The organism is Sporosarcina sp. 179-K 3D1 HS (assembly GCF_047228905.1).
Taxonomy (GTDB): Bacteria; Bacillota; Bacilli; order Bacillales_A; family Planococcaceae; genus Sporosarcina.
Genome location: NZ_JBFEGI010000005.1, coordinates 57,672 through 115,342, shown reverse-complemented (window position 1 = coordinate 115,342; position 57,671 = coordinate 57,672). Strand labels below are relative to the sequence as shown.

Below are 57,671 nucleotides of genomic sequence, written 5' to 3'. Positions count from 1 at the left end.
GCATGACCGCCCCCGCCACGGCAAGTGCGGCCCCTACAAAGAAGGCCCCGATTTCACGGGGCAGGCGGATTTCACGGATGATCGAGATGGGACCGCCCGCAGCCGTCGTTGAGGTAAGGGCCAGCCAAACATCCTTTGCCGATATGTCGGCGGCCCCCAAGAGAAGGGATGTCATGAACATCCCGGCGCAAAGGAGCATTCCCATAATCAGTTTATATACGAATGGAATGGAGCGTTGCGTTTCAATCGTCATCAGTCTCTCATCTTTTCTATCATGAAATATTGGAAGAGGAATTCTTCATAAGAATTCCTCTGTGAACATCAGTTATTTAGAAATGAATCCTTGAAAAATTCAAGGTGGCGTTCCAAAGTGATCGGATCGCTGAAGGAGGCGCCATTTCCCGTCATTTCAAACACCCGATTGTGTTGAACGGCCGGAATATTTTTATACGTATCGGTCTCTTGGAAAGAGTAATCCGCGTCCGCATACTTGCTCATGATGACATAATCGCCCATATACTCCGGAAGCACTTCAGTCGAAATCGCATAATACCCATCCTTCAAAGCCATTTCCTTCACTTTCTCAGGCATTTTCAATTTCATCGCCTGATAAAGGATTTCCGTTCCGCGTGCAAAGTTGTCACCGAAAACATATAGCTGCTTATCAAAAACTTCAATGACTGAAACGGTCGCGTCTTCACCGATCTTCGCCCGAATTTCCTCGCCGGCTGCTTCCGCACGGCTTGTAAAGTCATCCACCCATGCTTGCGCTTCTTTCTCTTTATTCAACAGCTTGCCAATCTCTACATGCTGCGTCAGATAGTCCACTTTTCCCCATGTATAGGTGACAGTAGGGGCAATTTCACTTAATTTATCAATATTTTTAGTAGTGGATAATCCAATGATCAAATCAGGATCCAGCTCAATGATTTTTTCTAAGTTTTCATCTGATACTTCTTCCACGTCTTGTAACTCTTCCTCAAACGTTGGATTCATCTTGGACCAGACATCGACTCCCACCACATTTACGCCCAGATCAATTACGTTGCCGGTGAATCCGGACAGCAAGATGACCCGCTGCGGATCGGCCGGTACTTCAATGGGACCATTTTCAGATTCATATATGACCGTGTCTGCCTTTTTCTCGTCAGGTGTTGCGTTGTCCTGTTTTTCTGTCGAACCATTGCTACACGCACTGCTAACCAACGCGAACAGCAGGACGAATGGAATGAATAGTAGTTTTTTCACTAGGTTGTTCTCCTTTTAATAAGTTATAAGTAAGACACATCGGTTTGTTGGTACGCGGGTCGCGCCCAATTTCTGCATCGATATGGAAAACTTGTTTGAGCACATCTCGATGGATCACTTCTTCGCAAGTTCCCGCTTTGACGATTTCACCGTCTTTCATCGCAATGATGTAGTCGGCAAAACGGGCGGCTTGATTCAGATCATGGAGGACCATGACAATCGTTCGGTCTTGTTCGACATTAAGCGTTTGTAACAGCTCCAATACTTCCAATTGATGGGCCATATCTAAATAAGTCGTCGGCTCATCGAGAAAGATGATATCCGTTTCTTGTGCAAGCGCCATGGCGATCCAAACACGTTGTCTCTGTCCCCCCGATAGTGAATCGACGGGACGGAATTTGAAATCTTTCGTGCCGGTGACTTCCAAGGACCAATCGATGACCTCGTAATCTTTCTTCGTCAGGCGGCCGAAGCCGGTTTGATAAGGAAAACGGCCATAGGAGACTAGTTCCCCGACAGTCAAGCCGCTAGCACTTTCCGGGGTTTGCGGAAGGATCGCCATTTTTTTAGCGAGGACTTTTGTATGTTCTTTGGAAATATCAGCGCCATCCAACACAATTGTGCCAGCTTGTTGAGGAATGATTCGCGTCATCGTTTTTAGCAGCGTGGATTTTCCACATCCATTTGGACCGATAATGGTCGTGATCTTATGATCGGGTATATGGATGCTGAGATTTTTCACAATTAACCGTTCGTCATAGCCAATATGTAACCCCTCTGTATATAAACGAGACATCGTTCCACCTCCACATCTCATAATGAGAATGATTATCAATATCGACTATATTATAGCCCTCTACACCAGTTGTCAATGAAAATTTTAAAAAGGTGCCAGTCACCTACACAACTCGCACGCAATTCAGAATAGCGTCGAAGTTGTGTTAGTGCCTGGCACCCTTATTGAATACCCAACGATTGTTTTAGATAGCAAGCTAGTTGAAGTCGGAGGACGTCCTCCGGATTTTTGAAGGAGAGCTGTAAGGAATCTTCTATCTTTTTGAGCCGCTGATACAGTGTGTTGATATGGATATGCAGTGACTGGGCGGCTTCGACAGCGGATCGGTTGCAATCGAAATAGGTCAATAGTGTTTTTTCCAATGTCTGGTTCGTCTTGTCGGCTAACTCCAACGGCTCGAAAATTTCGATGAGGAACCGGTTAATCTCTTCTGTGTTTTGATTGGTAAAGAGGCGATTGATGCCGATATCCGAATACTTTACGATCCGGTTTCTGACTTGCCGGGAAGCCGGATTGGATAACGCGGTTAGTGCTTCTTGGTACGATTTTCCAATCAAATGAATGCCTTTATAAATGGACCCCATCCCCCCACTCAGTTTGAATTTTTTGGTGGCTGCCGACTCCTCCAGTAATTCGTTCACGCGTTTTTCAAATGTTGTTCGGTCCGAAGGCGTAGGCAGGGAGGCTAGAACAATGACTTTGTTCTGATACCCGAAAATGGTTTGTATGTAAGGCGCCGCATTCTTTTTGATTTGCGCAATCAGGCGATGTACATACGCTTCGAGCAATTGAGAATCCGTATAATCGGTATATTGGAACACTGCCGTGGCAAACTCGCTTTCTTCCTGTATCCCGAGTTCTGAAGCAATTTGGAGACGGACAGTCGGATCGTTCATTTGGATTAGGCTGTTAAAGAGCTCCCGTTGATGTTTATAATAAAATTCACTAATGTTCTGCTTCTGTACCAGTTCCAGCGCAAGGACGGAGGTTCCTTGTTCCAGTGCCATTTGACCCAATCGGTTCAGAGGCTTTTGGGCGTCGACGATGAGACAGCCCAAGATGACGGTTCCTGAACGGATGGGATATAAATGATGCGTCACTTCGCCTTCATGTGTCAATTCATACTGATTCGATTCCCTGGGCTCCGACGCAATTTTCAACAAATCTTTAAATGATACGTCATGGGGGATTTTTTTACTTGCGGGAAACCATTCCTGTTCCATCAGGTCAACAAACAGCAATTTTTGCCCGACCATGCGGCCGAGTTCCTGCACGATTTTTTCCGCTCCCATATTCCGGATGGACAAATTCGTTAAAGTGGAGTGGATGTGATCCCTTTTAATCAAGCGATTGTTCAGTTCCTTGATGTCAGCGAATTGCCTGGCATTTCGTATCGCGATCCCCACTTGTGTGGTAAACACCTTCAATAACCATAAATCTTGTTCGTTCAATAAATGATCTGTCTTTAATTGCCCCAAATACATGACACGTTCCACTTTTCCATCCACAAAAATAGGATACGCTAAAACGGATTTGATTGTAGTGAAATAATCGGAAGTCCGGTCCCAAAGCCGTTCGTTTTCCTCAGAAATTCGTTTAATCCCTTTTTTGCTAATTTCAGAAGGATCTTGTATGAGCAGAGGTACCCCCCATTCAAAGGAATGCCCAATCGGTCCTTCCCCAACTTCAAACTGCATATGCCATATTTCATCCAACAGAAAGCCTTCCGATGCTTCGCATACAAGTCGGTCCAATTCGGGATCATAGAACCATAGCGTCCCATAATCCGCGTTTGTAATAACTTCCAACGTGTTTACCAATATATTTGAAAACACCTCTTCCAAATCAAGAGATGACGTCGTATCGCTAATAGTTTCGATAATGGTATTCAGCTTGGCTTTGCCACTGTTGACGACATAATTGGTATGGAGCGGATACAGCAAATGATAGAGTACTTGCAAATCTTGCAAACTGAATTGATATTCACATTGAAAACAAAGCATTAGGTGATAATCCACCGAGTAGATGAAGTAAACCATCGTTTGTCCATCGTGTGTAATCTGTTGTAGAGAAGGATGGAGTGACTGAGGCTTGGGCGATTGGGGGATGATCATCTGTTCATTTTCTCTGATGGGACGACCATCTGGATTTTCGAATGTCGATTCCCAGATTTGAAATGCCGAATGGATTCCTTTGTCGTGTAAATAGGATTCGAAGAACTGAAGATCAAACAATGAATACCCCTCCTTGAAATGGCTGCTAAAGCAATATTACTTCAAAATTTCCTCAATTCCTTTTAATTAATGTAAATACCTACATCGAAAATAAGTTATTTGTGTATAGTCGCACATTGTTTTAATTATATAGCTGGCATAAGATTTTATCTATGGTGAATATTTAGAAATCGTAATGAGCATTGGAGGTGCTAGATGTGGACTTGGATGAAAGTGTAGTTGGGTTGAAAGGCAAACCCTATAGAGTTGATGTGGAAAAGCGACATATCCGGCAATTTGCGGAAGCCATCGGAGATGATAATCCCTTATACGTAGATGAAGAATTCGCAGCAAGCACGCCATACCAGGGCATCGTTGCTCCGCCGACCTTTCTTATTGCATTGAACGAAGGAAGTGATTTTCCTCTCGATTTGGATTATCGGCGAATGCTTCATGGAGAGCAAGAGTTCATCTACCATCGGCCGATTCGGTTAGGGGATCGCTTGCAATGTCAAATGGTTGTATCCGATTTGTATGAGCGCGAGGGAAAAAGCGGGCCGATGCAGTTTTTAGTGCTGGATACGGAAATAAAAGACGAAACCGGTGAATTGGTAGCGATTTCACGGAACAATATCATTTATCGACCATTACCTGCAAAGTGAGGGAAGGTGCATTATGACTACAGATTTATCAATCAAGCCGGATTTGTTGAAAGAAGGCCAGGAGCTGGAACCGATGACAAAGCCCCCTATAACCAAAGTGCAGTTGGTGAAATATGCAGGGGCTTCGGGAGACTTCAATCCACTGCATACAGATGATGAATTTGCCCGAAGCATCGGAATGGATGGAGTGATTGCTCACGGAATGCTCGTCATGGGGTTCTTGGGACAGTACGTCATGGAACTGGCGGGTGAGCAGGCTGAAATCGCACAGTTTAACATGCGATTCGGAGCCGTGACGAGACCGGGCGACCAAATTACTTGCAAGGGCAAGGTGGACAAATTGTACGAAGGGGACGGGATACAATTTGTCCGCTTGGAACTATATGCGGAGAAGGCACCGGGAGAAGTGGTTGGCAGCGGGAATGCCATTCTGCGCTTTCGGTAAGTGAACCTCCTAGGTGAGGATCCTGCCGACAAATTAAATTTGAAACGCAATTGATAAACAGGAGGGTTACCTATGGATAAGATATCCAATAAATACGCCATTGTCGGGGTCGGGGAATATGAACGTTCCAGAAAGTCGGGAACGACGCCACTCCATATGGCTTTGGTGGCTGCCCGTAACGCCTTGCAAGACGCGGGGCTGGAGGCGGCAGATATAGATGGCATCATGAATTATTCAACAGGAGGAGACTCCTGTACATCTCACGAGGTCGCTACTTATTTAGGTATTCGGCCCAAGTATGTAAAAGATATAAGCGGGGGCGGCAGTAGTACGGAAATGCTGATCGGGGATGCGATTGGCATGATTGAGGCGGGTATGCTGAATACTGTTTTGATTTATCGATCGATGAATGGGGCTTCGGGTCAACTCGTCGGTCGAGGCTATGATCCGAATATGCTGCAGAACGCTTTGCCGGGTGGCAGTTTCATCATTCCATATGGATCGGCCAGCCCATCCCAATGGTTCGGCATATTCGCGACACGCCATATGCACCAAACCGGCCTGAAAAAAGAGCATCTCGGGCAAGTGTGCATCGATTTTTACGAACATGCGCAACGCAATCCGAAGGCTCATCTGAACGGTAAACCCCTCACGATGGAAGAGTATTTGAATACACCGGATATCAGCTCTCCATTCAATATTCACGATTGCTGCTTGGAACTGGACGAAGCGAATGCCATTATCGTCACATCGGCCGAACGTGCGAAAGATTGTAAATCAAGACCGGTCTATATTATGGGGATCACGCCGCGGGAAACGCATCCCCATGCCCATTACTGGTCCGATCTCGACCAAGTCGCGGCAGATCACGTAGCCCCGGCGCTCTACAAATCGGCAGGCGTCAAACCGGAGGATATCCAAGTGGCCGCCATCTATGATTGTTTCAGCTGGGTCGTGCTGCGTCAGCTGGAAGCGTATGGATTGGCACCTCGCGGGGAAGTCGGGGATTTTGTTGCCGATGGGAACTTGAAGATCGGGGGCAGGCTACCGACCAACACGGCGGGCGGCATGCTGGCGGAAGGCTATACACATGGCATGAATAATGTACTGGAAATCGTCAGGCAGTTGCGGCATGAATACAAAGGGTCCGATCGCCAAGTGGAAAATTGTGAAGTCGGAATTTGTACCGGATGGAGCGGTCCGGATCTGGCAGGCGCCATGATTCTTGGAAACTAGGAGGTTTGACAATGACCATAAATACAAAATATGAAAAACCGATACCGTTAAAAACGGAGGATAACCGACCTTACTGGGATGCGGCCGACCGTCATGAGTTAGCAGTTCAGAAATGTACGGATTGCCAAACGTATTTGCACCCGCCCGGTCCTGCATGCTCGAAATGTGGGAGCCAGGCCGTCGAATGGGAAAATCTCGGATCAGATATCAAGGCGACTCTTTATTCCTACATCATTTCCTATAGACCATTTCTTCCCGGCTTCCAACATGACTTGCCGACCATCATCGCGCAAGCGGCACTCGATGGCAGGCCGGAAGTCCGGATCATGTGCAATCTGCTCGAGTGCAAGCCGGAAGATGTCCAAATCGGCATGCCCGTCCAGATGATCTGGCAGGACATTACAGAAGAGCGGGCATTACCACAATGGAAACCGACTGATTGAGAAAGGATGTGAGTTCATGGATTTCACTTTTACGGAACAAGAAGTGGATTTCCGGCAGGAATTACGGACCTGGTTGGAGGAACATTTGCCGGATGGTTGGTTAGCCGGCAACCGGGAATTGCCGCAAGACAAAGAAGAGTACTCCCAATTTCTACGACAATGGCAACGGACTTTATACGAAGGAGGCTGGGCCGCCATATCTTGGCCGAAAGCGTATGGTGGCCGGGATGCCACGTTGATGGAAGAAATTATTTATCATCAGGAAATGGTGCGGGTTCAATCTCCTCCTCTTGTGAACTATGTCGGGATTCATATGGTGGCGCCGACCTTGATGCAAATGGGGACGGAGGAACAAAAGCAGCAGTACATCGAAAAGATCCTGACGGGTGAACATGTATGGAGCCAAGGGTATTCGGAGCCGAATGCCGGGTCGGATTTAACAGCCATCGAAACGACAGCTGTGAAAGACGGCGATAAATGGGTCATCAACGGCCAAAAGGTATGGACGAGCTTTGCCCATTTATCGGATCGCTGTTTCCTGCTCGCTAAAACGGGCCAATCCGAAAAGAAGCATGAAGGGATTACCGTCTTCCTGCTCGATATGGATCAACCGGGGGTGGAAACGCGCCCTATCATTCAAATGGATGGCAAGCAGGAATTCAATGAAGTCTATTTAACGGATGCTATCGCTTATGACTCGGATATCGTGGGAGAAGTCGGCAAAGGCTGGGCGGTGCTCATCGCCCTCATGCTGCATGAGCGGTCCGGTATCGCCGCACAAGTCTTCACCTTGGAAAGACAATATAACGATCTTGTCGATATGGCAAAAGAAGTGAAGATTGACGGAATGCCGCTAGTGGAGGACCCGTTCATCCAGGATAAAATGGCGAGTTTGTATGCACGCATCCGTGGTGCCCTCTTGACCTATTACCGGAACATCACCCATACCTTGAAAAATGGGCGGCCGGGACCCGAAAGCTCCTTGGATAAACTGCTCGTTAGTGAACTGACAAAAGAACTGTTCGACTTCGCTGTTACCATCCAGGACCATCATGGAGTGCTGGTGGAAGAGGATGCGTTGGCTGGCAAAGCGTGGCAAGAAGGTTTCTTGAGCTCATTTGGCGTCACGATCGGCGGAGGAACAAGTGAAGTTCAACGGAATACGATCGGTGAAAGAATACTCGGGCTGCCAAAAGACTTGGGCCGTTAAGGGAAGGAGAGGTGAATCTGTATGGATTTTTCATTAAGTGAAGACCAGGAGCTGTTCCGTGGAACCTTGAAGAAGTACTTGAATCATGTAGGCAGAACAGACGTGGCACGGGAGTTCATCAAAGGAAATACAACAGTCGCCGAGGAAGTGTCAGCCGGGTTAGCCGAGCTCGGCAGTACAGCAATTCCAGTGTCCGAGCCATATGATGGACTGGGGTTGGGCCCATTGGATTTAATTCCCTTCTTCGAAGAGACAGGAAGGGCCCTTGTGCCAGGCGTCCACGTGGAAACATTGGCCTTGGCCGTTCCTTTATTAGAAAAGTACGGAACTGAGGCACAAAAGGAAAAATATTTGCCTGAAATTGCAAGCGGTTCCATAACCGCAACGCTTGCTTGGTTGGAAGCGGGGAAAAGCTATGATCCCGATGGAATTACATGTCGGGCCCAGCAGGACGGGGACGATTTCATTATCGATGGCGTCAAGACGCTTGTTCCTTGCGGGGATGTTTTTCTCGCCTTGGTGCGGACTGCTGAAGGGAGCAAAGGAGAAGGGCTTTCCTTGATTCTAATCGAACAGGTCGAGGGCGTTTCGATGCGAAAGCTGAACGTGCTAGATGAAACCCAACATGTCGTGGAATTGACGCTGAATCAAGTGAAAGTACCGCAGTCGCAAGTGGTAGGGGCAGTGGGCGATGGATGGAACATCTTACAAGATGGCCTGCTTTCGTTCAATGCGGCGTTGAGTTCCTCAATGGTCGGGGCAATGGACGAAATTGTTTCGATGGCGGCAGAGTATGCGAAAATCCGGATTCAATTCAACCAACCGATAGGCCGTTTTCAGGCGATCAAGCATCGGATTGTTAATATGAAATTGGATTTGGAAACGGCCCGTTCACTCAGCTATTATGCAAATTGGGCGGTCGAAAATCAAACGGATGACCGGAAGGCTGCTGTTCACAGTGCCCGATCGTTCAATACAGAAGCGTTCATCCGTCTGGCATCGGATAATATCCAGATTCATGGAGGGATTGGATTCACTGAAGAAATCGATTGCCATTTGTTCTTAAAACGGGCTCGTTACTACCAAAATTACTTGGGATCCGTCCGGAAATCTCGGGGCCATATTGCGGAAGGATTGGATTGGTCAGCTAAGAAAAGCGAACGGGACGTTGTGTCGATAGGGTAACCGCCATATAAAAAAGGAGGAATTTCATTGACAATCGCAACGGAAATAAAGGAGTATTACAATTTAATAGATGGCAAAGTAATCCCCGCTACTACAGGTGAAACAGTGGAAAGTACCAATCCCGCAACGGGCAAAGCGTGGGCCAAGATTCCAAAGAGTAAGCAGGAGGATGCGGAGGCGGCGATTCAGGCAGCAAGAAAGGCATTTCCGGGATGGAAGGCCTTGCCTGCCAGTGAACGTGCCGACTATTTGCGCCGTGTCGGCGATCTGATTGGTGAACATGGAGAAGAGTTGGCTGCATTAGAAACGCAAGATAACGGCTGGGTGATCCGGGAAACGACATATGGTTTGATTCCTGTCTTGCAACAATTATGGGTGGACGCAGCCGGGGCAACCTCTGTTGCCAGTCGGGGCGAAACGATTCAAGTCGGTCCGACGAGTTTCGGATACACGCTTCGCGAGCCATTAGGCGTTGTCGTCGGGATTGCCCCATGGAATGCTCCCCTTTTCACTTTTACGATCAAAGCGGCATACGCACTTGCTGCGGGTAATACGGTCGTGATCAAACCGTCTGAACAGGCAGCCGTCTCCTCCTTGCGCTATGCGGAGCTGCTCAATGAAATCCTCCCACCGGGCGTGGTCAATGTCGTTTGTGGATCGGGGAGGGAGCTGGGTGATGTGTTAGTCAGCCACCAAGAGGTCAATAAAGTGAGTTTGACGGGTTCGGGAGGGACTGCCCAAGCGATTGCCAAAGCCACCTCGAGTCGACCGAAGCCTCTCATTTTGGAGCTCGGAGGAAAGTCTGCGAATATCGTGTTCGAAGATGCCGACTTGGATAAGGTGATTGACGGCATTACAATTGGAAGTATATTCACGGGCAATGCCGGCCAAATTTGTGTGGGCGGTTCCCGGATTTTGATTCAACGGTCAATTTTTGATGAAGTCGTCAAGCGGATGAAAGAGCGGATGACAGATACGACACTTAATAAATTAGGTGATACGATGAATCTGGAAACGACGATGGGACCAATTGCGACAGCCTCCCAATACGAACAGGTCCGGTCTTATATTGAAATCGGCGTGAAAGAAGGGGCTGAAATCATCTTTGGCGGCCGTCATGGCGGGGATGTTTTAATTCCCGATCAGGCGGATATGGCGGAAGGGTATTGGATCGAACCGACGCTATTGAAAGTGGAGAACAATACGAAACGAGTTTGTCAGGAAGAAATATTCGGTCCCGTGGCAGTCGTCATGCCTTTTGACACGGAAGAAGAAGCGATTGAACTCGCCAATGACACGGCATTCGGGTTGGCAGCAGGCATCTGGACAACTAATCTGAGTCGGGCCCACCGGATGGTCCAAGCGATGGAAGCCGGAAACGTCTGGGTGAACACGTATGCCCGCGTGGGAGCGGACTTACCGTTTGGTGGCGTGAAAGCCAGTGGGCAAGGGACGGACTCGGCATTGGAGTATACGTATGAGAAAGCTTGTGTCATTGAAATGTAAGAGAGGAAGCAGCCACTTAAAATAGATGGGGGCGGTGAAATTTGAAAGTTGATATGACGAAGGACAGAAATTATGATGAAGCCATGCCGGAGGAAATCGAGATTCCGAATGTGCCCGTCAGCGCCATATTAAAAGGGAGCGTCAAACAGTTCGGGTCGCAAGTCGCTTATATTTATCGCGACCATCGGATTACGTATGAAGAGATTTATAAAGAATCCTTCCGTTTTGCGAATGCACTGCGGGAGATGGGCATTGGAAAAGGGGCGGTCGTTTCCACGCATTTGCCGACCTGTCCCCAGTACATCGCTGCCTATTATGGAATTGTGCTGGCCGGCGCCACCTATTCCCCGATCAATCCTTATCTTCCGCAGGCTGATTTGCTGTTCCAGCTCCTTGATTCCGATACGCAAGTCGTGATCACACATGAAGCGGTGGCGGATGCGGTCCGACAGGTGATGGACCAGACCGAGTTGAAAAGAGTTATTCTTACCGGAGACCAGGAAATGTTCTCAAATGACAATCCGGTCGACCCATCGTCCTACGGGGAGGCTTGGAGTAGCTTCGCGGCCTTGAAAGCCGCCAACAGCGAAGAGGAATTCGACCCGGGGATTGATCCGGAAAATGACTTGGTGCACATCGCCTATACAGGTGGAACGACGGGGAGCCCGAAAGGTGTCATGATTACGCATCAAAATTTGGTGAGTAACATCGCCCAAATTGCCGCATGGACTGCGGGTTGCCTGCCACGGGTGGAAGAAGACGGTGCCCTGCTGTTTGTTCCGGTTGAAAAGGAAGAAGCCAAATACATTGATAAATATTTAATCTCATTCGGTAAGGAAATCCGACTAAGCCCTTCCCCGCTATTCCATATTACGGGGGGCATCGGTTTGATTGTGTCGCCTATGGCTCAAGGAGCGACGACTATCTTGCCGGACCGTTTCGAACCTGCTCAATTCCTGGAATTCATCGAGAAATATAAAGTGTCCTCTATCAATGGAGCACCTGCGATGTGGAATGTCTTGATGAATAGGCTGGATATTGAGACATATGATTTTTCTTCCGTACGGAATGTCAGCTCAGGGGCGGCCCCGTTGTCTAGAGAAGAAATGAAAAGACTGTTAACTACGTTTCCCAATGCACGAGTCGGTGAAGGATATGGGCTAACAGAAGCAACTGCCTCTGTCGCAGGGAGCGTTTGTATAAAAGGGGGCATTTCTAAACTCGGCACTGTCGGATTGCCAACGTACAATACGGAGATTAAGGTCGTATCTGCGGATGGCATTAGTGAGGAGCCCTTACCTGCCGATCAAGGCGGAGAAATTTGCATCCGGGGTCCACAGGTGATGAAAGGCTATTATAAAAGGCCGGAAGAGACGGCAGCGACGATTAAAAACGGGTGGCTGCACACGGGAGACATTGGCATTATCGATGAAGACGGCTATTTATCCATTATCGACCGGAAGAAGGATATGCTCATCTATAACGGCTACAATATTTATCCGAGCCGGATTGAAGAGATTCTTGTGACGCACCCGGATGTCATGAATGCTATTGTCATCGGTAAACCGGCAGCAACGGTCGGGGAAATCCCAAAAGCGTTCGTCATTTTGAAAGCGGGGGCGACTGTTACTGAACAGGAGATGCTGGAGTTTATCAATACGCGGGTCGTCCACTATTCCAAAGTCCGTGAACTGGAATTTGTCGACGAATTTCCGATGACTGCGGCAGGGAAAATATCAAAAGTCGCATTGAAGAAAATCGAACTTGAGAAAATGCAGATGTGAAAATGAAAGAGTGAACAAAGTGGTTTATTATAAAAAGATATAGAGATCCCTAGAATCGCAAATCGGATTTTAGGGTTTTTTTCGTCCAATCGAAAAACAGGACTGCCCTTTTTGGACAGTCCTGCTTTAAATTAAGGTCTTATAGGTTGTCCCATTTGGAACGAGTTTCATCGAACACGCCATCCACTTCGACATCTCCGTCACGTTCCAAACGGGCTTCCTCGCGTTTCACTGTGTCTTCCACCGTCTCCATACGTTCCACATCCCGCTTACTCACGACGATTTCCTCGGTCACGACCGGTTTCTTCGTCACTTCCAGACGTTCTTCGGTAATCGGGATATGAATGGACTCATCATCCTCCATGATGTTGGCCCGACCTCGGTAGACATCCCCATCCATGACAGGGCGGCGCTCCACCCGGACCTCTTCATGCGATACCGGTACATCCATGGATTGACGCTCTTCCACGACATCCTTCTCCAAGGAGACATGCCCCGTTTCCACGTCACGTTTATTCACCTGAAGGCGCTCCTCCCGAAGAAGCATCCGCTCTTCATCGGTCATTCCATAGCTAGGAGGCGTCTCATAGTCGGTACGATCCAGTAAGGCCTCCGCGCCCACTCGTCCAAGTTGGCTTGTATCGATACTATCGGTATCCATATCGTCTGCCATGTAAGTGCCGCTTCGTTCTATATTCGGATTCATGCCATGATTGTGGGCACTGAAATACTCGCGGTCCCCTTCATACAGTCGATAGGCTTCCCCTTCATCGACATACAACAACAAGGCACCGTTGTTAATATCATTCGTATATTGTCTAGCCTCGACCTCATCGATTCCCAAACGGTCGAACATGCTCCAGACATGGTCTTCCCCGCTGATGAAATTCATGAAACGGTCCAGCCACGTTTCATGGGCTGTCTCCACTTCCGCGGATGTCCGGCTGCGTAACATCGATAGATTCGTCTCATCCTTGGCAATGACATACATATTATCTTCAGAATAGCCTTCTGTTCGAAGTTGATCCATTTTATCCATTAGCGCTGATTCACTATGAAACAATCCGACAAAACGTTTCTCATTTTTCATCCTAACATCCTCCTTCATTATTTTGCTTACACCTTCTATTTACCCCGGGATATTGCAATAAATCTTACATTATGAAAAGAGTTGTAATGTTTATGTTAATTCTTTGTAATAAAGAGGAGGATTCTGCGGTCAAAAAAGAAATACGATCTCAGACGAAAATATTTCCAAAAATTGTTGACAAGTGGACGTTTATTTATTATTATCAAAATTGATAAAGGTTAAAGACCTTATTTTATTTAGCTGAACCATTATCATTTTCGATAAAGGTGATGGTGAAAGGAGTCAACATGAAGAATTCTAAATCGGATGTCATTCTGCATCCGGTACGAATGCGAATTATACAGACATTGATTAATGGTAGAAAACTAACAGTTCAGCAGATTGGGGAAAGGCTTCAGGATGTCCCGCAAGCGACTCTTTATCGTCATTTAAAAAAATTATTGGATGCGAATGTGATTGAGGTGGTTGGAGAATATCCTGTAAGAGGCGCCGTAGAAAAAGTGTATTCCTTGCCTGAAGCGTCGGCTTCTATTTCTGTCGAAGAATTTTCTGCATGGTCGGCGGAGGAGCATATGGATGCCTTTATGAGATTCATGGTAACGGTGCTGGCAGACTTTGAACGATATGTTCACCAGGAGGAGTTCGATTTGCTACGAGACGGCGCGGGCTACCGGCAAATGACCTTTTACGCATCCGATGAGGAATTAAGGGAATTTACGGAAACGATGAGAGCGGAATTTATGAAGTTGCTGGGGAATGAAGCTACAGAACAGAGGCGCAGGCGGACGATGACAACCATCGTGACGACAGAAAATAAGTAAAAGGAGCGGATTGTATGGAGTGGGAGAATCAACAAGTGATGTTTGGAAACGTGGCCATGTTAAGGGGTACCCTGACAATTCCAATAACGGAGAACGGTTCTTTGCCGGCCATTCTACTATTGGGAGGTTCGGGAAAATTAAATCGGGACGGGAACGCCATTCGGGGGAAATTCCAATTTAATATTTATCGGGAATTGGCGGAGCATCTTTCTGAAAGGGGCTTTGTCACACTGCGCTATGATAAGCGAGGAGTCGGACAAAGCGAAGGGATTTTCGAAACATCTGGACTTTGGGACGCGGTCAACGATGCAGAACAAGCACTGGAATTTTTAGCAGGCCATCCGAAAGTGGATCCAAACCGTTTGATCGTGTTAGGGCATAGCGAGGGGTGCATTGTAGGGACTGCATTGAATGAAAAGCGCCCCGTCAACGGCTTGATCTTTTTATCGGGAGGCGGAGCCGGTCTAGAGGAGAGCTTAGCTTATCAACGTCAACTGTTGTATGAAGAAATGAAGAAGGAAACAGGTTTGAAAGGCTTCCTCATTGATAAATTGAAGACTGTCGAGAAGAGCGAAAAGAAAACACAAGATCTGTATGCAAAGTTGTTTTCAACTGACAAGGATCTCATCCGGTTATACGGGTTCATTAAAATGCCGGCCAAATATTTCAGGGAGCATTTTGCGTACGATATGATCCAGGGGCTGCAAAAGATTGCTTGTCCGGTTTTGGCCATAGACGGGACAAAAGACTTCCATACAAGTTTCGAATATTTGAAGAGGTTTCCGGAACATGCGTCAGGGAGTGTCACTTGTGTCGTCATCGATAACATGGACCACGGCCTGAAGGAGCAGTTGAAGCCGATGTCCATATCAAACTTTAAAAAGGATTATATCCAAAACATTAGCAAGCCGATTCATCCACAACTGCTTCATCATCTGGACACCTGGTTGGGCGAGCATAGTCACCTGGTAAAGGAGACGATTTAATTATGGTCAGCCATACAACCATCATTTTCATGTTTGTGCCCATCGTTTTTTCGTTTTTATTATTCGGAGGGCTGATCCTTTTTTATAGGAAAAGAACGGGCATCTCCGTAAAACCTTTGATTCTAGGAAGTGTCGGGTTCATTGTCTTCACTCAAATTTTGGAGAAGGTATTGCATGTCATCGTTCTGATGAATTTCCCAAACTATGCGGATTATCCCATCCTATTCGGAATATATGGGGGCATGGCCGCCGGCATTTTTGAGGAGCTTGGCAGATTTGTTTTGTTCACATGGCTATTGAAGAAATACCATGATTACAAAGGAGGAATCTCTTTTGGTATCGGGTGGGGCGGCATCGAGGCGGTGCTGCTCATGCTGATGGTCATGGTGCCGAATATTCTATTCGCTTTTCTGATTAATGCGGGTTCGCTGGAATCTACGCTGGGAGGCCAAGTGCCAAGCGACCAGTTGGCTGGCATAAAGGAAACCGTTCTGACGCAAGGTCCTACTTTCTATCTGCTTGGTACTGTCGAACGTTTCTTTGCAGTGTTCATGCAGATTGCTTTTAGTTTGATTGTCCTGCTAGGTGTAATCAAGCGTAAATTCAGCTATGTGATGTACGCTGTTCTCCTTCATGCTGTAATCGATTTCCCGGTAGCTTTATATCAAGTCGGGATCATTAGTATATGGGTAGTAGAAGGTTATTTAGCCATCCTCGGTCTCTTGGCCATGTTGTTTATTAAGAGGGTTCGTTCAGCATTCTAAAAAGGTTTATCGCGTCTTAGGCCAATACCCACGGCCTGGGCGTTTTTTATTTTGGCTAATGTGCAATGCACACTGATGCCTTTCTCATAGGGCTAAAATAAGGAACAAATTCTCAGAAACTCCTTTGCTTTCAATACGTAAATAAGAATATGAAGGAGGGGATGACGATGTTTCAAATAAAGAGCATACATACATTATTGCCTTTGGTTTTCATCAGTCTGTTTGTCACAGGGTGCCAGGAAAAGACGGATCCAAATGGAGAACCCGTGGCATCGGCCGAGATAGAAGAAAACGAGAAGGATACGCAAGGTGACATTCCTGTTGCCGCAACGGACATAGAGGGAATGCTCGCACAACAGCCTGGAAAATTGGTGCAAGCCCATATGGACCCTGAGATCGAGGCGGCACGGACGGTTAACTTTACACAGTACATGAACTACTACGACAAGACATTCACGGAAGTCATGGAAAAGGAATTGCCTTCATACTTCCAAGAACAGAAAGATCTAGACAGTGATCAAATCTATGATTATCTGGTCTACCAGTTAGGTTCGGGACAGTATCAAGCTTATTATGACCAGCTGCTTGCCATCGAGCATGGCTTTGAAATGCCGGAATTGCCCGAGGGACAGGATGAGATCGAAATGGTGAAAAGATCGAAAACGAACGTCGTCATTTTAATGGATGCGAGCGGCAGTATGAAGGCTGAACTAGCAGGTGTGTCCAGAATGAAACTGGCTAAGGAAGCTATCGAGAAATTCACAGAAGAACTGGACGATGAAGTTCACGTTTCCCTTCTAGCTTACGGCCATAAAGGGACCGGCAACCAGTCCGATCAGCAGTTGTCCTGTACAACCATTGATGCGGTCTACCCATTGAGCCCATACAACCAAACCGATTTCCAAGGGGCTTTAAATTCATTCCAGGCAAGCGGATGGACGCCGTTGGCAGGAGCAATCGAAGAAGCGAACAAGATACTAGAGCCGTATGGAAATGGAGAGTATCGGAATATTGTGTACATCGTCAGTGACGGGATTGAAACTTGCGGCGGCGATCCGGTAGCGGCAGCGAAACAGCTGAATGAAAGTAATATCGAAGCCAAGGTCAACATCATCGGGTTCGATGTAGACGATGAAGGGCAAAACCAGTTGAAACAAGTGGCCGAAGCCGGTGGCGGCAAGTATGCGACCGTTCGGGACCCATCCGAGTTTGAAGAAGTCCTGTTGAAAAAGTGGAAGCCGAGCATCTTCCAAGTGATCGGACAGCAAGGCGTGAAACTTCATGAATCAGTCCACTTTAAGGAAGATCTTATCAATACCTATAGTCTGCTGACCAATCTCTCCGATCGGGAGTCGATCCGAATCAGCGATGCAGCCTACCTATTAAAGCGAAGCGAATTGATTAGTGAAGAGAATGCCCAAAGAGTGATAGATCGTTCGAAGGAAATGAAAGAGCTCCGCAATACACATTTTAAAGAAATCGTGGAGCAAAAAGAAGAAGAAGCTGACGCCGCTGAAAAGGAAATCGATCAAAAAGTCAATGAATGGAAGGAAAAATGGCGCAACGAGCTGGAAAAAGATTGAGTTTGGTGACAGGCACCAAAACAAACAAAAAAACTCAAACAATCATGTTTGGTTCAATACATGATTGTTTGAGTGTCTGGCACCTTATTTCGTATAGTTATCAAAATACCCTTGAATGAACACAATCGGTGTCCCTTTGTCGCCGCTGCCCGAAGTCAGGTCGGAGAGCGAGCCGATGAGGTCCGTCAATTTTCGAGGAGTGGTCCCTTGGGATTCCATTGATCCTACAAGGTCATCCTCTTTATTTTCAATAAAGTCAGCGATTGCTCTTTTTAAATCCTCCCCGCGGAGGTCGGCAAAGTTATTATCCGCCAAGTATTTCAATTTGATTTCGTTTGGCGTACCATTCAAGCCTGCCGTGAAGGCTGGAGAGACAACCGGGTCTGCTAGCTCCCAAATTTTACCTACTGGATCTTTGAAAGCTCCATCGCCATAGACCATGACTTCGATTGTCTTTCCGGTTTTCTCCAACAGCATTTGCTGAATATTGTCAACGATCGGCTGGCAGTCACGAGGGAAGAGTTTAATGTTGTCTTCTGTCGCTTTGTTGGAACCGAGCAAGCCATATTCCTCGTTATAGCCGTTGCCATTCACTGGCTCTGCCAAAATGTTATCCAAGCTATAAATTTTCTCTGCGCCGTTTTCTTTCAAGATCCGTTTTGTTCTAAAACGAGTATGGATATCGCAAGTTAGTACACTTTTTGTATATTGTAGGATGGTTTTTGCATTATTGGAGAAGATGACTTCACATTCGATGCCCTCTTCTTCCACAATTGATTTATAATATTCGATGTAATCGACACCCGTAAAAGTATGTTTATTGTATCCGAAATGTTCACGGAATTCCTTTTCCGTTAACACATCAGTCCATGGATTGACTCCCTTTTCGTCGAGATGATCAATCTCCACCAAATGGTTGCCAACTTCATCCGATGGATAGCTAAGCATAAGAACGATTTTTTTAGCTCCTTTGGCGATCCCTCGGAGACAGATGGAAAAACGATTTCGACTTAGAATCGGGAAGATGACACCGATTGTATCGTCTCCAAATTTTGATTGAACGTCTTGGGCGATGTCGTCCACCGTTGCATAATTGCCTTGAGCCCGGGCGACAATGGATTCAGTGATGGATACGATATCCCGATCATTGAATGAAAAACCTTCGACTTCAGAAGCTTTCAGCACACTATCCACGACAATCTCTTCGATGTTGTCGCCTTTATTAATAATCGGACAGCGCAGACCCCTCGAAACAGTTCCCACGACTCTTTCTTTTTCCAATATGATCGCTCCTTATAGCTGTTAACATTAATTTGAACACTATCTATATGTACTATACAATGGATCCATGGTATAAGTAAAATTAATATATCTTATAATGGCCATAAGGAGAGTTTATATGGTAAGTAAACTGGATTTATACCGTGTATTTTGTGTCGTAGGAAAAAGCGAGAGTTTCTCCAAAGCGGCCGTCGACTTGTCAATGACGCAACCGGCCGTCAGCCAGGCCATCATGCAGCTCGAGCGGGAATTGGACACCCGCCTTTTCAATCGGACGCCTAAAGGAGTCACGTTGACGAGCGATGGTAGTCTGTTATTTGAATACGCAAATTCAGCCCTCAACTTGCTCGATACGGGCGAAAAGAAGATTTTGGAGATAAAGAATCTCATGGCGGGGGAACTGAAAATCGGGGTAGGAGATACGATTTCCAAGTTTTTTCTTCTGCCTTATCTCGAAGCGTTTCATACCCAATATCCCAATATTAAATTTAAGATCGCCAATGGGACAACTGCTGAAATTATCGCATTCCTGAAATCAGGAGACGTGGAGATCGGCATCTGCAATTTTCCGATCGATGACCCTACTTTAGAATTCGGTCCCTGTATCGAAATACAGGATACCTTTGTCTATGGGGAAAAGTACAGAAAGATTTTATCCAAACCTGTGGATTTTGAAAAATTGGTCAAACTGCCATTAATCTTTTTAGAATCCAACTCGAACTCCCGCAACTATGTGGAAGACTTCCTCCTATCTCAAGGAATTAAAATCGCACCCGAATTCGAACTGGGATCCCATGAACTATTATTGGAATTCGCGAAAATCAATCTGGGAATCGCCTGCGTAACAAAGGAATTTTCCATGGACTATTTGAACCGGGGTATCCTTCATGAAGTGCAACTTATCAAAGAAATACCGAAGCGCCATATAGGAGTCTGTTATGTTAAGACGGTCCCACTCTCTTCGGCTTCCACGAAATTTGTTCAGATGATTGAAAATAAAAAATAGGTCACAGGACAGCATTAAAGCCTTTATTGTGGTTTCATCCTACTAGAATCAGCATAAAGGAGAAAATATAGACAACTATGTGAAAAAAGTAGAAAATAATGAAAAAAACTAATAAAACCTGCTATTTTTATTTTGATTTTTAACGTAAATAGAATATGATTAAATAGAAGGTTCTTACAACCGAAACTCAACGAACAATGGAGGATTTGAATTGAAAAAACTCATTGCTGCTTTACTCGCCATTACTCTGATTCTTTCCCCTGCCGGAAACTTCTTATTTCAAGACAATATGATTACCGCAGAGGCAAAATCCTATAAATCCGGTAAGAAAGGCTTTAATGCCCCTAGTAAACCGGCGCCTTCCAAGATTGAAAAGAAAAAAGACGATTCCACCGTTCCGAATAAGACGACTAATACACCGAACGGTAAAGGCGGGTTCTTCTCCGGCGGCTTGATGAAAGGTTTATTCGTAGGTGGACTTGCGGGTCTGCTGTTCGGTAGCTTGTTTGCCAATATGGGTATGTTAGGTTCCATTCTAGGATTTGCCATCAATATGCTCGCCATCCTTTTCTTAATTTTCCTGATCCGTAAAGTGTTTACTTTACTGGTAGAGAAAAAGAAGAAGGAAGATGTCAATCCATGGAGAAGCTGATCATTCCCGAACAGGATATTATTAATGCCGTCTGCGTGCTGATGTCACGCAAAGAGTTTATGGAGCCCGAGGACATAGAGGTGGAACTTCTGTACGACGATGTAAATGGCTATTACGCCGAGGCCTTTGCGAACGGAGTGAAACATAATTTGCAGACGTATCATCTAATTGAAGCGCTGCGTTCTTGGCTAAAGGATTTCTTGAATATCGATCCGTTTGCTGCAGGGATTCAGCTGCAAATCGACGAAGAACAAGGTATGATTGCTGTTATTCATTAATAAACAAGAGAGGACTGTCCACCATGGGCAGTCCTTTTTTCTTTGCTTAGGAAACTATAAAATCTTAGCCTGTGGATAATCTACTAAGCCAGAGTGGTTCCGTCTAGGCTCCGGGCGCCAGAGGCTCGGGGTCATAAGTCAAAGCTGCTCTGTGGCAAAAGACGCCACGCCGCATCTTCGTCTTATGCCTGTCGCCTCTAGGCAGGCGCCCTACGCTTTTGTTCCTACATCCGACCCGAGCGGAATATCGAGATAATCAAATATAAAAACATCAATGTAGCGATGATCGAACCAGCTTCGATGACAGGCAGTTGCCAGAGGAGCTCTTTTTGGCCTGCGATTGCAGAACCGATGATCAGGCCAACCATCAATATGCTGAATGCCAACAGAATGATACTGAAGGAAAGACGGTTGCTGATTTGATCGAATCTCCGCAAAATCACTTTCACTTGCTGGACATTGATATCCAACTGCAATTTTCCGCGTTGGATCGTCTGCGTCACCTCTTTCACATCCCTTGGCAAATGAAATAGAATATCTACATTTTCCACGAGTTGATGCCATGATTTCTTGGCTAATCGGACGGGACTATATCGCTCGAGAAGCAATTTTTCTCCGAACGGTTCAACTGCTCTCATCATATTGAAATTGGGAACTAATGAAGAAATATTATTTTCCAAGGAAAGAATCGCTTTGCCAAGCAAGGTGATGTCGGAAGGGATTCGGATATGATGACGGTAGGCGACTGCAAACAATTCGACCAAAACTTCTCCCAGATTCAATTGCTCAAAAGAGGTGTCATAATAATTCCATTGCAGATCGTCCAGGTCCCGCTCCAACTCACCGATATCAGTTTCCACGGATAAAATCCCCATGTCGGCAAATGTCTTAATCATCCCTTTTGAATTCCCTTTCCGCAAATGAATGATCAGCGAGGCAAGATGGTATTTCATCTCTTCGCCAAGCCGACCGACCATCCCGAAATCGATATAAGAAATGACATTATTAGGAAGGATGTACACGTTGCCCGCGTGAGGGTCGCCGTGGAAGAACCCATGATCCAACACTTGATGGAACATGGAATCGACGAGCCGTTCGGCAATTAATTCCCGATCATAGCCTTCCTTGGCCAACCGTTCCACTTGCGTTACTTTAATCCCTTCGATTCGTTCCATGGCGAGGACTTTTTTCGTCGTCATTTCCCTATACGTCTTCGGGATATAAATGTGGGGCTGGTCAATGAACTGTTTGGCAATTCGTTCCCCATTCCGGCCCTCAATCGTGTAATCAAGTTCCTCCCGTAGCGAACGAGCCACTTCACGGACCATTTGGCGAACCCGGTATGGTTTGGCCCAAGCCGTATTTTCCTCCAAGAAACGAGCCAATTCATCTAAAATTGCCAAATCTGTTTCGATAGTTGATTGGATATCGGGCCGTTGCACTTTGACGGCAAGCGGCTCACCCGTCGGCAAGGAGGCGAGATGCACTTGGCCGATCGACCCCGCTGCCAATGGCTCATCATCGAAATCGGCAAAGAGATTTTCGAGTGTATCATTTAATTCAGACTCAATGATTATTCGGACTTGATTGAAGGGGAACGGCTCGACGTGATCTTGCAGTTTCTCAAGTTCACGTGTGATTTCAGGAGGAATCAGATCACGCCGAGTGCTCGCAATTTGCCCGAATTTAATGAAAGTCGGCCCCAATTCCTGTAGAACTTGTCGAAGTCGAACTCCGATATTCTGTCTGTTTATATCCCATTCCTCATCGGTTGGCCGCACTCGGATGTCCCGCTCCGTCAAACCGAGCCGGAACAGAAAATGACTGAAGCCATTTCGTAAAAACGCATTGATAATTTCTTGATAGCGTTTCGTATGTTTGATCTTGTCGCGTAACAATGGAATCCCTCCAATCGGAAATACCAGTTTTGCAGTGTCCAAGGACATTGAGGAAAAGACGTTTAGCCCTGTCGGTAAACATATTTCAACTGGTCGCTTTCTGTACAATACCCGAACGGAAGAAATAGAATCCAAAAATTTCTATCCATATGGCTGAGTTTCCCTAATAGAAAAAAGCCGCAAATGTTTGCGACTTTCATAATTTATTGATTTACCTGCAACCGTCCCCCAACCCAATAGATCAATTCCATTAGCAAGGCGGCCAGGATGCCCATCAATAATCCGCTCGATAGTAGGGGTTGGACCAGTTCGGGCATGGTGGCGAAAACACTGGCGGGCAAGGTCATGATTGATAATCCCAATAACGCCGGCAAAGCCACGCGGTAAATGGTTTTCGGTTCGAAAGACAGTCCCTCGATATTGCGGAGAGCGGAGCGAAACAATTGCAAATAGGCGACAAATAACACTGTATTTCCGACGCTATGCGGAATGGTAGAGAAAAATGCGCTTAAAGGCGGGACTAGCCCAAGAAGGATGAATAACACGGAGCCGACGACGAAGGGAGCACGTTCCTTGATTCCAGTAGACTGCAAGAACCCTAATGATGACGCGTACGGTGCATACGGCACGAGACCGAGTATCCCCGAAATGGTCGTCAACAAGCCGGTAATGAAAAAGGAGCTTTTGTATTGTTTCGGTGTCGTCTCCTTTTCAAAAATATCCTCCGCCCCTTTCAGCGTGGCGATCGTATTTGTCGTATTCAGTAGGCCAGTAATGACAACCGTCAGTACAATCCCCCATTCTAATGACGGCGGCCCCCACGGAAACCAATTGAGGAAAGGGGTCGTCCGGATTGTTTCTGAAGCTTCCCCAGGGAATAAAAGAACGGCTCCGATCCAACCGGCCACCATTCCAATGAGCAGGTTCAAGCTGCTGACAATCCCCTTCCCTTTCACTTGAATCAAAATGGTTAGTGCAGCCAGTAGGAATGAAAAACCGGCGACTTTCAGATCAATCGTATCGCCTGTATTCAGGCCGATCATACCTTTTAGAAAAATGGTGATGAGCTGATTAGCCAATAACAGCAAAAACACGAACATGACAATCGGAGTGAACCATTTTTTCAGGATTTCCCCCATGCCGAGCATGCCCAACACCATGACAAGGCCCCCGGATATCATGACACCGACAGCAATACTTCCGCCGACGGTCAGTAAATCGAGGTTTAGAGTACTCGCGGTTGCGGCCACACTGAGGATAACCCCCCACCACAGCCCAGATTGACCTTCCATCAATGCCAAGCGATGGCCCACAAACGCTTGAAGGAGGCAGGCGATCCCCGTGAAAATAAAGGAACGTTGGATGGCGGATACAATTTCAACTTGCTCCAATCCGAAAGCGCCTCCGACCGAAATCGGGATGACGACCGTATTGGCGAACATGAAAAATAACCATTGAAATCCGGCTAACCCGGTAACTGACCATTTTAATTGAGCTGATTCCATCCAATCGATCCTTTCTTGCGACAGTCAGAAAACTATCAGATTATTATAACATAAGAAAAGAAAGGGTTGTAATGAAGTTTGATAGAATAGAATTACATTGAGAATTTTGCTGGGATGGCAGGTGGAACGCGATGAATGATAAAGAGTTTGATCGATTGTTAGGGGTCAAAACGGCTGGGATGCGGGAGTGGCTGACACAGTCGTCGCATTATAACCGGTACGAGGCGACACCTTACCGTGCATTGGAGGCATTGTTTCAAGAATATCCATTGGAAAGGGAAGATGAGGTCGTTGATTTTGGAAGCGGGAAAGGGCGTCTTGCCTTTTATATTGCTGACCGTTTTCAAGCAAAGGTCATAGGCATTGAGATGAATGGACAGCTCTACCATGAGGCGCTTGATAACAAGGCTAAATTCGAGGCCAAAAGAAGCCGCCATGCTGGATTCATACAATTCGAACGTTGTCAGGCGGAAGAATATGCGATTGAGCCCTCGCAAAATAAGTTTTACTTTTTCAATCCATTTTCCATACAGATCTTCATGACGGTAGTGCGCCGAATTTTGCAAGCGACGCGAAATCGGGAAGTCGATCTCATTCTCTATTATCCGACAGACGATTATGTTGAGTTCCTTGAAACGAGGACGCCATTTTGGCGGGTAAACGAAGTACCGGTGCCTGGCCTATACGAAGAGGACAGCAACGAGCGGTTCCTGATCTTTCGCCATACACCTTTTGAATGAGAAGCTTTTATCCGGGGATATGAGCGGTTACCGTGAGGTATGATCTCTTGTCCGAAGTTATGAGCGTTTCGCGGGAGATATGAGCGGTTGCCGTGAGGTATGATCGCTCGTCCGAAGTTATGAGCGCTCGGCGGGGGATATAAGCGGTTGTCGAAAGATATGGGCGCTCGTCCGATATTATGAGCGTTCAGCGAGGGATATGATCGGTTGTTGAAAGATATGATCGCTTGTCCGAAGTTATAAGCGTTTCGCGGGAAATATAAGCAGGGGTGCCCGACGGAAAGGGCCGTTCTCCTAGAACGGCCCCATAAAAAATTAACTTGGTACTTCCGAATTAATCTGCGCTTCAATCAGGAGTTCTTCCACTTCCATAACGGGAAGAGGTTTTGAAAAGAGGTAGCCCTGTACTTCATCACATTGTAAATTGTTTAAAAAGAGGGCTTGTTCCTCGGTTTCCACTCCTTCTGCAATGACGTTGAGGTTCAGGTTTTTTGCAAGATCAATGATGGATTTAACGATTACCCGGTTTTTAGGCGTCATTTCCTGTACAAAGGATTGATCAATTTTCAAGTGGCTGATCGGAAAGGAGCCCAAATAACTGAGAGATGAATAGCCCGTACCGAAATCATCGATACTGACGCTCACCCCAATCTCGTTTAACTGGGACAGGACGGATTGGCAAAGATCCACGTCCATGGTCATGCTTTCGGTAATTTCGATGTTCAACTTTTTGGGGTGAAGTCCCGTTTCATCGAGAATATTTTGGACTTGCGACACAAAAGCGGACTGCATAAATTGCCGCATGGAGACGTTGACACTAATACGAACGGCTGGAAGTCCTTTCTTCTCCCATTTCTTCGCTTGCTGACAGGCTGTGCTGATAATCCAATGGCCGATCGGCAAAATCAGCCCCGTCTCTTCTGCAATCGGAATGAAGCGGCCAGGTGAAATGACTCCGAGTGACGGATGTTTCCAGCGGGCGAGCGCTTCCAATCCTTTTAATTGTCCCGTTTTTGTATTGAACTGCGGTTGGTAGTGCAGATACAATTGTCCTTTTTTCAAAGCTTGGCGAAGTTCCATTTCCAGCAGGGTCTTCTCCAGCATGGAATCCCGCAACTCTTTGGTGAAAAATTGATAGGTACTCTTGCCATATTCTTTTGATAAGTACATGGCGGAGTCCGCATTGCTCAACAAGGTATCATAATCATCCCCGTCTTGAGGGAACATGCTGATGCCAACGCTTGCGGAAACGTATACCTCTACCGAATTGAAGAGGAATGGCTCTGAAATCTCATCAATGATCTTGGCGGCAACGGATTCCACTTCGGCAGCATTGGAGGAAGGAAACATCACGACAAATTCGTCCCCATTTAGGCGGGCGACGACGTCTTTTTCGCGTACGCATAGTTGGAGGCGTTCGCCCACGGCCTTCAGCAATTGATCTCCAACAAGATGGCCCATGGAATCATTGACGTTCTTAAACCGATCCAGATCAATGAACATGATGGCCAGCTCTTCTTCTTTCAGCTTGGCTTTTTGGATCGCTTCTCTTACGCATTCCTCCAAAAGCCTTCGATTCGGTAATCCTGACAGTGAATCGTAATAGGCCATACGCTCGATTGTTCTCTCTGCTCGTTTTCGTTCCGTGATATCGCTTGCCGTACCGACAACTTCCACCACTTGTCCATTTTCAAAGATAGGAGACAGGTAAAATAAAAAAGTGTGGCCGTGATAACTCAGTTCAAAATCTGTCTCTTTTCCTAGCAGTCCGAGCATCAATTGGCTGTGAACACTGTCTGTCCTTGTTTTTAGATTCTTGATGCCTTTCAAATTTCGATTGATTTTTTCTACCGTGAAGTTGAACTTCTCAGCAATTTTTCCTTCTATTAGCGTGAAGACGATTTCACCGTCATCATCCAGTGTATATTTGAAGATCGCATTTTGTAGATTTTTAACAGTTTGTCGGAAGTCATTTTTCAACGCTTCTTCCAGAGACTTTTCTGCCTCTATACGTGCAGTGATATCTGTACGGATGGCAATATATTGATAGGGCTTTCCATTTTTATTGAGAAAGGGCACGATGGTAGTATTGACCCAGTAGGCACTCCCATCCTTTGCCTGGTTTTTAATATCGCCTCTCCAAATTTGACCATTTCCGAGCGTGTCCCACATTTCCTTGAAAAATTCTTTTGAGTGATAACCCGAGTTGACTACTCGGTGAGTTTTACCGATCAATTCTTCAGATGAATACTTGGAGAGTTTCAGGAACTTTTCGTTTACATATGTAATTTTGCCTGCCGGGTCGGTAACGACAACAACGGAGGACTGGTTTAGTGCATTTTCAATGTTTCGGAGATTTTCGACCGCTTCCCTATATTTAAAGTTAGCCAGTTCTTTGCTTGTAATATCCGTATCGACCGAAAGGAAATGGGTATTTACGCCATGGTCATCCAAAATGGGAATGACAGTGGCGTTGACCCAAAAAGGAGATCCGTCTTTAGCGAAATTCTTCAAATTTCTCTGCCAAACTTTCTTTTCGGCAATTTCTTTTTCCACTTGTGGAATGGAACGCTCTGCCGTAAAGGTCGGATTGAGCATGCTAAAACTTTGCCCAATGAGCTCGCTGTCCTCATACTGGGATAAAAGGCAAAAGTTTTTATTTACATACGTGAAGATTCCTTGGCGGTCCGTAATCCACACACAAAACTTCTCATCCAGAAGATAAGAGATAGATGGAATGTTTTTAAATGCATCTAATACCATGGCAGATTTCCTTTCTCTCACAAATCGATAAGGAATTGTTTAGTAAGTTATAGACTAAAATATACAGAGGTCAGTATAGGTAGTATGTATTATAACACTTTTAATTATAAGTATCTATTGAAATTTATTTAATTCTGATTACTCAAAATGAAATAGGTGTAAATTATTTAATTGGAAATAATGAATGTGCTCCTTTTTCACAAAGTGTTAGAAAGCCAGTTGTTTCAAGCGTTTAATTTTAAATTGAAGAGGGGAATAATTACAAAAATCATTTGGGACATGTTATAATTTTTTCAATATATGATAATCATATTTGTTTAATAGCGGGATTCTATATTATTAATTTTTTGAAGTGCCTTAATATTCACGTGCAAAAGATAGGATATTGCTTATAATGTATAGTAGAAAGAGTGGGAAATGGGAATGAAAAAATTTTTAATGGATGATTCAAGGAAAAACGAGTTGCCGAAAATGGTATATAAATTGATTCATCACTTCGGCCCCATCACCAAAATCGATTTAGGGCAGCATATTCAACTGAAGCCGACGACGATGACGCGACTGATTGACGAACTGCTGCAAATGGGATGTATACGGGAGGCAGGAACCGGTCCATCGAGCGGGGGACGACCGCCCATCTTGTATGAAGTAAATGAAGCAGCGGCATGGATAATCGGTATTGACCTTTCTAGAAATGCAAGCCGGCTTGTTTTGACCGATATGAAATTCAACGTGGTGGATCAATATGCACTACTGATGACAAATTGCCATACGCCGGATGTCGTGTTCGAGGAAATCAAAGGCGTCATCAGAAATTGGCTTAAAATGTATTCGATTTCCACTGATGAACTTCTTGGAATTGGTGTGGGCACGGTTGGACCAATATTGAGAACCGAAGGGAAAGTTATGAACTCAGAAAATTTTCTGGCACCCGGATGGGATCTGGTCAATATTTCAGCCGAGCTTTCCGAATTTTCTACCGAATTGTCGGTTGATAACGGAGCGAACTCCGCAGCGATTGCCGAATATTATTTCTATGACGAATTGTACACAAATATCATATACTGTATTAATGGGTATGGAATACGGGGTGGCGTCCTCCATAATGGGAAAGTTACCTCCTCTCGCCAAGGGGATACGAGCGCTATGGGACATCTCATCGTACAGGCAAATGGAAAGGTTTGTATTTGCGGGAAAAGCGGATGCCTTTCTGCCTACGCGACGCTACCTGCCATGATTAAGGATTTTAAAGCGGTAAGCGGCAAATCTTGTGATTCAGAGCAATTTCTGGAGGAAATCAATGCTGGCAATGAACAAGCGATTTTCATTGCAAAACAAGGCGCTTTTCATATGGGAATCGGATTAGCTAATATGATAAATACGCTCCGGACGGAACTGGTTGTCCTCCACGGACCGCTTGTCTACGGAACTTCCTTTTTCTTTGAAGAGGTAGTACAGAGTGCGAAGTCCCATATATACACGAAAGAAACCCCCTCGCCATTGTTCAAGAAAGGTTCCTTGCGAGAGCGAGCGATTGCGTTAGGAGGAGCGATTCAACTTTTCCACTCTTTTTTTGAATTGAATCAGTAGAGTTCCCTACTTTTCTAAGTGATATACGTAAAAATTTTCGAATGAATTTCATACGGCCGCTATTTAGTGAACTTACGCAGCTATCTTTTTCATCAATCGTGAGGTTTGCAGGGTTATGCAGTTGTTGCGACAACTGCAAACCATTTTAGTGCGACCGTCTTCCTTTTTGAAAAAAGCGAAATATAAAATCTGGACGTGATGGATAGGTTCAATTTTTGCTCTCTTTTATTCAAAAAGGTTAAAAGGGTAGAGAGGATAATTATATGAAGTATAAAAATTTTCGTCTATTACTTCAGTTGTTTTGACCCTTTTTCAAAGTCAGCCCGATTACATTTAGCGTCGGGTTTACCATAATGCAAAAGAAGTGGTCGACCAGCGGGATTGGCTTGGGGAATCGATGTGTTCGCGCTGGCACAATCGCCACCGGGGTCAGTCGGCGTAAACTCCTCCGCTTTTTCGGCTACCGAATTGCGGGATTCAAAGGGGTGATAGCCCCGACAATCGGGATCATCCGGCGTCGAAGCAGCGTTTAAAGGGATTCGTCCCGTTTCGTGACACTTATTGCGTTTGCTGCTATTATGACATTCCGCTCAACCATCAAAGGCAAAGTGACGCTTATCGCTTTGCTGGCTAAACTTTTGCTGTTTCTCGTTTTCCATATTCACCCGGTCGTTTTTGTCTTCGCCGGGTTGGTAGGCGGTTTGGTCGTTCATTACATGAAAAAAATTTGGAGAAAAAAACGGTAGATGAAATCCTGACTCTTTGGAGTTTATTCTTTCTATTTTTTGTTATCGGCTTTGTCTCGTTCGGTGGCGGCTATGCCATCATACCGGTCATTGAACAGGAAGCCCTTCGCCGCGGCTGGATGACTACCCAACAATTGACAGATATCATCGCGATTGCGGGAATGTCGCCAGGGCCAATTGCGACCAATTTTCACGGCTGTTTTCATCGGCTTTGAGACGGCGGGTCTATGGGGCGTCATCATTTCTGCCATCGCTATCACATTACCCTCCATCTTGATCGTTTTTCTGATTGCTACATTCTTTTACAAAATAAATGATATGCCGATGGTGCAATCTGCGTTTTATGGATTGCGTCCGGTCATTACAGCCTTGATCCTGTTCGCGGCCTTTTCATTTTCTAAAACCAATGGACTCCTCACTATTTCACGGGATGCAGTGGTCGGCGGGGGTGTTTGTTTACCAAAAAAATTGTCACTTTGACATTAGTTACAGTGAAAGGAAAAAACAAAAAACAGGTGGAGAAAAACGTTTTGTTTTTCTCCACCTGTTTCTATTTGACGGCCTCCGCAAATGATCTTCAGCCTTCTCCTTCTAGCCATTCCTGTGACCACGTCTCTATTTCCTTCATTAGGGGTTCCAATGCCGAACCTTTGTTGGTCAATGAGTATTCGATGCGAACGGGGGTTTCCGGGAAAACTTCCCGTTTTACGATGCCTTCGTTCTCCAAGTCTTTCAACCGCGCTGACAGTACCCTGCCGCTGACGCCAATGGAGGATTCAATGGTACAAAAACGCTGTGGACCGGAAAGCAGTTGATAAATAATCATGCCGGTCCATCTTTTATTTAATAGGGACATGGCTTTTTCGAATCTGGGACAAATTGATTTATCCAATGAAATCAACTCCTTATTTCTATTATACCTATTATGATAAATAATTGAATTGTATTTTGCGAATTACTTACTTGACGTCCATAATTAATAATTGTATAGTTACTTACATAAAGTAAGTGGTAAAATTCTTAACAAAAGATGCTACTTGATTGAGGAGGAATTCTAATGAATTTTCATCAAGCCCCTTTCACTTTCATTGGGCAAGTGAATTTGAAAGTGGAAAATCTAGAAAGGGCATTAGCGTTTTATCAAGATATCATTGGCTTTCAGATCGTAAATCAAACTGAAAGAACTGCGAACTTATCTGCTGATGGAAAGACGGTATTGTTATCGCTTGAACAACCAGAAAAAGTTGTCCCTAAACAAGGAAAAACGACGGGGCTTTATCACTTTGCTTTGCTTTTGCCAAATCGTTCTGATCTGGCGAATATTGTCTTTCACTTTATAGATAAGGGAGTTCCCATTGGATCATCGGATCATTTAGTAAGTGAGGCGCTCTATTTGTCCGATCCGGATGGAAACGGAATTGAAATTTACACGGATCGGAACCCGGCTGTATGGCAGTGGAAAAATGAGGAAGTTGCTATGACTGTTGATCCGCTAGATTTCCAAGACTTGCTTTCGACCGGGAAACAAGGGGAGTGGAATGGATTGCCGGCCGGCACGGTGATGGGCCATATCCATTTGCATGTTTCCGAATTGCAAAGGTCTGAAGAGTTTTACAGTAAGGGACTTGGCTTTGATGTCGTGAACCGCTACGGTGGACAGGCGCTTTTCATGGCAACGGGAAAATACCATCACCATATCGGACTGAATACCTGGAATGGTGTCGGAGCACCTGCGCCAGCAGCGAATAGTACCGGGTTAGAATCATTTACACTCATGTTGCCGAATGAGGAAAAGCGAAATCAGGTCATTGAGCAGTTGACACGTATTGGTGCACAAGTGATAAAAGAAAACGACTCTTTTTATACAGTGGATCCTTCCGGGAATCGGATTGCCTTGCAAGTATAGGGTAGGCTGTTTCAAGCGAAGGACCTCAAGTCAGAGTTAGACAAACTAATGGATAGGTGGTAAGAACATTGGGTTTTTTTGATAAATTATTCGGAAAACAAAAAGAGGAGAATGAAAACATGACTGAAAAACTAAACATTGGAATTATCTTAGGAAGCACACGTCAAGGCCGGGTCAGTCCACAAGTTGGAGAATGGGTAAAAGGAATTGCTGACCAACGCGACAATGCCAATTATGAAATTGTGGACATTGCCGATTTTAAACTACCGTTTTTAGGAGAAACCGATGGAACAGAGCCAGGAATTGCAGCTTGGAATGAAAAGCTTGCGAATTTGGATGGGTTTGTTTTTATCGTACAAGAATACAACCACAGCATCACTGGCGCATTGAAAAACGCTCTCGATTTTGCTCGAGAAGCGTGGAATGATAAAGCAGCCGGCATTGTAAGTTACGGCTCGACTGGCGGAGCGCGTGCGGCAGAACATTTACGCGGTATCTGTGGCGAATTGAAAATTGCCGACGTCCGCACCCATCCGACACTATCTCTCTTTACAGACTTTGAAAACGGATCAGAGTTTAAACCCCAATCGCTACATCTGGATAATGTAAATGCCATGCTCGATGAAGTGGAAGCATGGAGCACTGCATTGAAAACATTGAGATAAAGAATGCCAAGTTGAACAGAATGAAAATCAGCTTTCAATGAAGTTGGGAAAGACAAAGAGTAACACTACCAAACAGCAGCGGACCTTTCTCTGAGTTAATCGGGAGGTCCGTTGCTGTTTTTCTCGTACATACAAACATTGATAGTGAATGAATAAAGTAGTGGGAGCTTACATTGTTCCGCGCTTCTCTCCCCATTAAAAGCCATAAGGAGTTTGATGTTGTTATCTAGTGACTCTAAAACCTTAATCCGCTTTTCGTAGAAAAAGTTGATCAACATTTCCAACACTTTGCGGGTATCCAATTCTAGTTAGAGTTGGTATGCTTTTGAAAAGTTATTTCTCTTTTCTGAATTAACTTTTATCCAAAAGGGAGAAAACTGGTGAGTGACATTTGAAAACGCTTCCAAAATTACGGAAGATTGGTTACAAACATTAACAATGACTGGGAGGGATTTAGAATGAAAGTTAAAAAGTATGTGATGGGAGCGTTCTTATCGATTGGAATGCTGGCACTGGTTGCCTGTAATAATGCGAGTGGTGCAAACTCTAGCGGTGAGGCGGCGACTGCCGATAATTTTCCAAACAAACCGATCAAAATAATTACCGGATTTGATCCGGGAGGAATCGCTGATACTGGGGCCCGACTCCTGGCAAAAGAGCTTGGTAAAAACTTTGATAATAAAGTGGATATAACGGTTGAGGCTAAACCGGGAGGAGCTGGGGTAGTGGCGATGACAGAGGTCATTAATTCGAAACCGGATGGATACACAATTGGTTTTGGTCCGCTTGGGCCTGTCACGTTGCAGCCTCATTTTGGCCAAACGACCTATCAGTATGACGATCCCGTTATGATCAGTCAAGTAGCTTCCAATGATTTTATGTTAGCGGTCCATAAAGATGCACCATGGGATGATTTTGATTCGTTTCTAAACGATGTGAAAGCTAATCCGGGCAAGTTTTCTTACAGCAATCCCGGTGCCGGCACGTTAGGTGAAATTGCCATGCTGACATTAGCACGTGAGACAGGAATTGAGATAAAAGGAGTGCCTTTCCAAGGAAGTACACCTGCCCGGACGGCTTTATTGGCTAAAGATGTAGACGCGGCAGCGATTGTAGAGACAGATCTCATTTCTTATGCCCAAAGCGGCGATATCAAAATTTTAATTAACTTTGGCAACAAGAAAATGGAGGAGTTTCCAGACGTACCAACGGCGGAAGAAAAAGGATATAACATGAACCATTCCGCTTCCTTTTCTTTATACGGCCCTAAAAATCTTCCAATAGAAATTCGGGATGCCATTGACACTGCCGTGGCCAAAACGATGAATGAAGAAGAAATGAAGGACGCCTTTGTAAAAATTGGATTGCCGCCGAACTATTTAAACGCTGATGAAGCTACGGAATCTGTTGATAAAGAATATCACGTCAATAAAGAAGCTATCGAGTACTCCGGTAAGTGATAGGAAATTGTCGCTTTCCCATACGGGAACCGAGACGATGCAAAATGGAGAAATAGCGGGACAGAAAGGTCGGATAGTATGACACAGCATAGTGAAGAGAGATTTCAGGGAGTGATTGGCCGAACGGTTGATGAGTCGACGCCTTGGTGGCCTGAGGAGCATGCTTCGGATTCGGACCAACCGAATGTCGTCTATATCGTATTGGATGATCTGGGCTTTTCTCAGCTCGGTTGTTACGGCTCCGACATATCCACGCCGAATATGGATCGACTGGCGGCAGAGGGATTGCGGTATACCAATTTCCATACGACCGCTATGTGTTCCCCGACGAGGGCTTCCCTTTTGACTGGCCGAAATCCGCATTCAACAGGCGTTTCATTCGTGTCGGAACTAGATACCGGCTTTCCGAATTGCCGCGGAAAAGTGCGGAAAGACACGGCGATGCTGAGTGAAGTACTGCTGGAAGAAGGGTATAACGCGTTCGCCGTTGGAAAATGGCATTTGGCTCCCGGTAAAGAACAGTCCCATATCGGACCGTTCGATGGTTGGCCGCTTGGTCGAGGGTTTGAACATTTTTATGGTTTCATGAGGGGAGCGACAGATCAATTCCATCCTGATTTGGTGGAAGGAAATCAACGCGTCTCTCAGCCCAAAAGTGTCGAAGAAGGCTATCATCTGACGGAAGATTTAACTGACCAGGCTATTCATTATATTAGAACGCAAAAGTCGGAAGCTCCGAAGAAACCATTTTTCTGTTATTTATCCTATGCGGCTCCGCATGCGCCCCACCAAGCGCCAAAGGAATTCATCGAGAAGTACAAAGGGAAGTATGATAAAGGCTGGGATCTGACGAGGGAGGAATGGTTTGAAAGGCAGAAAGAAATGGGGTTGATTCCCCAGGACACAGTTTTACCGCCAAGCAATCCGGGGGTGAAGGCATGGGAAGAGTTAAGCAAGGATGAACAGCGCTTATACGCCCGGATGCAGGAAGTGTTTGCAGGGTTTCTGGAACATACCGATTACCATATCGGCCGATTCATCGATAATTTGCGGGATTTGGGCCAGTTGGATAATACGTTGATTGTGCTCTTATCCGACAACGGAGCTTGCGGAATGGGCGGCGAGGGGGGAATGGTAAATTCGTGGACGCCTTCCTATAATGCGGTGCCGGAGATTTTAGAGGAAAAGCTAGCCCGCATCGATGAACTTGGCGGGCCGACAGCAAATAGTCATTATCCCGCAGGCTGGGCACAGGCCGGAAATACGCCGCTGAAATGGTATAAGACGTTCACGCATGCCGGTGGAATCCGTTGCCCGCTCATTATCCGCTATCCGGAAAAAATTAAAGATCCGGGTGCGGTTCGATCACAGTACCATTTCGTAACGGATATCATGCCAACCGTATTGGAATTGATCAGTGTGGAGATGCCGACTGAATATAAGGGAGTCCCACAAAAGCCGATTCAGGGGACCAGTCTCCTCTATACACTAGCGGACGGCATGAAAGCGACCCGGAAAAAGGTCCAGCATTTCGAGATTGCTGGAAATCGTGCGATCTGGAATAACGGTTGGAAAGCAGTGGCCCGTCACCTTCCCGACACTTCGTTCGACGATGACGTTTGGGAGCTATATGACACGGTCCATGACTTCACAGAGTCGAATGATTTGGCAGCCGTTTATCCGGAGAAAGTGAAAGAGTTGGTTGCCCTTTGGTGGGAGGAAGCGGAAAAGTACGATGTCTTCCCGCTGGATAGCCGTTCGTTGGAACAGCGATTGAAATTGATCACCCAACGCCGGGAAATGCCGGAAGGTCCGGTTCAACGAGTGTATTACGCATCGCCGGCCATTCATATAGGCAATCAAATACCGGACTTGCGAAATAAAATATTCCAAATTGAAGCGGAGTTGCATCGAGCTGGAACTGGCGATGACGGGGTTATCGTTGCCCATGGTGATCATTCCGGCGGATATACGTTGTTTATCCAAGAAAATCGTCTGGTCTTCCATTACAATTTCTCTAATTTGGAAAGCTATACAATCCGATCAACTGCAGAACTTCCGCTTGGCTCTTATTCAATTACCGTGACGTTTGCCAAAACAGGGGACGATGAAGGGATCATCCGATTGTTTGCAAATGGAAAGCAGATTGGAGAAGGGGAAATTGGTCATACATTTGCCCTAGGCTTTTCACGGAGCAATTTCTATATCGGACAAAATGGGCGTAGCCCTGTCGGCAGTTTCTACCGCTCCCCGTTCCCGTTCAAGGGGAAGCTGGAAAAAGTGAGCTTCACTATAGAGCCTTATAAAGAGGACCTGGAAGCACTCGTATTGGAAGAGTTGTTGACCGAGTAACTAGTAATGTGAGGAAGGAGGGGCCGTCATGCAACCATGTTGCGCAGCCCAAAGGGGACAAATTGCCGTCCAAGAAGAAGTTCCTTCAGTTGTTCTGAAACAGAGCGAGACTTTACTATATCCGGAACGAATGATGGATTTGGCAGGAGGCGATTTCCTAATGGGGACAGACGGGGACGAAGGATTCCGGGCAGATGGAGAAGGCCCTGTCCGAAAGGTGAAAGTCAATCCGTTTTCGATTGATCCATATACGGTGACCAACCGGGATTTCCAACAGTTTGTCAAAGAAACCGGGTATGTGACGGATGCAGAAAGATATGGTTGGTCATTTGTTTTTCATCTGCTCCTTTCCGAGGAAGAGAAGCGGAAGGTGACGACAGTCGTCCAGCAAACACCATGGTGGTTTGTCGTCGAAGGAGCGGATTGGGCGCATCCGGAAGGGCGGGATTCATCCATAACGGGGAGGATGGATCACCCGGTCGTCCACGTTTCCTGGAATGATGCGGATGCGTACTGCCGATGGGCAGGAGTGCGGCTGCCAACCGAGGCAGAGTGGGAATTCGCGGCACGTGGCGGGTTGGTCCAGAAACTATACCCTTGGGGAGATGAGTTGACGGCGCAAGGTACATACCAATGCAATATTTGGCAGGGGACGTTTCCAGATAAAAACACATGCGAAGATGGATATCTGGGTACTGCCCCAGTGGACGCCTACGAACCGAATGGCTATGGACTATACAATGTTGCCGGAAACGTATGGGAATGGTGTGCAGATTGGTTTTCCCCCCATCATGAACGGAGCGAAGTCCTTGTCAATCCAACGGGACCGCCAACCGGAGAGATGAAAGTGATGAAGGGCGGATCGTATCTTTGTCATGACTCCTACTGCAATCGTTACCGCGTTGCAGCACGGACGGGAAATACACTGGATAGTTCATCCGGAAATATCGGTTTCCGCTGTGTAAAAGATGACACTTCCAAGAAAGGGGGCATCTGCCCATTATGAGTGAACGATTTCCAGCTATTTTGCCACCGCTGTTCATGATTGCTTTCGGGATTCTCTTGCTCTTTATTATCCCGCAGCAAATTGCTGAAGTATCCGGCCAAGGTGTAGGACCACGGTTTTTTCCATACGTTCTGGCGTTTATGATCATTTCCATGAGTGTTGTCTCCTTGATTACCAATACGTTGCGAGATAAGGCAGTACAATCTATGGAAAGTACGGAAGCGGGAAAAGAAGACAAGAAAACCGGACGGGTTATCCTATCATTCACATTGCTCGTGTTTTGGGCTTTTTTGAATCCGATCATCGGCTTCGTTGTCACCACTTTCCTATTGACCGTCGCCTTGATGTGGACTATCGGAAGCCGTCATCTATTGAAAATGGGCCTGTATTCGGCAATTTTTACGTTCGTCATTTATTTAATTGCCAAATATCTACTATTACTATCCATTCCAACCGGAATTCTGTTGTAAGGAGGGACCAAAGATGAATGAACTACTAGGGAGCCTAATTCATGTATTCGCTTGGCAAAATCTATTATTCATGGTGATCGGGATCTTTGTAGGTCTCGTCGCAGGGGGATTGCCTGGCATCAGTGTGACGCTGGCCGTTGCGTTAATGATCCCCTTCACATTCGGGTTGCCTCCGGAAGCGGCGATTCTCATGTTGATCGGCGTCTATTGTGCGGGTACCTATGCGGGGTCGGTCGGTGCCGTTTTAATGAAAACGCCTGGAACAGCGGCTTCAGCTGCCACGGCGGAGGATGGCTTTGCGCTAGCACAGCAAGGGAAAGCTTCAAGCGCTCTGAATATGTCACTCTACGCTTCGGTGGCCGGCGGGTTGATCAGCGGACTGATCCTCTTATTTGCGGCTCCGCAAGTCGCCAAGTTTGCTTTGAATTTCGGACCGCCCGAGTATTTTGCCCTTGCTTTGTTCGGATTGACCATCATTGCCAGTATTAGCGGTAAATCGCTAGCCAAGGGGATTGTGATGGCTTGCCTCGGGATGCTTGTAGCTGTGGTAGGAATCGATTCAATTACAGGAAGTGCACGATTGACCTTCAATGTTACAACTCTTCTCTCGGGCATCAATATCGTTCCTGCGCTGATCGGATTGTTCGCTATCGCGGAGATTTTGCGTCAAGTGGAAAAAGGAGCGAAGTCCATATCCACGACGACCGAAGTGGAGAAGGAGAAATTCGGTTGGAATAATTTGATGCCCTATAAGAAAACCATTTTCAAGTCCAGTATCATAGGTGCCATCATAGGTGCCATCCCGGGAACAGGCGGGGCGATTGCCTCGTTCATCAGTGTGAATGAAGCAAAGCGGTCTTCGAAAACTCCGGAAGAATTCGGGAAAGGGAGCATGGATGCCGTAGCCGCGTCCGAATCCGGGAATAATGGAACGACGGGAGCTACCCTTATTCCTATGTTGACATTAGGAGTTCCGGGAGATGTCGTTACAGCAGTGTTGCTCAGTTCGTTGCTCATCCAGGGAATCCAACCGGGCCCGCAATTGTTTGAGACACACGGTCCGCTTGTCTACACCATTATGTTCGGTTTTATCTTGGTCAACATTTTGATGTTTTTCATCGTCAAATCAACGATCCGTTGGTTTTCAACTATTACGCTCATTCCGTCTTACGTGTTATTCCCTCTCATTTTCGTTCTTTGTCTAGTAGGATCCTATGCTTTCAACAATTCCATGTCGTCTGTGTGGATTGCTTTGGTATTCGGGGTGATTGGTTACATTTTACCGAAATTCGGATATCCCGTTATTCCAATGGTCATTGCCATCATTTTAGGGCCGATGGCAGAACAAGCATTTCGCCAGTCGCTTGTCATGTCGGGAGACAGTTTGCTCATTTTCATACAGCGACCAATAGCAGCAGTCTTTCTCGTCCTAGCATTCTTGTCGGCATTCCTGCCGATCTACAATCGATTCCGTCAAAGTAGCTTGGAAAAAAAGCAGAAGAAAAATCAGAAACATAAAGAACAGGCTGCCGCCATATAACCAAAAAGCTGTCATGAGAAATCGGATTTTCCATTTCTTCTGACAGCTTTTCTGCCATTTTAATTGACATTTCTAAATATTCATCATTTATGAGGATAAACAAAATTGATTTTCCTACATAGTGAGGATGATTGTGAAAATTCATTAAATTATACTGATGGTACTTAGCTGATAGGAATTTCAGCATACCTGCTTCTGCTTTGAAAGCGCTTCCAGAAGTGGGTGGTGAAAATTGCGGACTTTCCAGTGTATTGCGGGGTTCGGAAAACAAGAGGAGGTTTGAAAGCGGGAGAGATGCCGAGTGCCGTGTTTTAGAAAATGTTTTTTACACGATATAAATAAAAAATAGGGGGCTGGGTTCAAATGAAAAAGTATCTTAAAGCAAAGAGTTTAGCAGTTTTAGCCATGGTACTCACGTTGATATTGGTGGGCTGTGGTTTGGATGAGGAAGAGGGCAGTGCGGAATCAGGCAAAAAAGAAGAAGACGTCATCAAAGTCGGGGTCATCATTGCTGAAACAGGGCCTGCTTCCACACTTGGGAGCACGCAGGTCAATACGGTGAAGTTGCTGCAGAAGCAGTTAGATGAAGCGGGACCGATCGACGGCAAAAAAATTCAGCTCGTCAAACATGACTATGAAACGGATGATACAAAAGCGGTCGTTGCGATGGACAAACTTCTGTCCGAAGGGGTCGTGGCAGTTGTTGGTGCGACTCAGTCCAGCACATCGATGGCTATCATGCCAAAAGCCATCGAACACAAAGTTCCATTAATGACGGTTGCTCCAATTGAACAGAACAATGAGTATGTCTATAGCATGGCGCATAGCACTTCGGTAATTGTTACTCCGATCATCGAGTATTTGAACAAGCATAATATCAAGAAAGTCGGCTGGTTAAATGCAGCGGACGGCTTTGGGGTGGTCGGTCTTCCGGCGTTCAAAGAGTTGGCTGAACAAAATGGAATTGAAGTGGTAGCTCATGAGGAATTTGATGCAACGGCAACAGACATGACAATCCAGCTGACAAAAGTGAAGAGCAAGAATCCGGAAGCTGTCATTGTTTGGTCGAGAACACCAGGTGCTGGAATCGTGGCACGTAACTTTAAATCACTCGGCTTTGATATTCCTATGATTCAAAGCACTGCTGCAGCGAATCAAGGCTTTTTGGATCAAGTGAAAGATGACAATGAAAATGTCATGGTCGTCGGAAGTAAATTGAGCGTCTTGGACCAATTGCCGGATTCCGCACAAAAAGAGATGTTGCTTGCTTTCAGGGATGCGTATGCGGCTGACTTTGGCGGCGAGCCGGATCTGTTCGGAGCGCATGCTTTAGATGGAATTAATGTCGTAGTCGAAGCGATTAAAGCAGGAAACTATACTTCCGAAGACATCCAAAATTATTTACAAAATGACTTTGGCGAATACATGGGAGCGACAGGCACATTCAATTTCCAAGAGTCCCAGGCAAGCTCGCTTGCGGATGGGATCTCCGTTTTGGCGATTGAAAACAATGAGTGGAAGTATATCGAAGAATAAGAACGTCAGTCACACAATGGACCTATGGTAAACCTACCATAGGTCTCTTTCGAAAGGGGTTTCCATATGGACTTATTTATGCAGTATTTAATTACCGGGTTGACGGTAGGAAGCATTTACGCTTTACTGGCCGTCGGTTTCGTGACCATTTATAACGTCACGGGCATCTTGAATTTGGCACAAGGCGAATTTGCTATGATTGGCGCCTTGTCCTGTGTAACGTTTGTCAATCTCGGCATTCCGATTCTCGGTGCCATTCCATTAGCGATTTTATTGACAGCGCTCATCGGTTTCGGTGTGGAACGGTTGGCCATTTTTCCGGCCAGGAATGCAACGACGATTATCCTGATCGTCATTACATTAGGAGTTTCGATCTTTTTGAAAGGGATGGGCCTGATCATTTGGGGAACATCACCCAAACCGTTGCCATCCGTTATTGAAATGAAACCGATCCAGTTCATGGGGGCGGTCATTAATCCGCAAAGTATCTTTATTTTTGCGGTTCTCATCATTTTATTGGTCGTGCTCTATTGGTTTTTTGAGAAAACGTTCATTGGCTCTGCTTTAAGAGCGAGTGAGAAAAATCCGCGAGCCGCCAGTTTGATGGGAGTTAATATCAATACGATGTCTTCGTTGGCCTTTACATTGGCGGCTGCGCTTGGTGCCTTGGCAGGTGTCATGATCGCCCCGTTAACAGATGCCACGTATGAAATGGGCTTTTTCATTGGAATCAAAGGGTTTGTCGCAATGATCTTCGGCGGCATGCATAGCATCCCGGGAGCAGTGGCGGGCGGCTTGTTGCTAGGAATTATCGAAGCCTTTTCGGGCGGTTATATTTCAACCTATTATAGCGATGCCATTGCGTTCGCTTTCTTGCTATTTGTTTTATTCTACAAACCGAATGGATTATTTGCGACTGCTACGGGTGAACGGGTATAGAAAGGGGGATGCGGAACTATGGTAAATATCGATAATCTATTATACGGAAGTCGCTGGAAAGGGTTTTTAGGGTTGATGGCAGTTGTGTTGGTCCTGCCACTTTTCATCCGTTCCCAATATCTCTTCACGCTGTTAATCCTAATCGGGATCTATTGCATCATAACGATCGGGTTAAGTTTGCTGATCGGCTATGCAGGACAAATTTCAATCGGACATGCTGCATTCTTTGGCATCGGCGCGTATACGTCGGGCATCTTGACGGCAAAGTATGATGTATCCGCTTGGCTTGCCATGGGCATTGGAATGGTCGTGACTTTCATCGTTGCGTACCTGATCGGCATCCCGATTCTGCGATTGAAAGGTCATATTCTTGCTTTGGCCACCATTGCTGTGAATATCATCGTCTATACATTAATGCTTGGCTTGAGTAAGTATACGGGCGGTGCGGGTGGATTGGTCGGCATTCCGAACTTGTCGCTGTTCGGTTTGAATTTAGGCAATCAACTCTTTTTCTACTTTTTCGTGTGGGCCGTCGTCGCCTTGGTTATCCTGTTTTCATTGAATATCATCCGCTCCAATGTCGGACGTTTATTGCGCAGTATCCATGACAGTGAAATTGGAACGGAAACATTGGGCATCAATTCGGCGAAATATAAAGTGCTGATTTTTGCAATCAGTGCCGTTTTTGCATCGTTGGCAGGAAGCCTCTATGCCCACTATATTAACTTTATCGCCCCACCGACATTCTATATTACGTTTTCCATTCTGCTATTGGTTATGGTCATGGTCGGCGGTGTCCATTCCATTTGGGGAGCCATGATCGGCACCGCAGCAATCATGTTTTTGAATGAACTCATCCGCTTCGTCGGACATACCTATTTCAACATCGGCGGAGAGGTAGAAATTGTGGTGTACGGACTCATTATTGTCATTGTCATGATCTATATGCCAAAAGGGTTGATCGGTGTGTTGGACTCTTTGAGGAAAATGGTGTGGAAGAGTAGGAAGAAAGAAAATGTCATTCCTGAGGAAGGTGTCAACTAATGAGTAAGCTCCTGGAAGTGAAAGGCTTAACAAAGCGGTTTGGCGGCGTTGTGGCGGTCAATGACGTCAGTTTCACGGTCGGCGAAGGGGAAATTGTCGCAGTGATCGGACCGAACGGCGCGGGGAAAACCTCGCTGTTCAATATGATTTCTTCGTATTCCACACCGACGGAAGGCGAGGTCCTGTTCAAAGGGGAAAAATTGACGGGCAAAAAGGTCTATGAACTGGCGAAGCTCGGTATTTCCCGGACCTTCCAAAACTTGCAGATCTTCAGCAATATGACGGTCTTGGAGAACGTCATGATGGGAACGTATGTAGATCTGAAAACGAATATTTTCGGCGCAGGCTTCCGTTTTCCTAGCGTCAAGCGCAATGAAGAAAAAGCGTATCGTATCGCAATGGATGTCCTGAAGATGGTTGGGCTCGAACCGTTGAAGTTTGAACAGGCGGGCCAGCTTTCCTATGGCCAGCAGAAAAAGTTGGAGTTCGCACGTGCCATTGTTTACAAGCCGTCGCTTATCATGTTGGATGAACCGATGGCTGGATTGAACGACGCGGAAACCAATATGATGGCAGGCTATATTGCGGATTTGAAAAAGCAGGGACATTCTTTTTTATTCGTCGAGCATAAGATGGCGACGATCATGGAGCTGGCGGACCGGATCGTCGTATTGGATTTCGGCTCCAAAATTGCTGAAGGAACGCCGGAGGAAATTCAAAAGAACGAAAAAGTCATCAGTGCGTATTTGGGCGAGGAGGCGGTGTAAATGTTTACAGTACGGGATTTAAGCACGAAAATCGGGAAAATCCAAATCCTGCATTCCCTCGATTTTCATGTGGATGAAGGGGAAATCGTATCAATCATCGGGGCAAATGGAGCAGGGAAAGGTACATTGTTAAACACGTTGGCGGGGCTGTATCCTTCCGCATCAGGCGAAGTGACGTTGCACGGGGAGAAGATCAGCGGGCTGCCTTCCCATAAAGTGGTCGGCAAAGGGTTAAGTCTCGTTCCGGAAGGGCGCCAAGTCTTTTCCAACCTTACCGTGAAAGAAAATCTATTGCTGGGCATGTATACGAAATATTACAAGGATAAAGAAAAGGTCAGTCAGAATTTGGACCAGATGATGGAAATGTTCCCTGGCTTGAAAAAGCACTATCACAATTTGGGCGGGAATATGAGTGGGGGCGAGCAACAAATGCTCGCCATTGGCAGGGCCCTTATGTCCAACCCGAAGATTATTCTGTTGGACGAACCGTCCATGGGCCTAGCCCCGAAAATCGTCAGCGAAATCTTGGAGATTTTATTGCGCATCAAAGAAGAGATGGGCACGATGGTCATCCTCGTCGAACAAAACGTCAAAGCCGCGTTGAAAGTGGCAGACCGGGCGTATGTCATGGACCAAGGGAAATTCATCCTGACCGGCACCAATGAAGAAATCAGTTCCAACGAACAAGTACGATCGGCTTATTTGGGGATTAAGGCGACGGGGTGATTCGTTTTGAGGTAGCATCGGAATGTTGTGAAATTGGGTAGGGACGTTTCGAAGCTGCATGGGAATGTTTCGAGGTTCGGCAGAAACGTTTCGAGGGCTCAAGCGAATGTTATGAAGTTAGGCGAAATCGTTTCGAAGTAAATATAGAACGTTGTATAGTTGAGTAATATCGTTTCGTAGCCATTTGTGAAGCGACCCGGAAAGTCAGGAAATTATGACTTTCCGGGTCGCTTTTTTCTTTGCTTCTATAAAAAAACTGCAAACGTAAAATAAACTAAAAGGATTTGTAATCAACTGTTACGTTTTCCCAGAAAAAACGTTTAGTTAACTAGAGATCAAATTTGGGGGCTGCCATGTTGCATGTGAAATTTATTCGAATATATGACGCGTATTTTGATGACATTTATCGATATGTCTACGTCAAAACAGGTAATAAGTGGGATGCGGAAGATTTGGTAGGTGAAGTGTTTCGAAAGGCCTTTGAAAAGTGCTCCTCCTTGGCTGAGCATCCGAATGAAAAGGCTTGGCTTTTTACGATTGCCAGAAATACAATCATCGATTTCTATAGGAAAAAGAAAAGTGTGCTAATCGGGGATCAGTTGGAGTACTTTGTGAGTCCGGTTGATTTTGAAGACCCCTTTGAGGGGGCGAATGAAAAAGAGTGCTTACAGAAAAGCTTGCCCCATCTGTCTAAGGAAGATCTGGAAATTACCCAGCTGCGGTATTTTGCCAATTTGAAATTCAAGGAAATGGCCATGATTTTAAATAAAGAAGAAGGTTCCCTTCGAGTCAAGTCGAGCCGCATTACAAAAAAACTAGGTATTCTAGTGAGAAAGTGTTTGGGGGAATCATAATGGAACAGGAGAAAATCGAAAACTATCTTCGCGAAATGCGTAATGAAATAGAGGTGGATGAACAATTAAAAAGGAAGCTACGCTCTTCATTCATGAAAAAAGAAGGAATGAAAAAGAATTCATGGCTTCCTTTCATAGCTGCGGCCATCTTGTTTTTAGCGGTTTTCTTGCCTAATCTTTCAACGAAAGAAGTCAGGGCCAGCTTGTTGATAGTGGGTAACGGCATTTCGTTTTTTGATATCGGAAGTGGAGAGGTTCTGGCGTATACGCATGTTGACGGCCGCTTGTATCTTTCACTGAGAGATCGGGGCATTTACCTGCATGAAAATGACGGTTTGAAGAGGATAACAGAACAGACTGCGGGTCGCTTTAGCCGGAATGCTGAAGGAGGCCATGTATTGTTCACCCAAAACGGGGATGTATTCCTTTTACAATTAGAGACGAATGAAATCGTGCAAGTAATGGAAGGCAACTACGGTGATCCTGAATGGAAAGACGAAGACCATTTTTATGTTGTGTCGGATCAGACCATTCTAGAAATCAACTTACAGACAAAAGAAGAGAAAGCCATCGTGAAAGGGGAACAGCCTTCATTTATTGCAAAAGATCAAAAACTTGTATTTCATCGGGATGGAAAGATCCTTCTATATGACTTGAAAAATGATAAAGAGGACATCGTCGATCACGGCAAGGATCCATCCACTTCACCTAACGGACATTATATATCGTACGTAAAGTCAAGTTCGGGAGTGGAAGATGTTTGGATCGCGGACAGTGATTTGGATACGAAGAAAAAATTGACTGCCAATCCGCCTCCACGATATGAATCCACAGAGAAGGCGATCTATCGCTATCAATCCCCAATTTGGGCCGGCGAGGAACGGCAACTGTATGTCATGAAAACGAGAATTGACGGCGAAAGTCAGCCAGTGCAGATTATGAAAATCGAGCTAAGCGTTGAAGCGATGACTGCGAAAGAAACCGTAAAAGGCTTCCTTCAAGCCCTTGTCGTTAGAGATGATGATTATGCAATGAGTTTAATGAAACATCCTCCTTCCTTTTTGACGTATTCGAACCCTCATCAAATCGGGTTTCAAATCGTAGAGATGGAAGAGCAACCGCAGTCGGCGACAGTTCAAGCCGAAGTGTATTGGACGGATACCGCACTGCCGTATTATCAAATCACAACATATGAATTTACCTTGGCGAAGGAGAAAGGACGATTTGTCATTGAACAGGTGAAAGAATTGCCGCAAATCAAGTTGTCTGCAAATGATCAAAATCAAGTTCAGTTGGTGAACGGTGACGATAAGGAAATCCTATTTTCTCTACAAGATGTTCCTCAAGCGTTTATTGCGGATGAAAACGTCCGTTTTAGTTCATTGGTCATCACTCCTGATGAAAACACGGTGCTTTTTAGTTTGCAAGGGGAAGAACAAGTTGCTGTCCTGGCATTTGATCGGGAAACGAAAAGTTTTACTTTATTAACAGCCATGGCGGATGCAACGGTGACACAATTGTCTCTCGACTCCTCTGGCCGTTATGTGGCGGCTGATACCTATACTAGTTCTTCTGAATCGAACGTGGCTCTGTTCGATGTAATTAAAGGTAAACAAATAGCGCAATTCACCAACGCAAATTCTGTGCTGTGGAGAGGCAATCAGCTTATTTTGCAGGAAGTGGCGGAGTCACATACATTGCTGTATGAATATGATCCTCAAAACAAACGCAAAAAAACATATTAATTGTTACGAATGGTAAGGTTCCTCGTCATATAAGTTGAAAGACAATGGGACCTTGTCAAGAAACGATACGAGGAGGATGTTGTACGATGTTGAAAAAAACCACTCTGTTAGGTACGGTACTTGCTTTAGGAATTACAGGCGCTTCCCTTTCATACCCTGTTCATGCTCAGCAGCCAACCGCTCCACTTGGAATTGCTGCCCAGCAAGAGAAAACGACTTTGGAAGAGCGGCTGCTTCGCTTGGAAGAAGGAATCATCCCGAAAAATCCCGATGAAACTGTCAGCCTATGGGCAAAAGCAGTGAAAGAACGAAACGGTGCCTTGCAATATGCACTGTTTGATAAAGTGGCGAAATCGAGCGCAGCCGCCACGTTTGAGCAATATCACTGGGTGACGGGGGCTTCCAGTCCATGGGTGGAAACATACCAAGTAATTCAAAGAAGAGAACATGAGGATAAATCACTGGAATATGTGGTGGAATTCGATGTTTATACGTCCTCCGGAAAAACGGGGAAGGATCAAGCGCGGCTATCACTCAGCAAACAAGGAGACAAGTGGGTGATCACAGGTCTTGGACCGGCATATGAAGAATCATTGGGTATTTGGAATACCCCCGAATCGATTAATGAAACGGCGTTTGATAAAAATTCGGAGCAAATGAAGACATATAAAAGTCAGCTAGGGTATGAACTTCATTTACCGAAAAATGTTATGGGCAAATTGAAGATGAAGGAAACGGTTTGTGAAAACGAAGAAGGGTCTCCTTCCTGCACGAATTTTTATTACCAAGATGCCAAAACGAAAAAACAGCATTTGCTAATGTCAATGATTCGGCTGACGAAAGAGCAAGAGACATCTGATTACTATCAGGATCATCCGTTTTTAAAATGGCTCGGTAAGGACGAAAAGGGATCTTTTTATCAAATCTTCCCGAGTGAGCATCCTTATGGTGATGAAATGAATTCCCCGCAAGGGACAGAATGGAGTCATTTGGTTGAAGTGTTGAAAGAGCGCCGCATTGTTGTCTCTGGGAAGTGATTTGGAGACGTTGTGAATTTAGGCGGAAATGTTTCGAAGTAGGGTAGGGACGTTGTTAAGTTCGGTGGAAACGTTTTGAGGTAGGGCAGGAACGTTGTTAAGTTAGATGGAAACGTTGCGAGGTAAGACAGGAACGTTTCGAAGTTTAGCTTGTACGTTGTGAAGTCACTAGGAGCGCTTAGTCAATATCAATAAAAAGGAGACCCGCAGGACATGGGATCTCCTTTTTGATTTACACAATATATATCGTATTGCCTTCAAGTCCAAGCACCGTATGTCCCGATTCAACAATGTCGAGCAGAGGTTGGAAGAGGTCGGCCTCAGCTATGGCAGCGGTGCAAACCATGACACTGATATACATGGCATTGCCGACGAGATAGCTGATCGCTTTTTCTTCGGTCCCCTGTTTGAACGCGCCTGCATAGGCAGGGTGGAATACGGCTTCCGGCAGGGCGTCGACCATTGATTCCAATAACGCAGTCCGTTCCTTTTCGTCAATCTTGTTCTTCAACTTGTCTGGAATGTCTTTAAGCACTTGCCAGACATCGCTGTTGTCGAAAGTCAGTTTTCCAATTGTTGCCGCGATGTCTTCCTTGGCCACCCATTTCACATCAAATTGCTCAACGCCCAATGCCTCGACGAATTGCCGCACCTGCTGTTCCACAGCTGCATCTGTAGTCCCGATCTTGTCAAACCAATCCAGGGACGTCAGTTTTTCCGCAAGGCCGGTCAACGATAGCGCTTCCGGGCCGTAGGTTTCTTCTTTGAATTGTACAGTCATCTTGCATGCAGCCTCCTTCTTAATATTTAGTCGTCAGTTCAGGTGGGCCGAATTTTGGTCCGTATGGGCCTTCGTCAAGCCAGCGTCCGAGTCTTGGCACGATCGAGACAAGGGAAGCTGCGAGTTCGCGCTTCATGTTCATCTCCGGTGAATCGCCTTGGATATGGTGAAGGGCTGTTGTTGAACCATCGCGATTCCAAAGGGCGGCGATTCTCCGTTCTGTTGCCGCTGCATCGATTGCATCCCGACGCCGTTCTTCATTGTCCGCTTGGAGTGCTGCCTGGATGCCGCGCACCGCAATGATGGCGTCCGGAACACCGGAATTCAATCCGCGTGCGCCGAATGGGGCAAATAAATGGGCCGCTTCCCCAGCCAATAGCACGCGACGTTTTTCATCGGTGAATGAATCCGCAACGACTTGGTGGAAACGGTAAGAGGAGACCCATGTGATTCGCTCCGCATATTTCGGGTCCATCACTTTCGGAAGCCATTCCTTCACGCCTTCGATACTCGTAAAGTCCTCTTCCTTGTCATCTGCCAACAGTTGCAAGTCGATTCGCCAACCGCCTTTGAATGGGACATGTAGAACGTTCCGATGTCCCATGGCCGGATGTTGGTAATGAAAGACCCGTTCTACCGGAAGCGGGTTCTCTTCATCTTCCGTCACATCGACGACGAGAAACGTATCGTGAGTCCGTGGTCCTTCGAATGTCAATCCAGCTTCTTGTCGGACAACTGAACGAGCCCCATCGCAACCGATTACATATTTGGCATCCCAGACATCGCCGGAAGCCGTTGTCACTTTGACGCCGTCCTCGCCGATATCCAGTTTTTCTACCGGCTGTCCATAGACGAATTGGACGCCCGCTTTTACGCATGCTTCGTACATATGTTTCTCGATCTCGTGCTGATGAAGGGATGTGAAATGCGGCAAGCGGTTCGGATCTTGCGTATCCGTCACGCCATAGTGGCGGACGTACACTTCTTTTCCACGATATAGCGTCCGTTTGACCGGCCAAATAATCCCGTTTCTTGCCAATGTGAAGCCAAGTCCTTTCGACGCTTCTTCCAATAACTTCAATGTGGCGCTATGCAGGTAGATCGCCCGGCTTCCTGCGCGAGGAGCGTCCTTTTCTTCCGCTTCGATGACCACACATGAAATGCCACGGTTTTGCAGGGTGAGCGCCGCTGTCAACCCGACCGGGCCAGATCCTACGACGATAACTTCAACGTTTTTTCCCATTTAAAAAACTCCTTTAGCTCGTTTTTTCTTCTGGCTTGATTATAACGGAGTTAAAGAAGTGGAAAAATAGAGTTGTTCTTCTATGCGGAACAGTAGAATATAAATTATTGAATTGAGTTAATAGTTCAAAATTATTACTGTTACTGATTCGGTTTATCCTGACTCTTACCCGTAAAACCCTAAATGTTCGGAAATTTCTTTTGCCGCGTCCATCACTTTTGCAATCAGTTCCGGGAACTTTTCCGGAGTAATAGTCGAAGTGGAGCCGATGATTGCGAGAGAGGAGACGACATGATGGGAGTAATCCCGGATGGGCGCTGCGATTCCCATGAATCCTTCGTAGAACTGTTCGACCGATATGGCGTATCCTCTCTCCCGGATGAGTTCTAATTCTTGTAGTATCTCTTCACGTTCCGTCAATGTCTTGGTTGTATAGGGATACAATGGGTTGGACAACACGCGTTCAATTGTTCTTTCATCTTGAAAAGCGAGAATGCAAAGTCCTTCCCCCGTACAATGGATTGGATTTTTCCTGCCGATTGAAGTGATGAGCCGATTTTGCCGCTCGCTCTCTTTCCGGAACAGATACACGACTTCATCGTTCTCCAATAAGCAGATATGGGCTGTTTCATTCACCTCTTGGACCAGCTCGCTGACTACTGGAAAAGCCTCCCGATACATTTCCCTATGGGTGGATACGACCCCGCCTAATGTTAAGAGCGATAGGCCTAGTCGATATTTTCCACTTCTTGGGTTTTTGGACAGGAATCCTTCTTTCACCAACAAGGAGGCCGTCCGATGGGCTGTGCTTTTCGGGACGCCGATTTGTTTTGCAAGGCTCGTCAGCCCGATCTCGGTCTGTTTGGAATGAAATAATCGCAACATGCGCATGGCGTTTTTAACGGACGTGATCATATATTTGTCTGTCGATGTCTGCGTCATCTTCCCCTCTCCTCCTCAAAGAGTTTTTTCCGCAGTTTGACCAGATTGGATACCCGTCTTGCTGTTGTCACCACTTCCTCCACGCATTTTCGTTGTGCTTCCATTGCCTTTAACCGATTGACAGGACCGGTAATATTGACGGAGGCCATGACTTCATCCTGACTATTGAAAATAGGCGCCCCGATCGAAATGACATTGTTCTCGAAGCCTTGATGATCGATGACATAGCCTAAGCGCCTGACCTCTTTTAATTTATCCCGCAATTGCTGAGGTTCCGTAATCGTATGCTCGGTAAACTTTACTAAGGGTCCAGATAGTATTTCATCTACCACTTCGTCCGTTTCAAAAGCCAAAATCGCCTGCCCGGTGCTTGTGCAGTGAACGGGATTGCGGCGTCCGATATGGGTCGTCACATGAACGGAATACTCATTTTCGATCTTTTGTAAATAAATGACCTCGTGTCCTTCCCGAATGGCCAGATGGGAACTCTCCCCAGTTTTTTCTGTCAGCGCATTCAGGATGGGGGTGGCTTCTTTCACGATGGGTAATTGGGAATTCACGATATTCGTCAATGCCAAGACCGAAACGCCGAGACTGTAGTGGTTCGATTGCGGATCTTTATAAACGAACCCTTCACTGGCCAATGTCGAAAGCAACCGATGTGCCGTGCTTTTGGCGATATTCAATTCTCCCGCAATATCGACCACCCGCAGTTCAGGCTGGTGCATGGAAAAGGTTTTCAAAATACGCATTGCATTTTCAATGGATGAATTCCGTTGAAGGACTTGTTCGGTTTCCATGAAAATCCCCCTTTTGTAATCAGTTAAGAATGAATTATCAGAAGATATATAAAATACTTGTATTTTGTTCCATATAGAAGAACATGAAGCTGTGAATGATAAAACCATCATACTAAGATTGTCAGTACACACGCAAATAAGACAAAATTGTGAACTGCTAAGGAGTGTGGAACATGTCAGGGATATCATATGAATTGAGCGTGCAGTGGGGGGATACGGATGCGGCAGGCATTGTATTCTATCCAAACTTTTATAAATGGATGGATCAGGCGACGCACCATTTCTTTACATCAATCGGATTTGCGACTTCCACTTTGATGAGGGAAGAAGAAATTGGATTGCCTCTATTGGAAACGAACTGTAAGTTTTTTCAGCCGCTTGTATTTGAAGACGCTATTGTCATCCGTACATCAGTCGCAGAAATTCGGGATAAAGTCTTTAAACTTCAACACCGCTTTTACAAGGAAGATGAGCTGGTGGCAGAGGGAAGCGAGGTTCGTGCATGGACTTCGTTTGGCGGAAAGAAGCCGAAAGCGGTTTCTATCCCTGGAATTATCAAGGAGAAAATGGTCGCTGCTGAGTCCAGTGCAAGCAGAGTACGGGCATTAGTTTGCTAAAAAAATTACAAAGGATGGGATCGTATGATTATAGAAAGCTCTTCTCCAAACAAATTACAACAGGGCCAACTTACTAAGCTAAATGAGTTGCTTGCGTTTGCCAAAGGGCAAAATGCGTTTTATCAGAACAAGTTGGAACAGGTGCAATTGCCGCTTTCATCGTTGGAACAATTGCGGGAACTTCCTCTTACGCTCAAGCAAGAGTTGGTGGAGGACCAAAAGAGCAACGGTAAATACGGCAGCAACCACTCTTATTCTCTTACGGACTATATCCGTTACCACCAAACATCGGGAACATCTGGATCCCCGCTGAAAGTGCTGGATACGGCTGAAAGCTGGGCGTGGTGGGAAGATTGCTGGTTGGAGGTGTACCGTTCCAGTGGCGTCACAAAACAGGACCGGGTATTCCTCGCTTTTTCATTCGGACCGTTTATCGGGTTTTGGGCAGCATTCGAAGCAGCCAAGAAAAACCGTTCCCTCGTCATCACGGGAGGGAGCCAATCCACGAAAGAACGCTTATACTGCATGATGGAAAATGAAGCGACGGTTCTCCTCTGTACGCCAAGCTACGCACTGCATCTGGCGGAAGTGGCGGAAGAGTTGGGAATTGATATAAAAAATAGTACTATCACTAAAATTATTACAGCGGGCGAGCCGGGTGGTTCTGTACCGTCTACTCGGAAGCGGATTGAAACGCTTTGGGGAGCGAAACTATTCGACCATGTCGGCATGACCGAGATGGGGGCGTATGGATATTCTTGCTCCGAGCAGAAGGGAATCCACGTCAATGAAGCTGAATTCATCGCCGAAGTGCTGGATCCGGAGACGTTGGAACCGGTTGCCGTCGGGGAAAAAGGAGAACTGGTGCTCACCAATTTGGGTCGCTACGGCTATCCGCTCATCCGCTATCGGACGGCGGATGTCGTGTTGAATTCTGAAGAAGTTTGTGCCTGCGGCAATCCATACAAGTTTTTCCCTGGTGGGGTATTAGGCCGTGCAGATGACATGGTCGTCATTCGAGGCATCAATATCTATCCTTCTTCAATCGAGGCAATTGTCCGGGAGTTCGCTGAGGTGAAGGAGTTTCGGATCGTCTACTACACAGAAAACGGGATGGATCAGATTAAAGTGCAAGTCGAAACCGACGCGGACTTACTGGCCGAATTGGCAACCCTTCTACGGGATCGCGTCGGGCTTCGGATTGCTGTTGATAAAGCGGAAGCGGGTTCTCTTCCACGTTTTACAATGAAATCAAAACGGGTGCTGGATGAGCGGGTGGATAGAGGTTAAAAAGGAGTACTGAAATGTAAACGATTACAAGAGATTTTCAACTAGAGGAGGACAACGATGGCTACTGCAGCAAAACCGTATTACCGTGTTTGGGGATTATTATTTGTCGGATGGTTTATTTCCTATTTTGACCGGACAATTACTGGGCCGATTGTTACTTGGATGATTGAAAATGATGTCGCCTTTCTTGCGTCCGTCGACAATCCATATGCACTTGGGGGGCTATTAGGAAGTTTGTTCTTTGTTGGATATATGCTGACTCAATTTCCAGGTGGGTATTTCGGCGACAAATTTGGCTATCGGAATATGATTTTGATCAGTGTTTTCTGGGCAGGGGTTACGACATTGCTCACTGGACTGTTCAATGGTCTCTTTCTGTTCATTGCCCTTCGAGTATTGACGGGGCTTGGGGAAGGTATCCTCTATTCCAACGACCGTTCATTCATTGCCCAAGTGACACCGCCCAAAAAGATGGGATTGGGTATGGGAATCGTCATCAGCGGTTTGTCAGTCGGTTTGACGGCGGGTCTGTTGGTCACGCCTTATATGATAGAAATGTCGCGCGGCTTTCTTGGGAATGATGCCTGGAAAGCACCTTTCTTCATTTTAGGTACGTTGACGATTCTAATCGGTTTTATCCTGAAGAAGTATTTGATCAAAACGGAGGAACGTGGACCCTCTGATGTGAAAATGGCTTTGCTCAATATCGGCCGCTATTCTCTCTTCTTTCTCGCCATTATATTGGGTGTATATTATCTAGCAGACTTCTTCAGCCTGGGTGAAGTGAATATCGCGATTATTTTTACTCTGTTCGCTTTCGTGTTCATCGCCTATATTTATAAAACGAAAAAAGAAGTGGCTCCTGTATTGCGGAATCGCAATCTCATTCTCTTGTACTTGTCTGCCATTCCAATTCTTTGGCATTTATGGTTTTACGGATTTTGGTCCGTGTCCATTGTGAAAGAATTTGGTGGTGGCGGTTTCTTGGCTGCCGCCCTCATCGCTTCTTTCAACGCGGTTGCCGGCCTGATCGGCTTTCCGTTGGGGGGAGCGATTTCAGACCGGGTGGCCCATAAGGAGAATGGGCGCAAAAACGTTCTTGTCTGGTTAAGTGTCGGGTTGACCATTTCCGTTTTCGTCTTTGCCTTTTACATGGTCAGCGGCAAGAACAATCCAGTCATCATGTCGACCATCCTCTTTGTCTCCGGCTTGTTATTTTTTGCGGTACAAGCTGTTCAACACGCCATGGTGACCGAATTGGCCACGGAAAAGCAGAGAGGTTCGGCATTTGGCATGTGGAATCTTATTGCAGAAATCGGTGCTTTGTTGTCTCCCGTCATTTCGGGAGTTCTCCGGGACAGTACAGGCGGTTGGGGCGCGCCTCTATTTTTAGATGCGATTTTACTGGGAATTAGCTGTCTTCTTATTGTCTTCATCGGCCAGACGCGGTCTGTTTCGCTGAAACATTCTATTCAGAAACCAATATGACCTATTGCAGGACACCATGCTGCCAACCTTCTTGAAATAGCGGGGACACAAAAAGCAGTATCAAGCATTCGTTTGCCTGATACTGCTTTTTAGTTGGATGTTATCCTTTGTACCCGAAAATGGCAGAAATCTCTTTTTGTTGCTCCACTAAATACTGGCTCAATGGCTCGTCCGAGGAGGTCGGGATGTTATCTGAGAAGCCGACGACCGTGATGGAACCGACGAGCTTTTCATTATAAGTAAGAATGGGAATTGAAACAGAAGAAACGGATGCAATCAGTGGTTCCCGGGCGAACGCTATTTTGTCAGCAAAGATGTTATGTCTCTCTTCTTCGCTCAGGGGAGTGGATGGTTCTTGCCCTTCCCGTTGTCTAAACTGTTTTTGGCTTTCCAAGAAAGTGGTGAAAATCTTACCGGACGACGACTGCTGTGGCAGAAGCGTCCCGATTTGGGCACCGATGTTCAGCACTTGATCGGAGTTCCAGATTTTTGCCACAATCGGCCCGTCGATGCTCCAAACCGCAAAAAGGGTCGAACATTTGGAATGCTGGCTGATTGTTTGCAAATAAGGCGTGATGAGCGCAACCGTATCTTCATTCCGGATGGCAGCCGTGCCGTATTGGATCAGTTTATTGCCAAGATGGTAAAGTCCTGTAGATTTATCACGGAATAAAAGCTCCAGGTGGACGAGCGTGTTCATATATTTATATAAGTTACTTTTTGTAATCCCCGTTTTTTCTTGTATATCTGAAAAGCTCATCGGCAATTCATTCTCTTTAACAACGTCGACTATTTTAATTCCAATCTGCAAGGATTGAATCATGGAACCACTTTTAACAATTTCCACTATGTTGTTCCTCCCAATAATTTCTTAATCTACTGTTCAGTATAGGTAATCCTCCGATGCAATACAAAGCTTTATTATAACCACCCCTTTGAGCTAACAGAAATTTAAGGAAGATTGAATATTGACATTTCCCTTTGAACTATAATATTATATTCATAGTGAACATATTATCAAATAGGTATAAAAAGTGAAAGGAGTTGTTTTGTTGAAAAATTCCTTATCATGAGAACTTTTGATGCAGCAAATTAATAATCGGGTTGCTGTATCAATTCATCCATTAGAAAAATGAAGGCGTTTTCGTAGGGGTAAGTGAACTAAAACTATTGATAAAACAAAGGAGATTCCAATGAAACTAATTACATTTACGACAGCAGGTCATTCACGTATCGGAGCAGTTGTGGAAGAAAACAAAGTGGTGGACTTGAACTATGCGTACCAAGCTTTATTAAAAAACCAGGAAAAGTACCGTTATAAAGAGATTGCAGAAGCTTACATTCCTGCAAAGATGGAAGAGTTCTTGCAAGGCGGAAAAGAAAGCATGGGATTGGCGCAAGAGGCACTGGCATTTGCTCTTGAGAATCCGGACAGCTTCGAGCACCAACTAATCTATGAAAAATCAGCAGTCAAAGTAGAAGCGCCAGTAACAGCACCTGGAAAGATGATTTGCGTGGGGCACAATTACCGTGAACATATCTTGGAAATGGGCCGTGAAATCCCTGAATTCCCGGTTGTTTTCGCGAAATTTGCCAATACGGTAATCGGGCCGGAAGATGACATTCCATTTCATCCGATTTCAGAACAATTGGATTACGAGGCGGAATTTACATTCGTCATTGGGAAACAGGCCCGCAATGTATCGGAAGAAGATGCACTTGATTATGTAGCTGGTTACACCATCGCAAACGATGTCACATACCGTGATATTCAACGCCGTACACTCGAATGGCTGCAAGGGAAATCAGTGGACGGCAGTGCGCCGATGGGACCTTGGCTTGTCACAACTGACGAATTGACAGATCCATCCGGCTTGGATGTTGTATTGACAGTGAACGGGGAAGTACGACAAAAAACGAATACTGCGAACCTTGTCTTTTCCGTACAAAAACTCGTTGCATTTCTATCCAACCTGATGACGCTTGAGCCAGGAGATGTCATCTTGTCCGGAACGCCGGGTGGAGTAGGGGT

General features: G+C 45.8%; 55 protein-coding genes (2 of these 55 cut by a window edge). 40 read left to right on the top strand and 15 right to left on the bottom strand.

The annotated features are described in order from the left end of the window. The 4 genes from AB1K83_RS08950 to AB1K83_RS08935 form a co-directional block, all read right to left on the bottom strand. Positions 1-253, bottom strand: partial view of a FecCD family ABC transporter permease gene (locus AB1K83_RS08950; RefSeq protein ID WP_413057842.1) — the beginning only. It extends 761 nt beyond the left edge of the window; the window shows 253 of its 1,014 coding nt (coding positions 1-253); its start codon is at positions 251-253; the stop codon falls past the left edge of the window. A gap of 68 nt (positions 254-321) precedes the next feature. Next, a complete protein-coding gene (locus tag AB1K83_RS08945) occupies positions 322-1,248 on the bottom strand; it encodes an iron-hydroxamate ABC transporter substrate-binding protein (RefSeq protein WP_413057841.1) in 927 nt (308 codons plus the stop codon). Beyond that, positions 1,199-2,044, bottom strand: a complete 846-nt coding sequence (locus AB1K83_RS08940) for an ABC transporter ATP-binding protein (protein ID WP_413057840.1) — start codon at positions 2,042-2,044, stop codon at positions 1,199-1,201. Before AB1K83_RS08940 ends, AB1K83_RS08945 begins: the two co-directional genes overlap by 50 nt. A gap of 161 nt (positions 2,045-2,205) precedes the next feature. Continuing rightward, positions 2,206-4,278, bottom strand: coding sequence for a helix-turn-helix domain-containing protein (locus tag AB1K83_RS08935; protein ID WP_413057839.1), 2,073 nt, complete (start codon positions 4,276-4,278; stop codon positions 2,206-2,208). Between the two features lie 197 nt (positions 4,279-4,475). On the opposite strand from AB1K83_RS08935, the gene AB1K83_RS08930 reads away from it, so the two are divergent. The 8 genes from AB1K83_RS08930 to AB1K83_RS08895 all read left to right on the top strand — a co-directional run bounded on the left by AB1K83_RS08930 (position 4,476) and on the right by AB1K83_RS08895 (position 12,728). Beyond that, complete coding sequence (locus tag AB1K83_RS08930; protein WP_413057838.1) at positions 4,476-4,919, top strand: MaoC family dehydratase N-terminal domain-containing protein; 444 nt, start codon at positions 4,476-4,478, stop codon at positions 4,917-4,919. Between the two features lie 13 nt (positions 4,920-4,932). Then, positions 4,933-5,364, top strand: a complete 432-nt coding sequence (locus AB1K83_RS08925; RefSeq protein WP_413057837.1) for a MaoC/PaaZ C-terminal domain-containing protein — start codon at positions 4,933-4,935, stop codon at positions 5,362-5,364. A 72-nt stretch (positions 5,365-5,436) separates the two neighbouring features. Next, positions 5,437-6,600 carry a thiolase C-terminal domain-containing protein gene (locus tag AB1K83_RS08920; protein ID WP_413057836.1) on the top strand — a complete coding sequence of 388 codons (1,164 nt, stop codon included), beginning with the start codon at positions 5,437-5,439 and terminating at the stop codon, positions 6,598-6,600. Positions 6,601-6,611: 11 nt separating this feature from the next. Beyond that, a complete protein-coding gene (locus AB1K83_RS08915; RefSeq protein WP_413057835.1) occupies positions 6,612-7,043 on the top strand; it encodes a Zn-ribbon domain-containing OB-fold protein in 432 nt (143 codons plus the stop codon). Positions 7,044-7,059: 16 nt separating this feature from the next. Continuing rightward, positions 7,060-8,253, top strand: a complete 1,194-nt coding sequence (locus tag AB1K83_RS08910) for an acyl-CoA dehydrogenase family protein (RefSeq protein WP_413057834.1) — start codon at positions 7,060-7,062, stop codon at positions 8,251-8,253. Positions 8,254-8,274: 21 nt separating this feature from the next. Next, positions 8,275-9,438 (top strand): acyl-CoA dehydrogenase family protein, encoded by a 1,164-nt coding sequence (locus AB1K83_RS08905; protein ID WP_413057833.1) that lies wholly within the window; start codon positions 8,275-8,277, stop codon positions 9,436-9,438. 27 nt (positions 9,439-9,465) lie between these two features. Beyond that, the gene (locus tag AB1K83_RS08900) at positions 9,466-10,944 is read left to right on the top strand and encodes an aldehyde dehydrogenase family protein (RefSeq protein ID WP_413057832.1); all 1,479 of its coding nucleotides are present in this window, start codon (positions 9,466-9,468) and stop codon (positions 10,942-10,944) included. Positions 10,945-10,985: 41 nt separating this feature from the next. Beyond that, a complete protein-coding gene (locus tag AB1K83_RS08895) occupies positions 10,986-12,728 on the top strand; it encodes an AMP-binding protein (protein WP_413057831.1) in 1,743 nt (580 codons plus the stop codon). 139 nt (positions 12,729-12,867) lie between these two features. On the opposite strand, the gene AB1K83_RS08890 is transcribed toward AB1K83_RS08895, so the two are convergent. Further along, entirely contained in the window at positions 12,868-13,818 is a 951-nt protein-coding gene (locus AB1K83_RS08890; RefSeq protein WP_413057830.1) for a YsnF/AvaK domain-containing protein, read from the bottom strand. A gap of 287 nt (positions 13,819-14,105) precedes the next feature. Between AB1K83_RS08890 and AB1K83_RS08885 the strand changes: the two genes are divergently transcribed. The 4 genes from AB1K83_RS08885 to AB1K83_RS08870 all read left to right on the top strand — a co-directional run bounded on the left by AB1K83_RS08885 (position 14,106) and on the right by AB1K83_RS08870 (position 17,972). Next, complete coding sequence (locus tag AB1K83_RS08885) at positions 14,106-14,639, top strand: helix-turn-helix domain-containing protein (RefSeq protein WP_413057829.1); 534 nt, start codon at positions 14,106-14,108, stop codon at positions 14,637-14,639. Positions 14,640-14,653: 14 nt separating this feature from the next. Continuing rightward, complete coding sequence (locus tag AB1K83_RS08880; RefSeq protein ID WP_413057828.1) at positions 14,654-15,625, top strand: alpha/beta hydrolase; 972 nt, start codon at positions 14,654-14,656, stop codon at positions 15,623-15,625. Positions 15,626-15,627: 2 nt separating this feature from the next. Then, positions 15,628-16,389: a YhfC family intramembrane metalloprotease gene (locus AB1K83_RS08875; RefSeq protein WP_413057827.1), complete on the top strand. Its 762-nt coding sequence runs from the start codon at positions 15,628-15,630 to the stop codon at positions 16,387-16,389. 167 nt (positions 16,390-16,556) lie between these two features. After that, complete coding sequence (locus AB1K83_RS08870) at positions 16,557-17,972, top strand: vWA domain-containing protein (RefSeq protein ID WP_413057826.1); 1,416 nt, start codon at positions 16,557-16,559, stop codon at positions 17,970-17,972. Positions 17,973-18,056: 84 nt separating this feature from the next. Here AB1K83_RS08870 and AB1K83_RS08865 read toward each other — a convergent pair whose 3' ends face one another. Beyond that, entirely contained in the window at positions 18,057-19,253 is a 1,197-nt protein-coding gene (locus AB1K83_RS08865; protein WP_413057825.1) for a coenzyme F420-0:L-glutamate ligase, read from the bottom strand. A 118-nt stretch (positions 19,254-19,371) separates the two neighbouring features. Here AB1K83_RS08865 and AB1K83_RS08860 point away from each other — a divergent pair, with 118 nt between their 5' ends. The 3 genes from AB1K83_RS08860 (at position 19,372) to AB1K83_RS08850 (ending at position 21,189) form a co-directional block, all read left to right on the top strand. Then, positions 19,372-20,259 carry a LysR family transcriptional regulator gene (locus AB1K83_RS08860; protein ID WP_413057824.1) on the top strand — a complete coding sequence of 296 codons (888 nt, stop codon included), beginning with the start codon at positions 19,372-19,374 and terminating at the stop codon, positions 20,257-20,259. Between the two features lie 211 nt (positions 20,260-20,470). Further along, the gene (locus AB1K83_RS08855; protein WP_413057823.1) at positions 20,471-20,911 is read left to right on the top strand and encodes a hypothetical protein; all 441 of its coding nucleotides are present in this window, start codon (positions 20,471-20,473) and stop codon (positions 20,909-20,911) included. Further along, complete coding sequence (locus AB1K83_RS08850; protein WP_413057822.1) at positions 20,899-21,189, top strand: DUF2653 family protein; 291 nt, start codon at positions 20,899-20,901, stop codon at positions 21,187-21,189. Before AB1K83_RS08855 ends, AB1K83_RS08850 begins: the two co-directional genes overlap by 13 nt. Before the next feature lie 224 nt (positions 21,190-21,413). Here the strand turns inward: AB1K83_RS08850 and AB1K83_RS08845 are convergent, their stop codons facing one another. Next, the gene (locus AB1K83_RS08845) at positions 21,414-23,087 is read right to left on the bottom strand and encodes an ABC1 kinase family protein (RefSeq protein WP_413057821.1); all 1,674 of its coding nucleotides are present in this window, start codon (positions 23,085-23,087) and stop codon (positions 21,414-21,416) included. A 203-nt stretch (positions 23,088-23,290) separates the two neighbouring features. Beyond that, complete coding sequence (locus AB1K83_RS08840) at positions 23,291-24,592, bottom strand: uracil/xanthine transporter (protein WP_413057820.1); 1,302 nt, start codon at positions 24,590-24,592, stop codon at positions 23,291-23,293. 131 nt (positions 24,593-24,723) lie between these two features. Between AB1K83_RS08840 and AB1K83_RS08835 the strand changes: the two genes are divergently transcribed. Continuing rightward, positions 24,724-25,332, top strand: a complete 609-nt coding sequence (locus tag AB1K83_RS08835; RefSeq protein WP_413057819.1) for a methyltransferase — start codon at positions 24,724-24,726, stop codon at positions 25,330-25,332. A gap of 315 nt (positions 25,333-25,647) precedes the next feature. On the opposite strand, the gene AB1K83_RS08830 is transcribed toward AB1K83_RS08835, so the two are convergent. Then, entirely contained in the window at positions 25,648-28,095 is a 2,448-nt protein-coding gene (locus AB1K83_RS08830; protein ID WP_413057818.1) for an EAL domain-containing protein, read from the bottom strand. A gap of 423 nt (positions 28,096-28,518) precedes the next feature. Here AB1K83_RS08830 and AB1K83_RS08825 point away from each other — a divergent pair, with 423 nt between their 5' ends. From AB1K83_RS08825 to AB1K83_RS08805, 5 genes are all read left to right on the top strand, one after another. Further along, on the top strand, positions 28,519-29,685 hold the full coding sequence (locus tag AB1K83_RS08825) for an ROK family transcriptional regulator (protein ID WP_413057817.1): 1,167 nt from the start codon (positions 28,519-28,521) through the stop codon (positions 29,683-29,685). A 353-nt stretch (positions 29,686-30,038) separates the two neighbouring features. Further along, complete coding sequence (locus AB1K83_RS08820; protein ID WP_413057816.1) at positions 30,039-30,218, top strand: hypothetical protein; 180 nt, start codon at positions 30,039-30,041, stop codon at positions 30,216-30,218. Positions 30,219-30,236: 18 nt separating this feature from the next. Further along, positions 30,237-30,431: a hypothetical protein gene (locus AB1K83_RS08815; RefSeq protein ID WP_413057815.1), complete on the top strand. Its 195-nt coding sequence runs from the start codon at positions 30,237-30,239 to the stop codon at positions 30,429-30,431. Continuing rightward, complete coding sequence (locus tag AB1K83_RS08810) at positions 30,413-30,646, top strand: chromate transporter (protein WP_413057814.1); 234 nt, start codon at positions 30,413-30,415, stop codon at positions 30,644-30,646. Before AB1K83_RS08815 ends, AB1K83_RS08810 begins: the two co-directional genes overlap by 19 nt. Then, positions 30,609-30,911: a chromate transporter gene (locus AB1K83_RS08805; RefSeq protein ID WP_413057813.1), complete on the top strand. Its 303-nt coding sequence runs from the start codon at positions 30,609-30,611 to the stop codon at positions 30,909-30,911. The genes AB1K83_RS08810 and AB1K83_RS08805 overlap by 38 nt, the downstream gene beginning before the upstream one ends. A 97-nt stretch (positions 30,912-31,008) precedes the next feature. Here the strand turns inward: AB1K83_RS08805 and AB1K83_RS08800 are convergent, their stop codons facing one another. Continuing rightward, the gene (locus tag AB1K83_RS08800; protein ID WP_413057812.1) at positions 31,009-31,323 is read right to left on the bottom strand and encodes a winged helix-turn-helix transcriptional regulator; all 315 of its coding nucleotides are present in this window, start codon (positions 31,321-31,323) and stop codon (positions 31,009-31,011) included. Positions 31,324-31,488: 165 nt separating this feature from the next. Here AB1K83_RS08800 and AB1K83_RS08795 point away from each other — a divergent pair, with 165 nt between their 5' ends. From AB1K83_RS08795 to AB1K83_RS08725, 15 genes are all read left to right on the top strand, one after another. Continuing rightward, entirely contained in the window at positions 31,489-32,337 is an 849-nt protein-coding gene (locus AB1K83_RS08795; protein ID WP_413057811.1) for a VOC family protein, read from the top strand. A gap of 68 nt (positions 32,338-32,405) precedes the next feature. Next, positions 32,406-33,002 carry an NADPH-dependent FMN reductase gene (locus tag AB1K83_RS08790; protein ID WP_413057810.1) on the top strand — a complete coding sequence of 199 codons (597 nt, stop codon included), beginning with the start codon at positions 32,406-32,408 and terminating at the stop codon, positions 33,000-33,002. A gap of 458 nt (positions 33,003-33,460) precedes the next feature. Next, the gene (locus tag AB1K83_RS08785) at positions 33,461-34,462 is read left to right on the top strand and encodes a tripartite tricarboxylate transporter substrate binding protein (RefSeq protein WP_413057809.1); all 1,002 of its coding nucleotides are present in this window, start codon (positions 33,461-33,463) and stop codon (positions 34,460-34,462) included. 111 nt (positions 34,463-34,573) lie between these two features. Then, entirely contained in the window at positions 34,574-36,814 is a 2,241-nt protein-coding gene (locus AB1K83_RS08780; protein ID WP_413057808.1) for a sulfatase-like hydrolase/transferase, read from the top strand. Positions 36,815-36,842: 28 nt separating this feature from the next. Continuing rightward, complete coding sequence (locus AB1K83_RS08775; RefSeq protein WP_413057807.1) at positions 36,843-37,820, top strand: formylglycine-generating enzyme family protein; 978 nt, start codon at positions 36,843-36,845, stop codon at positions 37,818-37,820. After that, positions 37,817-38,290: a tripartite tricarboxylate transporter TctB family protein gene (locus AB1K83_RS08770; protein ID WP_413057806.1), complete on the top strand. Its 474-nt coding sequence runs from the start codon at positions 37,817-37,819 to the stop codon at positions 38,288-38,290. The genes AB1K83_RS08775 and AB1K83_RS08770 overlap by 4 nt, the downstream gene beginning before the upstream one ends. A gap of 13 nt (positions 38,291-38,303) precedes the next feature. After that, the gene (locus AB1K83_RS08765) at positions 38,304-39,830 is read left to right on the top strand and encodes a tripartite tricarboxylate transporter permease (RefSeq protein ID WP_413057805.1); all 1,527 of its coding nucleotides are present in this window, start codon (positions 38,304-38,306) and stop codon (positions 39,828-39,830) included. A 363-nt stretch (positions 39,831-40,193) separates the two neighbouring features. Continuing rightward, positions 40,194-41,366 (top strand): ABC transporter substrate-binding protein, encoded by a 1,173-nt coding sequence (locus tag AB1K83_RS08760; protein ID WP_413057804.1) that lies wholly within the window; start codon positions 40,194-40,196, stop codon positions 41,364-41,366. Positions 41,367-41,432: 66 nt separating this feature from the next. Beyond that, a complete protein-coding gene (locus AB1K83_RS08755; protein WP_413057803.1) occupies positions 41,433-42,305 on the top strand; it encodes a branched-chain amino acid ABC transporter permease in 873 nt (290 codons plus the stop codon). Between the two features lie 18 nt (positions 42,306-42,323). Continuing rightward, on the top strand, positions 42,324-43,349 hold the full coding sequence (locus AB1K83_RS08750; protein ID WP_413057802.1) for a branched-chain amino acid ABC transporter permease: 1,026 nt from the start codon (positions 42,324-42,326) through the stop codon (positions 43,347-43,349). Further along, positions 43,349-44,116, top strand: a complete 768-nt coding sequence (locus AB1K83_RS08745) for an ABC transporter ATP-binding protein (protein WP_413057801.1) — start codon at positions 43,349-43,351, stop codon at positions 44,114-44,116. The genes AB1K83_RS08750 and AB1K83_RS08745 overlap by 1 nt, the downstream gene beginning before the upstream one ends. Next, complete coding sequence (locus tag AB1K83_RS08740; protein ID WP_413057800.1) at positions 44,117-44,842, top strand: ABC transporter ATP-binding protein; 726 nt, start codon at positions 44,117-44,119, stop codon at positions 44,840-44,842. A gap of 353 nt (positions 44,843-45,195) precedes the next feature. Further along, positions 45,196-45,696, top strand: coding sequence for an RNA polymerase sigma factor (locus tag AB1K83_RS08735; RefSeq protein ID WP_413057799.1), 501 nt, complete (start codon positions 45,196-45,198; stop codon positions 45,694-45,696). Continuing rightward, a complete protein-coding gene (locus AB1K83_RS08730; RefSeq protein WP_413057798.1) occupies positions 45,696-47,441 on the top strand; it encodes a hypothetical protein in 1,746 nt (581 codons plus the stop codon). The genes AB1K83_RS08735 and AB1K83_RS08730 overlap by 1 nt, the downstream gene beginning before the upstream one ends. 86 nt (positions 47,442-47,527) lie before the next feature. Continuing rightward, a complete protein-coding gene (locus tag AB1K83_RS08725; protein ID WP_413057797.1) occupies positions 47,528-48,478 on the top strand; it encodes a hypothetical protein in 951 nt (316 codons plus the stop codon). Positions 48,479-48,710: 232 nt separating this feature from the next. Here the strand turns inward: AB1K83_RS08725 and AB1K83_RS08720 are convergent, their stop codons facing one another. The 4 genes from AB1K83_RS08720 to AB1K83_RS08705 form a co-directional block, all read right to left on the bottom strand. Further along, positions 48,711-49,259: a hypothetical protein gene (locus AB1K83_RS08720; RefSeq protein ID WP_413057796.1), complete on the bottom strand. Its 549-nt coding sequence runs from the start codon at positions 49,257-49,259 to the stop codon at positions 48,711-48,713. A 19-nt stretch (positions 49,260-49,278) separates the two neighbouring features. Then, entirely contained in the window at positions 49,279-50,502 is a 1,224-nt protein-coding gene (locus tag AB1K83_RS08715; RefSeq protein WP_413057795.1) for an FAD-dependent oxidoreductase, read from the bottom strand. A gap of 165 nt (positions 50,503-50,667) precedes the next feature. Then, the gene (locus AB1K83_RS08710) at positions 50,668-51,444 is read right to left on the bottom strand and encodes an IclR family transcriptional regulator (protein WP_413057794.1); all 777 of its coding nucleotides are present in this window, start codon (positions 51,442-51,444) and stop codon (positions 50,668-50,670) included. After that, entirely contained in the window at positions 51,441-52,244 is an 804-nt protein-coding gene (locus tag AB1K83_RS08705) for an IclR family transcriptional regulator (RefSeq protein WP_413057793.1), read from the bottom strand. The genes AB1K83_RS08710 and AB1K83_RS08705 overlap by 4 nt, the downstream gene beginning before the upstream one ends. A gap of 173 nt (positions 52,245-52,417) precedes the next feature. On the opposite strand from AB1K83_RS08705, the gene AB1K83_RS08700 reads away from it, so the two are divergent. From AB1K83_RS08700 to AB1K83_RS08690, 3 genes are read left to right on the top strand one after another with little or no spacing between them, the layout of a single operon-like run. After that, the gene (locus AB1K83_RS08700) at positions 52,418-52,861 is read left to right on the top strand and encodes an acyl-CoA thioesterase (protein ID WP_413057792.1); all 444 of its coding nucleotides are present in this window, start codon (positions 52,418-52,420) and stop codon (positions 52,859-52,861) included. Between the two features lie 24 nt (positions 52,862-52,885). After that, complete coding sequence (locus AB1K83_RS08695; RefSeq protein ID WP_413057791.1) at positions 52,886-54,151, top strand: phenylacetate--CoA ligase family protein; 1,266 nt, start codon at positions 52,886-52,888, stop codon at positions 54,149-54,151. Between the two features lie 57 nt (positions 54,152-54,208). After that, positions 54,209-55,639: an MFS transporter gene (locus tag AB1K83_RS08690; RefSeq protein ID WP_413057790.1), complete on the top strand. Its 1,431-nt coding sequence runs from the start codon at positions 54,209-54,211 to the stop codon at positions 55,637-55,639. A gap of 100 nt (positions 55,640-55,739) precedes the next feature. Here AB1K83_RS08690 and AB1K83_RS08685 read toward each other — a convergent pair whose 3' ends face one another. Further along, positions 55,740-56,486, bottom strand: a complete 747-nt coding sequence (locus AB1K83_RS08685) for an IclR family transcriptional regulator (protein ID WP_413057789.1) — start codon at positions 56,484-56,486, stop codon at positions 55,740-55,742. Positions 56,487-56,832: 346 nt separating this feature from the next. Here AB1K83_RS08685 and AB1K83_RS08680 point away from each other — a divergent pair, with 346 nt between their 5' ends. Further along, positions 56,833-57,671, top strand: partial view of a fumarylacetoacetate hydrolase family protein gene (locus AB1K83_RS08680; protein ID WP_413057788.1) — the 5' portion only. It continues 130 nt past the right edge of the window; only the first 839 of its 969 coding nucleotides appear in the window; it begins with the start codon at positions 56,833-56,835; its stop codon lies off the right edge, out of view.

Excerpts from the sequence above, each read along its gene's own strand:
- AB1K83_RS08710 (WP_413057794.1), bottom strand. The coding sequence starts at position 51,444 with ATGACGCAGACATCGACAGACAAATATATGATCACGTCCGTTAAAAAC.
- AB1K83_RS08795 (WP_413057811.1), top strand. The coding sequence starts at position 31,489 with ATGAATTTTCATCAAGCCCCTTTCACTTTCATTGGGCAAGTGAATTTG.
- AB1K83_RS08830 (WP_413057818.1), bottom strand. The coding sequence starts at position 28,095 with ATGGTATTAGATGCATTTAAAAACATTCCATCTATCTCTTATCTTCTG.
- AB1K83_RS08870 (WP_413057826.1), top strand. The coding sequence starts at position 16,557 with ATGTTTCAAATAAAGAGCATACATACATTATTGCCTTTGGTTTTCATC.
- AB1K83_RS08875 (WP_413057827.1), top strand. The coding sequence starts at position 15,628 with ATGGTCAGCCATACAACCATCATTTTCATGTTTGTGCCCATCGTTTTT.
- AB1K83_RS08765 (WP_413057805.1), top strand. The coding sequence starts at position 38,304 with ATGAATGAACTACTAGGGAGCCTAATTCATGTATTCGCTTGGCAAAAT.
- AB1K83_RS08740 (WP_413057800.1), top strand. The coding sequence starts at position 44,117 with ATGTTTACAGTACGGGATTTAAGCACGAAAATCGGGAAAATCCAAATC.
- AB1K83_RS08940 (WP_413057840.1), bottom strand. The coding sequence starts at position 2,044 with ATGTCTCGTTTATATACAGAGGGGTTACATATTGGCTATGACGAACGG.
- AB1K83_RS08760 (WP_413057804.1), top strand. The coding sequence starts at position 40,194 with ATGAAAAAGTATCTTAAAGCAAAGAGTTTAGCAGTTTTAGCCATGGTA.
- AB1K83_RS08840 (WP_413057820.1), bottom strand. The coding sequence starts at position 24,592 with ATGGAATCAGCTCAATTAAAATGGTCAGTTACCGGGTTAGCCGGATTT.
- AB1K83_RS08850 (WP_413057822.1), top strand. The coding sequence starts at position 20,899 with ATGGAGAAGCTGATCATTCCCGAACAGGATATTATTAATGCCGTCTGC.
- AB1K83_RS08880 (WP_413057828.1), top strand. The coding sequence starts at position 14,654 with ATGGAGTGGGAGAATCAACAAGTGATGTTTGGAAACGTGGCCATGTTA.
- AB1K83_RS08915 (WP_413057835.1), top strand. The coding sequence starts at position 6,612 with ATGACCATAAATACAAAATATGAAAAACCGATACCGTTAAAAACGGAG.
- AB1K83_RS08705 (WP_413057793.1), bottom strand. The coding sequence starts at position 52,244 with ATGGAAACCGAACAAGTCCTTCAACGGAATTCATCCATTGAAAATGCA.
- AB1K83_RS08725 (WP_413057797.1), top strand. The coding sequence starts at position 47,528 with ATGTTGAAAAAAACCACTCTGTTAGGTACGGTACTTGCTTTAGGAATT.
- AB1K83_RS08730 (WP_413057798.1), top strand. The coding sequence starts at position 45,696 with ATGGAACAGGAGAAAATCGAAAACTATCTTCGCGAAATGCGTAATGAA.
- AB1K83_RS08910 (WP_413057834.1), top strand. The coding sequence starts at position 7,060 with ATGGATTTCACTTTTACGGAACAAGAAGTGGATTTCCGGCAGGAATTA.
- AB1K83_RS08755 (WP_413057803.1), top strand. The coding sequence starts at position 41,433 with ATGGACTTATTTATGCAGTATTTAATTACCGGGTTGACGGTAGGAAGC.
- AB1K83_RS08885 (WP_413057829.1), top strand. The coding sequence starts at position 14,106 with ATGAAGAATTCTAAATCGGATGTCATTCTGCATCCGGTACGAATGCGA.
- AB1K83_RS08735 (WP_413057799.1), top strand. The coding sequence starts at position 45,196 with ATGTTGCATGTGAAATTTATTCGAATATATGACGCGTATTTTGATGAC.
- AB1K83_RS08690 (WP_413057790.1), top strand. The coding sequence starts at position 54,209 with ATGGCTACTGCAGCAAAACCGTATTACCGTGTTTGGGGATTATTATTT.
- AB1K83_RS08835 (WP_413057819.1), top strand. The coding sequence starts at position 24,724 with ATGAATGATAAAGAGTTTGATCGATTGTTAGGGGTCAAAACGGCTGGG.
- AB1K83_RS08785 (WP_413057809.1), top strand. The coding sequence starts at position 33,461 with ATGAAAGTTAAAAAGTATGTGATGGGAGCGTTCTTATCGATTGGAATG.
- AB1K83_RS08750 (WP_413057802.1), top strand. The coding sequence starts at position 42,324 with ATGGTAAATATCGATAATCTATTATACGGAAGTCGCTGGAAAGGGTTT.
- AB1K83_RS08745 (WP_413057801.1), top strand. The coding sequence starts at position 43,349 with ATGAGTAAGCTCCTGGAAGTGAAAGGCTTAACAAAGCGGTTTGGCGGC.
- AB1K83_RS08905 (WP_413057833.1), top strand. The coding sequence starts at position 8,275 with ATGGATTTTTCATTAAGTGAAGACCAGGAGCTGTTCCGTGGAACCTTG.
- AB1K83_RS08925 (WP_413057837.1), top strand. The coding sequence starts at position 4,933 with ATGACTACAGATTTATCAATCAAGCCGGATTTGTTGAAAGAAGGCCAG.
- AB1K83_RS08720 (WP_413057796.1), bottom strand. The coding sequence starts at position 49,259 with ATGACTGTACAATTCAAAGAAGAAACCTACGGCCCGGAAGCGCTATCG.
- AB1K83_RS08820 (WP_413057816.1), top strand. The coding sequence starts at position 30,039 with ATGCAAAAGAAGTGGTCGACCAGCGGGATTGGCTTGGGGAATCGATGT.
- AB1K83_RS08695 (WP_413057791.1), top strand. The coding sequence starts at position 52,886 with ATGATTATAGAAAGCTCTTCTCCAAACAAATTACAACAGGGCCAACTT.
- AB1K83_RS08825 (WP_413057817.1), top strand. The coding sequence starts at position 28,519 with ATGAAAAAATTTTTAATGGATGATTCAAGGAAAAACGAGTTGCCGAAA.
- AB1K83_RS08890 (WP_413057830.1), bottom strand. The coding sequence starts at position 13,818 with ATGAAAAATGAGAAACGTTTTGTCGGATTGTTTCATAGTGAATCAGCG.
- AB1K83_RS08860 (WP_413057824.1), top strand. The coding sequence starts at position 19,372 with ATGGTAAGTAAACTGGATTTATACCGTGTATTTTGTGTCGTAGGAAAA.
- AB1K83_RS08775 (WP_413057807.1), top strand. The coding sequence starts at position 36,843 with ATGCAACCATGTTGCGCAGCCCAAAGGGGACAAATTGCCGTCCAAGAA.
- AB1K83_RS08715 (WP_413057795.1), bottom strand. The coding sequence starts at position 50,502 with ATGGGAAAAAACGTTGAAGTTATCGTCGTAGGATCTGGCCCGGTCGGG.
- AB1K83_RS08770 (WP_413057806.1), top strand. The coding sequence starts at position 37,817 with ATGAGTGAACGATTTCCAGCTATTTTGCCACCGCTGTTCATGATTGCT.
- AB1K83_RS08920 (WP_413057836.1), top strand. The coding sequence starts at position 5,437 with ATGGATAAGATATCCAATAAATACGCCATTGTCGGGGTCGGGGAATAT.
- AB1K83_RS08700 (WP_413057792.1), top strand. The coding sequence starts at position 52,418 with ATGTCAGGGATATCATATGAATTGAGCGTGCAGTGGGGGGATACGGAT.